The sequence below is a fragment of the Acinetobacter sp. YH12108 genome, from assembly GCF_013419055.1.
Taxonomy (GTDB): domain Bacteria; phylum Pseudomonadota; class Gammaproteobacteria; order Pseudomonadales; family Moraxellaceae; genus Acinetobacter.
The window spans coordinates 1-57,671 of record NZ_VPAW01000013.1 but is presented as its reverse complement, the minus strand read 5'-3'; the positions used below and the strand labels follow the sequence as shown (position 1 = coordinate 57,671).

Sequence of the window (57,671 nt, the reverse complement as noted above, 5' to 3'; positions counted from 1 at the left end):
TTTAGCCCTCGTAATTTTCACAAGGCAACCTTATGTTTTCTGCCCTATCGCGTCTGAGTTTAGTCTCCCGAATCATCATCGCCATTATTCTAGGCGTTGGTGTGGCTCTGTTATTTCCTGAAGCTGCACCTTCCTTAAGCCTGTTGGGTGATCTGTTTATTAAGGCACTAAAATCCGTCGCGCCAGTTCTGGTTTTCATTCTGGTTCTTGCATCAATTGCAAATTTCCAGGTTGGCCAGACCAATTCAACGATAAGACCTATTATGCTGATGTATGCTGTCGGCATGTTCCTGGCAGCATTAAGCGCTGTGATCGCCAGTATTTTATTTCCAAGCACATTGTTCCTGGATATTGCAGCGCAAGGTGATTTACAGCCGCCAGGCAGCCTAGGTGAAATTCTCAAAAATCTGGTGCTGAGCTTTGTAGCGAACCCGGTGGTTGCCATTGCTGAAGCGAATTTTATTGGAATTCTGGCATGGTCAATTGCGTTAGGAATTGCCTTCCGTCATGCATCACACACAACTAAAACCTGTTTAAATGACGCTGCCAATGCAATCAATTATGTAATTCGTCTGGTGATCAGCTTTGCGCCAGTGGGTATTTTTGGTCTGGTTGCCGTGACTTTTGCTGAAGCGGGCCTAGATACCTTGACCAGCTATGCGCATTTATTAGCTGTTCTGCTGGGTACCATGGTATTTGTAGCCTTGGTGATTAACCCGTTAATGGTGGGTTTCATTACCCGTCGTAATCCGTATCCACTGGTCTTTACCTGCTTACGTGAAAGTGGCATTACCGCGTTCTTTACCCGCAGTTCTGCTGCCAATATTCCGGTAAACCTGGACTTGGCAAAACGCTTAGGTGTGAAAGAGACTACTTCAAGCGTAGCAATTCCTTTAGGTGCAGCAATTAACATGGCCGGTGCATCAGTGACGATTACCGTGTTGTCTTTAGCTGCAGTAAATACTTTAGGTGTTAATGTTGACTTCACCACTATGCTAATTCTTTCTATCGTAGCGACTGTGTCTGCGTGTGGTGCTTCAGGTGTGGCTGGTGGTTCACTATTGCTAATTCCCGTGGCTTGTGGCCTGTTCGGGATTTCTTCAGATATCGCAATGCAAGTGGTGGCAATTGGTATGGTGATCAGTGTATTGCAGGACTCTACCGAGACTGCACTCAACTCATCTACCGATGTTTTATTTACAACAGCAGTAGACCGCGCTACAGATTGATTTTATATTGAAGAATCAAGATGTTTTTCTAATGATATTGCCATGCCATTACAGCGTTTACCATCGTGGGTTCAATTGGGTGCATTCTTCCTTGCGGTAAATGCCGGAATGATTAATGTATTAGGACTGGTGACCGTGTTGCATCAGTCCGTTTCACATATGACCGGTAACGTCAGTATGCTGGCGATGGCGCTGCTGGACTGGCAACCACGCCAGATTTTGTATCTGATTCTGGTTACGCTCTGTTATGTGATTGGCTCGATGTATAGCGGGCTGATTTTAGGAAATAGTCACTTTCGCTTGGGACGCCTGTATGGTTATCCTTTAAGCCTGGTGGCTTTTTTTATATTCATTTGCTGGCTGTTATTGCCCTATTTCCCGCGTTATGCCTTGTTATGGGCCTGTGTCGCGATGGGTGTACAAAATGCCATGGTCAGCCACTATAAAGGTGCGATTATCCGGACCACCCATTTGTCTGGTGTACTGACCGATTTAGGTCTGGCTATGGGCTATCGCCTGCGTGGTCTGGTAGTAGAATCTCGTAAAGTGATCCTGCATATGCTGATTCTGGCCGGCTTTTTGGTGGGTGGCATACTTGCCAGCTGGATTTATCCTTATTTAAAATTAAATGCATTCCTGGTCCCTACAGTGTTAAGCCTGCTGCTTAGCCTGACCTATTGGGTGATCTATTTACGTTATCGACATCAACACGACTAATTTCTGGAAATTCTCATGGTTAAAAATGCATTACAGGCACAATTGTTAAAGGCAGGCCTGGTCGATAATAAAAAAGCCAAAAAACTGTCTAAACAGGCTGTACATGAAAAACGCACAGGTGACAGTAAAGAAGCCGAAATCAAGGCCAAGATTGAGCAGGACAAACAGGAAAAGCTGGCTAAAGACCAAGCCATTGAACAGGCGAAAAAAGCCCAGTTGCAGGAAAAAGAACTCAAAGCTGCCATCATGCAGATGATTAATCAGCATAAAATCCGCGATACGGATGGCGAAATTAGTTATCAGTTTATTGATGACAGCAAGATCAAGAAAGTTTATATTAACCAGCAGATTTATAATGCACTGGTCGCTGGCAGTCTGGTGATTGCACGTGAAAATGAGAGTTATGCCTTCCTGCCTAAAGCTCTGGCAGATCGTATCAATTCAAAAATGGAAGGCTTTATCATCGTGAATAATTCAGAGAAAAATGAAGAAACTACTGATGAAGAAGATCCATATGCAGCTTATGTGATTCCTGATGATTTAATGTGGTAAGCACATTTTCCTTAAAAGGAAAGCATAAATAAAAAACCGGCATATTTGCCGGTTTTTTTAATCTGTTTCATTAAGTCTATGTCAGCTTGCCTTTTGCATATTCTTGTTTTAATAGATAGCAAATTTCACTCAATTCAAATCCTATTTGGAAACTTAAGATTTCATATAACAGGCTTTAAATGAAAGCGCTAATAACTAAAATTTAGTCTGTAAATATGCAATAAATCCCTCAATTTTCTTAATCACGTATAAGCAGATATGCAAAGGACTCACGTTATTTTGCTGAGCTTTTTCTACCCTATACTTTGCTCTTTCTAAGAGTGCTATTACATAATGTATAGAGCTTTTAAGAATTTTTTTCGGATCTTTCTTTGAATACAAGTAACAATCAATTTTTTCAAAAGATTCATCATTAACCACTATCTCTAATATAGTGTTATTAATTTCATGGCTTATTGATTGCTCAATATGTTCCAGTTCATAGGAATGTAAGCTTGTGCTATAACTATTTGAAGATTTTTCATTTTTAATGATTAAGATTATATGATTTTAATCCTAGCACTATCCCCTAAAAAAAGTAAGTATATAAAATGTAAAATAAACATTAAGTTATGTTGAACTAACATAATAAACGCTATACCAAATTCTTTAATTCACTCTGACCTTTTTTAATTTTTTAAAGTTTAAAAAGAAGCATAGGAATACCAAGTTAGGCTGTTCTATCGATTTTTCACATTTCCTAGCCATTAACCAATCAATTTTCATTGATCTATTTAATCTGAATTAACCTGAAGGAAAAAATAAATGCCTGAATAGTGATTAAGTTCGCCTCCTCTAAGAAAGATATGTTTTAAAAGGTTATCCAAGATTAAAAAATTGCGTTTAAACCTATAAACTCTAACAAATTTTTTGAGTTAAAGAGAAAGATCAGTTGGAACAGTTTAATTTTATTCAGAATATTCGAGATTGGGCCGATCAGTACCCATGGCTGGAAATGTTATCTTCACTGAGTATTGTGATTTTACTGGCCATCCTTGCCAATGTGTTTGCCAAACAGATTGTCGTACGCGGTATTCGTCAACTGATTTCCAAAATGCCCTTTGCCAATAATCAGATTTTTGCTGAACATAGTGTGATTCGCCGGATTTCCAATATTGTTCCGGCAATCGTGATCATGAACGGGATTACCACTGTCCCGCATTTATCCGATAAGGTGCAAACCTTTGTGCAAATGGGTGCTCAGGCGTTTATTTTCCTGACCATTGCTCTGGCACTCGGTGAGTTACTGAATATCTTTAACCTGATTTATCAGCGTAATCCCAAGTCACGCAACAAGCCGATTAAAGGTTATTTACAGCTGGTCAAGCTGATCATCTTCATTGTTTGTGGCTTGATGATTTTAGGCACTTTCTTGAAAAAAGATGTATTCACCTTGCTCGCTGGCTTTGGTGCGATGGCCGCTGTCCTGATGCTGGTCTTTCAAAATACGATTCTGTCACTGGTCGCTTCGGTTCAGATTTCATCTTATGACATGGTACGTATTGGTGACTGGATTGAAATGCCGACCCTAAATGCCGATGGTGATGTCATTGATATGTCATTACATACAGTGACTGTGCAGAACTTTGACAAGACTGTGACCACGATTCCGACCAATAAACTGGTGACTGATACCTTTAAAAACTGGCGCGGCATGCAGGAAGCGGGTGCCCGCCGGATCAAACGTTCAATTCATATTGATCAAACCAGCGTACATTTCATGACGGCTGAAGAACAGAACAAGCTGAAAAATTTTATCCTGCTGGATCAATATCTGAATACCAAATCAGAAGAACTAGAGAAGTTTAACCAGCAGCTCCAGCATCATTCACAATACAACCAGCGCCGTCTGACCAATTTAGGCACGTTCCGCGCTTATCTGGAATTTTATCTACAACAGCATCCCGGTATTGCCAAAAATTTCTCGTTAATGGTGCGTCAGTTACAACCGACCAGCGAAGGCTTACCACTGGAAATTTATGCTTTCACCAATACGACGGTTTGGGCAGAGTATGAAAATATCCAGTCAGATATCATGGACCATATTCTGGCGATTATTCCGGAATTTGGCTTGAAGGTGTATCAGGCGCCTTCTGGAAGTGATTTTAAGGAATCTTTTAACGCGAGTTCTTCATCTCCGATTATCACTTAAACTAACCTCTCAACTTAAGCCCGAAATAATCTCTTATTTCGGGCTTTTTATTCAGTATTTAAAATGAATTCAATCTCTTATTTTTGGTCTTCATATTATTTGGCATAAATCTGGCATGAGTTTTTGCTCTGCAACCTAAAGTTTGATTTAGTTAAACATTTGTGGCAATTTCACTCAAATTCAGACTTCAAAAAGCAGAATCCTTTATAATCCTCGCAAAGAAAATACATGATAAGAGTACGTTAATGTTTCGATGGCTTGAACGGCTGGTAGACCCCTATCCCACCAAAAACCTGAATCAACCTTTACCCACCAGGTTTTTCCCCTTTGTCTGGCAAGCAGCTTATGGGGTACGCCGTTATTTGCTGATTCTAGTATTGTGTACCGCAGGTGCAGCCAGTTTTGAGGCCTTACTGTATTCAAAAATTGGTGATCTGGTGAACTGGTTGAGTCAAAGTCAGCCAGAGACTTTTTTAGATCAACATGCCAGCAACCTGACCTTATTGAGTATTATCTTGCTGGCCAATATCCTGTTTGCCAGTGCCCAGTCCCTGATCAAGCATCAGATTTTATACAGTAATTTCCCGATGCGTCTGCGTTGGCGCTTCCATAATTTATTGCTCAAACAGAGTTTGGACTTCTTCCATAATGATTTTGCCGGACGTTTATCGGCCAAAGTCATGCAAACGGCGCTGGCGATCCGGGAATTCTGGGTCATTTTGGGCGATATGTTGGCTTATGTGCTGATTTATTTCGTCACAATTAATATTGTTTTGGGTGCCATTTCACCCTTACTTATCTTGCCGCTTATGGTCTGGCTATTCTTGTTTATTTGTGCCGCCTGCTATTTCATTCCAAGATTAAGCAAGATTTCATCCTTACAAGCGGATGCGCGTGCAGTCATGACCGGACGTGTGACTGATGCCTATACCAATATTCAGACCGTAAAATTGTTTGCGCATGCGGGTCGTGAAAGCCAGTATGCCAAATCCTCTATGCAGGAATTTATGGTTACGGTGTATAAGCAAATGCGTCTGGGCGCTCAATACGAAATCAGCATTCTGATGCTGAGTGTTGTGCTATATGCAGGTGTGCTGGGTACTGCAATCTGGCTCTGGATGCAAGGTCAAGCGCAGCTCGGGATTATTGCAGCCACTACAGCGATGGTATTAAAGCTGAATAGTATTGCTGAGTTTATGATGTGGCAGACCTCTGCCCTGTTTGAAAATGTCGGTACCATTCAGGACGGGATGAAAACTCTAGGTCGTCGGATCAATATTCAAGACAAAGAAGATGCGAAAGAACTGGAGCTAAAACACGGTGAGATTAAATTCGATAATGTCACTTTTGCCTATAATGAAAAACCGGTCATTGACCAGTTTAATCTGACCATTCGCCCAGGTGAAAAAATCGGGATCGTGGGGCGTTCTGGAGCTGGTAAATCGACCCTGATTCAATTGCTATTGCATTTCTATCATCTGAATCAGGGCCGTATTCTGATTGATGATCAGGATATTGCCGATGTCACTCAGGACAGTTTGCGTAAAAATATTGCGCTGGTCACTCAGGATACGTCTTTGCTGCATCGTACCGTAGCTGAAAATATCAAATACGGTCGTCCGGATGCAACTGATGAAGAGATGTTTGAAGCTGTACGCAAGGCCAAAGCAGAAGAATTTATTCCGAATCTGACTGATTTGCGTGGCCGTAGAGGCTATGACGCCTATGTAGGTGAACGTGGCGTGAAGCTTTCTGGTGGACAGCGCCAACGTATTGCCATTTCCCGGGTATTCTTGAAAGATGCGCCGATTCTGATTCTGGATGAAGCCACCAGTGCTCTGGATTCTGAGGTTGAAGCGGCTATTCAGAATAGTCTGGATGATTTGATGCAAGGTAAAACGGTTATTGCCATTGCGCATCGTCTTTCTACCATTGCGCAGATGGATCGTCTGATTGTGATGGATCAAGGTAAAATTGCCGAGCAAGGTACGCATGATGAACTGGTGGCCTTAAACGGAATCTATGCGCAGCTATGGCAGCGTCAAACCGGCGGGTTCTTGGTACAGCAACATACCAAAACTGATAACTTACACGAAGCATAATCGCTCTATTCAGTAGTAGCTAAGCTCTACAACAGAAACCGAAGCATTCTATTTGAGTCACTTGAATAGCCATGCTTCGGTTTGCTTTTATGGGAATATCAACTATTCCACAAGCATTTTTAAATTCCAGATTATTCAAAAAACAGCCCTATTCTGAATTAATAGAAATCTGTAGGCTTAAAATTAAATCCCTAAAATATCTCTGGTTTACATTGATTTCCAACTTTAAGTTGAGCTACTCTGCTTTAAGTTGATTAAAATCTTATTGTGGAAATTGCCACAGCTTTGTCCAACAATTTTTATCAAGAAAATGGCTTTTTCATGCCAATATGAAGTGAAAATAAAAAAATTTGAATGAGTGCAACGGATCGCGCATGAAAACAATAGCTCCACGCCAAGACCAAGGTATTCCAGGTGTATACGGTCTCTTGCTTCTCGATGTCATTTCCCGCTGGGGGTATAATAATGAGTCGCTTTTTAAGCCTTTTGGCCTGACCAGTGAACAGTTGGCAGATCCTGATTACCGTATTCCGACCCCTGTGGCCAATGAACTGGTCAAGCATGCCTTGAAGCTCACTGGTGAACCGACATTGGGTTATCACTTAGGTACCCAGATGCGGATTTCAATTCATGGCTTTATCGGTTATGCCATCATGACGGCGAATAATATTACCGAAGCCCTGGTGCTGGCGAACCGATTCATTCAGTTACGTTTACCCTTCTTGCAGTTATTTTTCTCGACCTTTGGCGCTAAGGCAACCGTACAGCTGCAAACTGATATCCAGCTTGAACCGCTTCGTACCGAAATTTCGATTGCCCTGATGATTGGCCTGATCAGTATGGCAAAAGCCATTACCGGGGTTAACGATGCAACCGGTGAAATCGACTTCGATTTCAAAAAGCCGGAAGGTTTTGAACGCTTCATGGCGAAATTTCCTACGCATCAATTCCGTTTTGAACAGCCGCATTTAATTTTAAGTTTTGATAAAAGCTACCTGATGAACAAGTTGGTACATGCTGATCCAATTGCCAGCCAGATTGCGATTAACCAGTGTGAAGCCGAATTATCTGCTTTAGGTGAACGGCACCGGATTGCCATGCGGGTACGGGATATCCTGACTCATTCCGAACAGCATTATCTGAGTATTGAAAGCGTAGCTGAACGCCTGCATATGTCAGATCGAACCTTAAAGCGTCAGTTGGCCGCTGAAGGTACTTCTTTCTCTACGCTGGTGGATGAAGTGCGCTACCGGCATGCTACTTCCTTATTATCCCGTACAGACTTTACTCTGGAGCAGATCGCTGATGAACTTGGCTATAGTGATGTGGCGAATTTTAGTCGGGCGTTTAAGCGCTGGAGTGGTCGTAGCCCGAGCAACTGGCGTAAAGATCCTTATTTATAAGCACGGATAAACCTTTTGTTTTGACCAAAAAGAATGTATAAAACATATCAAAAATGATCTTAAGATTTTTAGGGAGTTATCAATGAATCATCCTTCAGAATTAAAGTACGCAAGTACACATGAATGGGTACGCATTGAGGGTGATCTTGTTGTGACCGGTATTTCCGACCATGCACAGGATGCATTAGGTGATCTGGTTTATGTAGAAGCACCAGATCTTGACTCACATATTACTGCGGGTGAACAGGCTGGCGTGGTTGAATCAGTAAAAACCGCTTCTGATATTCATGCACCTGTCTCTGGTACAGTGGTTGAAATCAATGCTGCGCTTGAAGATGATCCTGACTTCATTAATGATGACCCGTATGGCAAAGGCTGGATCTATAAAATCAAACCGGACAATATGGCAGATGTAGAAAAGCTATTGTCTAATACAGAATATGAAGCTGGCCTATAAGCTACTTTGATTTAGTATGGAAAAATAAGAATCAGCCTGCGGGCTGATTTTTTTACGCATTGAAAACTTCGTATTTAAAGCTCTCCATCAAATACAATGTATTTATATCGGAATTTTATTGTATTTTTCACACATTTTTCTTAAAGTCTTTGCTGTGCCTGCTATTGCTCGCATCAGATAGCTCAGGCTGCTTTATAAAAATAATATTCATGTTCACCGCAGCATTTCCCTATAGATCAATTTAGGAAAATTATGAAATCCAATCTATTGCCTTTATGGACCAAGCCTTTTGTGCTGTGTCTGGCCAATAACCTGTTTTTATTTATTTTCTATTTTGCACAAACCACGATTTTACCGATTTATATCCTGAAAGAATTAGGTGAAAACTTAGCCCAAGCTGGTCTGGCCATGACCTTGTTCATGATTTCAGCGATTGCTGTACGACCATTTAGCGGCCTGATTATTGAGAAATTGGGTATCCGTAAAACCTTGATTGTTTCTGGAATCTTTTTCAGTCTATTTTCCCTAGCCTACTTGCTTGCCGATCAGCTGACGACCTTATTTATCATCCGTTTTTTGCATGGGATCTGGTTTAGTATTTTGACTACCGTCTGTGTTCCTGTGGTGAATCAGTTTATTCCAGAGCAGCGTAAAGGCGAAGGCATGGGCTATTACGTTATGTCAGTCAATCTGGGTATTGTTCTAGGACCATTGATTGGCTTAAGTCTGATTGAATACTGGTCTTATTTTCAGATCACAACATTGCTGATTGCATTAGTTTTTATCGGATTTGCTTTCTGCTTAATGATTCCGGTCAAGGAGACTGAGAACATCATTCAAACTATTCCTGATAAAAAAGGACTGGTGTTTTCTGATGTTGTAGAAAAGAAAGCGCTGCCTGTTGCTGTTCTGGCTGCTCTGATTTCCTTCTCTTACGCCAGCATCATGTCTTTTATTGCGCCTTTTGCTGCCAGTAAAAATCTGATGGCTTATGCCAGTTTATTCTTTGTTGTATTTGCCATTTCCATGATGAGTTTGCGTCCAATTACCGGAAAAATTTATGATCGTAAAGGCCCACAATATGTAATTTATCCTGCGCTCTTAGTATTTAGTTTAGGACTTTTTTTACTCAGTCAGATTCAGACTTTATGGGGATTCTTACTGGCTGCGGTATTGATTGGTGTCGGTTTTGGCAGCGCACAACCTTGCATTCAAACACTGGCCATTCAACGTGCACCGAAACACCGGATTGGTTATGCTACTTCGACCTTTTATACCTTCTATGATGTAGGAATTGCGGTCGGTTCGCTACTGATTGGGGCGCTTATTGCGACTTATAGTTATCAGTTCGCCTTTATTCTCTGTAGTTTACTCACCTTATGCAGTATTGTTTACTTTAAACTGGTCGTTCAAGTTAAGACTGCCTAATACAAGTTAATATCTAAATATAATAAAAAAACAGGCAGATGAACTGCCTGTTTTAATTCTGACACGAAGATGTATTTATTCAGATGCTGAAGTATTTTCCTGTTCTTTTTCTTCAGCTTTCGGTTCTTGCATCATCGTGAATTGTGTTGCTTCTCCAGCAGCAGGATTATCCTGGCGGTTGCTTTTCAGCTTGATCTGTAAACGTAATTCATTAGTCGAATCAGCATTACGCAATGCTTCCTCATAAGAAATCGCACCCTCGTTATACAGGTCAAATAAGGCCTGATCGAAAGTCTGCATGCCCAGTTCACGAGATTTGCCCATAATGGCTTTCAGCTCATGAAACTCACCTTTTAGAATCAGATCAGAAATCAAAGGTGTATTTAACATGATTTCAATTGCAGCCCGACGCCCTTTTCCATCCTGAGTACGAATCAAACGCTGGGAAATAATCGCCTTCATATTCGAAGATAAATCCATTAATAACTGATTACGGCGTTCTTCCGGGAAGAAGTTAATAATCCGGTCCAAAGTCTGGTTAGCATTATTGGAATGCAGTGTACCCAGACATAAATGTCCGGTTTCAGCAAAGGCAATTGCGTGTTCCATGGTTTCGGTATCCCGAATCTCACCGATCAGAATTACATCGGGGGCCTGACGCAAGGTATTTTTCAGCGCATTGTGCCAGGAATGGCAATCGACTCCAACTTCACGGTGAGTAATCATGGATTTCTTGTGTTTATGTACATATTCCACCGGATCTTCCACGGTAATGATATGCCCCGCCGAATTTTCATTGCGGTAGTCAATCATCGCTGCCAGAGAGGTCGATTTACCTGAACCCGTTCCTCCTACAACCAGTACCAGACCGCGTTTTTCCATAATCACGTGTTTCAATGATTCTGGTAATTTCAGTTTCTGGAAATTTGGAATTTCTGCCGTAATGGTCCGGATTACCATCCCGACCTGAAGCTGTTGTACAAAAACATTTACCCGGAAGCGCGATACACCCGGTACAGTAATCGCGAAGTTACATTCTAGTTCAGCTTCAAACTCTTGACGCTGTTTATCATTCATCAAGCTATAAGCAAACAGTTTGGTTTTTTCAGCAGTAAGAATTTGTTGTCCAAAGGGCTTCATTAAGCCCTGATGTTTAATACTCGGTGGAAAATCTGCGGTAATAAATAAGTCTGAGCCCCCATATTCCACTACTTTGGTCAGCATGTGATGCATGAATTTTTTTGCTTCGTCCAACAGTTCTGCCGTGAACATTCTCTTCCCCTGGAAATACACAATTACATGAATTTAAATGCTTGATTCATGCCAATATCATTTGATTTTTATTGTGCAGCGTTTTTTTTAAAGCCTCAAATAGATTTGATTTATAAAGAAAATATTTTTGGAATATTATGTGATGAAGTTCAACAAAATATCAATTAACTAGGCAAAATTTGCATTTTAAAAACTACTTCATTTTAAAAGAATATTACGATGAAAAAGATCATATTCAGGATAAACGCAAGATGGTGAAACTGAATTCGCTAGGCAAGTAAGAATAAAATTAAAAAATTAGATAGGTGGCTGAAAGCTGCCTTGCTTAAAAGCCACCATTAAAGAAGATTTATGACTCAGTTCTATTGAGCTGAATGGCAGTCTGTTTATTAAAAACAAAGATTAGTCAGGTGAAAGTGCACGCGATCTGGACTGTTCCAGAAGTGAAATCTGGGCATTTTCTGCCTGTAAAACAGGATTGATACGACTACTCTTTAATTTGATTTGTAAACGTAATTCATTACTGGAGTCTGCATTACGCAAGGCTTCTTCATAAGAAATAATGCCTTGGTTATATAAATCAAATAACGCCTGATCAAAGGTTTGCATGCCCAGTTCCCGCGAACGAGTCATAATCGTTTTAAGTTCATGGAATTCACCTTTACGAATCAGGTCAGAAACTAAAGGGGTATTTTGCAGAATTTCTACCGCAGCCCGACGACCTTTACCATCTTCAGTGCGAATTAGCCGCTGAGAAATCACGGCTTTGATATTAGCTGATAAATCTAGCAGTAACTGATTACGGCGTTCTTCTGGAAAGAAGTTAATAATCCGGTCCAGTGCCTGATCGGCATTATTAGAATGGAGTGTTGCAAGACATAAATGGCCAGATTCAGCAAAGGCAATTGCATGCTCCATACTGTCTGTATCCCTGATTTCGCCAATCACGATAACGTCAGGTGCCTGCCGCATGGTATTAATCAGTGCATTGTGCCAGGAAACGCAATCTACACCAATTTCACGCTGGGTGATCATCGAGTTTTTATGCTGATAGACATATTCCACCGGGTCTTCGATCGTAATAATATGCCCTTCAGTATGCGTATTACGATAATCAATCATGGCTGCCAATGTAGTCGATTTCCCGACACCCGTTGCACCAACTACCAGCACCAAACCACGTTTCTGCATGATGACCTGTTGCAATGAAGCTGGTAAGCCTAACTGCTCAAAGCTTGGAATATCTGTCGTAATGATTCGAATCACCATGCCTACATTGTGCTGTTGCTGGAAGACATTAACCCGGAAACGCGACACGCCCGGGATGCTAATACTAAAATTGCATTCCATCACCGATTCAAATTCCTGAATCTGTCGCTCATTCATCAAGGCATAAGCAAACAAACGGGTCTTATCGGCTGTGAGTTTCTGCTGGCCAAACGGTTTCATTAACCCTTGCTGTTTGATACTGGGCGGGAAATCAGCAGTGATAAAAAGGTCGGAACTACCATATTCCACGACTTTGGTCAGCATATGGTGCATAAATTTACGTGCTTCATCGAGTAATTCAGTTGTATACATAGCAAGCTTCCTAGGATCATTACTCATCCGCTGTTTAAAAACAGTATCAGGCTGACCTCTAATAAATTATTGTTATTGTTTATTTTTTTAAATTAATTATTTTTTATGAATTTTTTAAAATCGTTTTAATACTCATTGTTTTAATTTTCAAAATATCGAATTGTTGCTTTCAGCATTTAGAAAAATACTTCTGAACAACCATATCCGATCATAATATCTTTCCTCAACGAATTGAGGAAAGATAAGATCGTGAGTTTAAGCGCTACGCTTTAAACTTTCGCATCGCAGTGAATCAGCCATATTTAACAATAATTGCTCGGTTTTTGTCCAGCCCAGACATCCATCAGTCACTGACTGGCCGTAAACCATATCTTCAGAGATTTTCTGATTGCCATCGACCAGATGACTTTCGAGCATTACACCCCGCACATTGCTGTGCAAACGTTCAGCGACGATCTGCTCCAGCACTTCAGGTTGTAGCATTGGGTTTTTTGAACTATTGCCATGACTGCAATCAATAACCAGGGCCGGCAAATCGGTTGAGTGTTTCGCTTTAATTTTTTCAATTTCAGACAACTGGTAGTTCGGACCACTATTTGAACCACGCAGGATCAAATGTGCTTTTGGATTCCCTTTTGAGCTCAGGATACACGGCAGACCCGATTGGCTCATGCCCATGAACTGATGTGGATTGGAAGCTGACTGAATAGCATCAAGAGCAATTTGAATCGAACCATCTGTCCCATTTTTGAAACCGATGCTGTACGGCATATGGCTGGAAATTTCACGGTGAATTTGTGATTCACTGGTACGCGCGCCAATCGCACCCCATGCCAATAGATCATCGAAATACGCTGTCGCCATTGGACTTAATATCTCTGAGGCAATCGGCAGGCCCATGCCAATCAGTTTTAGGTACAGTGCACGAGATTTTTCCAGACCCAATTGAATATTGGATGAGCCATCGAGTTCTGGGTCATACAGGAAGCCTTTCCAGCCTACAGTAGTACGTGGTTTTTCAATATAGGCCCGCATAACCAGGAAAATTTGATCAGAAACCTGTTCCTGAAGCTGTTTTAATTTTTCTGCATATTCCAGTGCGGAAGCTTCATCATGAATGGAACATGGTCCGGTAATCACCATTAAACGGTGATCTTTACCCTCTAAAATATTTTGAATAATTTGACGCTGTTCAGCGACTTGTACAGCCAATTGCGGAGACAGTGGCAATTGCTGCTTAAGTTGCTGTGGCAAAGCTAAAATGGTTTCTGTTTGATGTTGTTGTGATGTATTTGCAATATTCATGACTTTAAATCCTGGGACTGGCAATCAGTCCAAACTTTTATTTGAGCGTTATGGGTCTAATCGAAGATGTCGAAAGCGTCATTAGCTGGCTAAAGTAAGACCAATAAAAGTTGCTAAAGTATGAATAGTTAAAGTTTGTCATGGCTGTCTCCAAAAAATTGTTAAATCACATGCATAAAAAAACCTGATCAGGGTTGCCGATCAGGTATTAACTGGTGGGCAACCTTTTCATTGCCCAAACGCATTCAGGCAATTATCTAAACTGCCAGAAATAAAAATAAGCGTTTGAAATGATAGGTTGCTTTAACATGTTTATGTCTTTCATAAAAATGTGAATCTGAAATTAAAATACGCGCTCTATCCAGTTTTGACAAGTAGTAAATATAAAAAAATATTTATCAGTATTTATACTTTTACTTATCGCCCTAGAATTCTAACCTTTCAGATATTAATAATGGACAAAGTCGTGACGGTCAGCAGACTTTGCCCATTTCCTTAAAACCAAGAGCATATTAGATCTTGGTTTTGGCATTTGCAATTAACGGGTTACGCGATTCCATGCATCACGTACTGCAAATTTTGCCTGTTCCCAGTTCAGACGTGACTGGCCTTTTGCCTGTTCCCATTTTACTTTCAGATCGCTTTCTACATCTTCAAAACGGGTATTGGCATCATATGCTCCACGGTTTTCATAACCGACACGATAGGCCGCATCATAGTCACGATCGTAATCTAAATCGCTATACGTGGTACGGGCATCTGAATAATAAGGGGTTTCAACAGCATTATCTCGCCAGAATGCTGCTTCTTCAGTCGGGTTCACAGCTTCGCCTACGCCTTTACCTGCGAGACCACCGACCACTGCCCCCACAACACCGCCTACTGCTGCACCAACAGGACCGCCTGCTGCACCGACCGCTGCACCTGCAGCTGCGCCACCGGCAGCACCTACGCCTGTGCCAATAGGATGTGCACCTGGCTCGCCGCTAATTGGATCGGCGTTTAAATCATCACGGACATCTTTAGGAGAATTTTTAATACGATCAAATCTATCATTCGACATAGAGCTTATCCTTATTCTTTAAAATGATTTTTAAACATGGTTTTAATCGCGTCTCTCAATACGCTTCTATTCACTATAAGCATCTGGCATGTAATGACCTTAGAAGCCTTGTGTTTTTTAGGTTAAGCTGTGTGGTGCTTTGATAGGCAAATGTATCTGATATATCTTAATTATTAAAACAAAAGGCCGGTGTTAACCGGCCTTTATGAAGTTTAAATCGCTAAATCATTTTAATCAAAATGAATCACGCTACGGATCGATTTGCCTTCATGCATCAGATCAAAGGCTTCATTGATCTGTTCTAATGGCATCGTATGTGTCACAAATGGTTCTAACTGAATTTCACCTTTCATGGCCTGTTCAACCATGCCCGGTAATTGAGAACGACCTTTAACACCACCAAATGCCGTACCCATCCATTTACGGCCTGTGACTAGCTGGAATGGACGAGTTGAGATTTCTTTACCTGCACCTGCTACGCCAATAATCACAGACTGACCCCAGCCGCGGTGTGCACATTCTAGTGCTGAACGCATTACGTCGACATTACCAATACATTCAAAAGAGTGGTCTACGCCCCAACCGGTCATTTCCACAATCACTTGCTGAATTGGCTTGTCATAGTCTTTTGGATTCACAAAATCAGTAGCGCCAAACTGTTTAGCCAGTTCGAATTTATCTGGATTGGTATCCACGGCAATAATACGGCCGGCTTTGGCCTGGCGAGCACCTTGTACAACTGCAAGACCAATACCGCCTAAGCCAAATACAGCGACGCTATCGCCTTCCTGTACTTTAGCAGTGTTATGTACTGCACCAATACCTGTAGTCACGCCACAGCCTAATAAACACACTTGCTCATGGTTAGCTTCAGGGTTAATTTTCGCTAGAGAAACTTCTGCAACGACTGTATATTCAGAGAACGTTGAACAGCCCATATAATGATAAATCGGTTGGCCATTATAAGAAAAACGGGTAGTTCCATCTGGCATTACACCTTTACCCTGAGTCGCACGAACCGCTACACACAGGTTGGTCTTACCCGATTTACAGAACAGACATTCACCACATTCTGCCGTGTAAAGTGGAATCACATGATCACCCGGTTTCAGACTCGTCACGCCTTCACCTACCTCAACGACCACACCCGCGCCTTCATGGCCTAAAATTGCTGGAAATACGCCTTCCGGATCATCACCAGACAAGGTAAATGCATCGGTATGACATACGCCAGTATGGCTAATTTTTACCAGTACTTCACCTGCTTTTGGTGGAGCAACATCTACTTCCACAATTTCTAATGGCTGACCTGGGCCAAATGCAACCGCTGCACGTGATTTCATGTAAAACGATCCTTTTATTACTGATTTACAGATGGTTAACAGTAACCTCTTTCTATTCGGAGATTCAACCATTAACATCACAAGTTGAGGAATAAAACCCCTATAACTAATGGAACATCAATGACTAAGCCCTCGTCAATTACATGTTTAAGTATTTTTGTTTTTAGCCTGACTATTTCTGGCTGTGAATTAGCTCCCAATACAGCAAAAGAAGAAGCTATTACTCCAGTACAATCGACCCACTGGATCAGAGAGGAACAACTGCCACAGATTCAGGAAGGGAAAACGGCTTATCTACCTTTATATGACGGTTTTATGAGTATGGCGGCAAGGTTATATCTGATTAATCAAGCCAAATACCATCTCGACCTGCAATATTACATCTGGAAAGATGACTATATTGGTAACATGATCCTCTCCCAATTATTAAAAGCCGCAGACCGTGGCGTGAAGGTTCGGGTTCAGATTGATGACCAGAACGGGACTCAACTGGATGATAAGTTGCTGGCCTTAGCCCAGCATCCTAATTTCGAAGTCCGACTATTTAATCCTTATAAATTCCGTCAATTGCGTGCCCTGGATTACGGATTCCGTATGAAATATATTAATCCGCGTATGCATAACAAACTGATTATTGCGGATGGTACGGCAGCGGTCACAGGTGGTCGGAATATCAGTAGTGAATATTTTGATGCCAGTAAGGATTTTCAGTTTAGCGATGTTGATATTTTCTTTGCCGGAAAGCCAGCACACGATGCGAATCAAACCTTTATCAAATTCTGGAACGATGATCTAAGCTATGATATCCGACAAGTTCTAAATGATTCGGGTAATCCACAACTTTTAAAACGACTAAGAACTGAATTTAAAGAAGATGAAGTCGATAAAAATGAATTGAAACGCCGAGTCGGTATTGCGGAGCAGCAGATTGATGAACAACTGAGAAAGCGCCCGATCAAATGGGGAAATGCCTATTTTGTTGCCGATGCCCCTTCCAAGGTTCGTCGTAGCGCCCAGAATGGCGATTATATTTATACCCATATGCTGGAACTCATGGGTGAACCCAAAGACCACCTGGAATTGGTTTCTTCTTATTTCATTCCTACTCAGGAAGGTGCGGATTATTTAAGTAAACGTTCCCAACAGGGTGTCAAGATCAGAATTTTAACCAATTCTTTCCAGGCAAATGATGTTGCTTTGGTTCATGCCTATTATCAGCAATACCGTAAACAGCTGCTCAAGAATGGAATCGAGCTCTGGGAATTCAAACCTTATATTGAACGGCCAAAACGGACCTGGTATGAAATTATGACCGGTAATATTATTCCGGCCAAAAATAAGAACAGTTCCAGTTTACATGCCAAATTCTTTGATCTGGATGGCATGGTATTTATTGGTTCCTTTAACTTTGATCCACGCTCTGCCTATTTAAACACTGAAGTCGGTCTGGTGATTGAATCCGATCAACTTCAAGATGAAATTACTAAGTCCTTAAACCAGTATTTACCCAGAATGGCTTATCAACTGAAGTTAGATAAAGAGGGTGAGATCATTTGGCTGGAACACCAAAAAAATGGTTCAGTCATTCAGCATAATCATGACCCTGAAACGACACAGTTCCAGCGTTATATGATGAATCTGGCAACAAAATTCCCGGGAGAATGGTTAATGTAATGACAGATACATTGCAATCAAATTACATTTAATGTGATTTTTCCTTAATTGATAGTTGGCTTTGGATATTTTAAATCTTTATTGGTGATAAGCTGAACAATATAAAATTGACTAAATCTCTAAATCGGGTTTTTATACTTATATTTTTCAGCTTATTTCTTATATATTAATCAGATCAATACCTACAAAGGTTTTACCTATTCCGTTGATTGCTCTAAAATTACACTTTTCCAGTATTTTGCGAATTTTCGCTTTCCACTCCCATGCAATTTTTTGATTTAAGTCGTCAGTTTAAACTCAGTGATATTCTCACCCCTGTTAAGACCTTGCAGGATCTGTCTCAACAAGAATGGTTTTTAGCCAAAATACGGGTTGAACATGACTGCCTGTCTGATTCGGACTTGGTCGAAGGTCAGGTCGTACTTAAATCTAATCAGAATATCCAGGTCGAACTGGAATGGCTGATTCAGGATACCGGTTATGAATTACAGGTGCTATTCAAAGGTGTTGAAACCGAAGCTTCTGAAGAAACACTGGTGATGGTTAAAGGCGCGCAACTGGTCGATGAACAACAGCAACTGATTTCTGCACAAGCTTTAAGTTTATGGATTGACGGGACATTACTCCCGATGTTGCCGAATATCCGCAAAGAAATTAAAGCGCGCTTAAACCTGTGGGATTATGTGGAATATGATGGTTAATTCATTTTTCCATTTCTAAAATTTGAAAGAGCCATATCGGCTCTTTTTCGTTTACAGGGAATTTACCTAATATATTTAATTGGTTAAATTGCCCTTGCCTGAATATTTTTATGGCAATGCCTATTTTAGACATACAGATTAAGCTTGATTAAAATAATAAAGAGAAAACATCATGATTTCCCCTTCTGAATGGCAAAATATCCGTCAAGTTGTTGCAGATGCGCAGCGTGCAGCAATGCATTGTTCGATCGCAACCGTCAATCCCCAAGGCTTTCCTAGTATTACTCCGATCGGAACTGTCTTTCTGGATCAGCAGTCTAGTACAGGTTTCTTTTTTGATACTTACTCCACCACCTTCTCTGAAAATTTACAGCATCAGCCACTTGCCTGCATTCAGGCTGTGAATAGCAGCAAACTGTTCTGGTTAAGTTCCATGTTCAAGGGAAAATTTAAGCATTATCCCGGTGTACGTTTATATGCAGAGATTGGCTCTTTACGTCCTGCAACAGCGGAAGAGATTGAGAAAGTTGAATCTCGTATCTCTACATTAAAATGGAGTAAAGGTAGCAAACTGATCTGGTCCAGCTTTCATCATGTTCGGGATATTAAAGTTAAGGATTATCGCTGGGTCGAATATCCCAATATGCAGGTAGAAAATACTTAAATACTTTCTAAAAATAAGCTTATTTCATAAATATACTTAATATTTATATTTATTCATAACTCAAATTAGACCGACATGCTCGAACATCATCCGGTAACTATCTGCTTTCTTATCCAGAGCCAAAGGATAAGCCCGGGATGAAGATGGCATCCGGTATAGATACAGGTCACGGCCAAGAAAATGTGCCTGTGTTGGCTCACCTATACCGGGTTTCAACGTACCTTCAGGCATAGAGAGCATCAAAGTATCTGTGGCCTTGTCGCCTGTAGTCATGATGTGGTTGCAGTCCGATATTTTCCCTAATAGATCCCGCAAATTGGTTGGCACTACAATTTCTAGAAATTTATCGGAAGCATTTCCCTTCAGGCGTCGGATCTGATAAGCACTGTCAAAAATCGCAATCCCCGTTTCAGTTAGAAACTCACGGATTAGATGTTCCTGAAATTTTTTATTAGGTAAGTCCAAAAAGTAATCTTTATTTTTAAAGAAAATTAACCCAAATATCCGCCACATATCATTTTGGTAATTCGGATAATAAAAATTCATTTTCCAGCGCGTTGCGGGTGGCGGAAAACTGCCCAACATCAATAATTTGGCATTGGGCGGTAAAAATGGCGGTAATGGATGGGTTTCAATATCCGACATAAACTGTTCCAGATTCAGGTATTTCAGTTATTTTAGAATGCCTGACGGATCTTGCTAGCGACTTCTTGTCCCCAAAGTGTATAAACTTCCTTACTTGGATGAAAACCATCTTTGGCCATTTGTAAATTCATGGCCCGATATTTTTCAATATCGTATTCAATCCATTGCATGTTGATCTGCTTGTTCACAAATTTTTCCAGTTGTTGGTTCATGTGTTTGGCATATTGACCAAATAACCAGGCCAAAGGATTCGGTAAAGCTGGGAACATGTTCATTGGAGGGACACCGGCTGCAATGACCAGTTTTGGATTAAACTTTTGCTGGATTTTGCCATAAAACTGTTCCTGCTTCTTGATCCAGACATCGGCAGGCATGAGCTTAGTCACATCATTCACGCCGACTGAAGTCACGACCACATCATAGGATTTAGCTTCAATCTGGTCTAAAGTACGAATGACCTTTGAGGTGGTATCGCCCGTTTTTGCCTGTAACTTCCATTCAATTTCAAAGTCATTTTTTAGCTCATTCAGAATCGCGCCAAGTAAGGCATCATTCTGATGATCTACCCCGACCCCTGCTGCTGCTGAATCACCCACAATCAGTAATGAAAGTTTTTTGCCTGTTCCTGTTTGGCCTTCACGTGCACCCTCTGGTTCTGGAAGTTTTATCGTATTTTTTTTGACACGGTTACCCTGAATTACGAGCGTGGGAATTAAGGCGATAGTGGCAGCTTTGAGCAACATAATGGACTAATTTATATAAAGATATGATTAATTTTACTGCAATTTATGGATTACGAGTAATACCTCAGCAGTCATTTTTAATGAATATTCACGTAACTTTAACTAGCAAAATAAAAAAATCCCGGCGTTTAACGGGATTTTTTAATGTGGCTGATATATCAAACTTTATGATCATTCCAGCGGTTCATGCGCTTGAACGTCCCAATATCATTAAAGCGTACACCCACTTCTTTCATGACTTTATGCGCCGTTTTAGAGGTCAACTGACGTATATAAAAGGGTTCTTTGACCACAAAATGATGGATCGCATGAGTTGAACCGAAATTACAGCAAAATAACTGGAATGGCACCATCCACCATGGATTCAGTACCTGAGTCTGCTTGATGACATCGCGTGGATCAATATCACCATAATAATGCATATTGGAGCTAACGAATTGCAGGCTAAAAGAACGGATAAAATTCGGAATGATCCAAATTACTGCCAAGAAATTCACGAGCGGCATAGCTTCGATGATACTTTCCGACCAAAGCATTTCATAACCAAAGATTGGTGCAACGGCATTGCCTACATGAAAGACTACAAATAAATAGCACAGACCATAATAAATCAAGCTTAATGGCAAGAAGCCTAATAGCTGAGAAATCATGGCAACTTTACGTTCTTTTTCAGGCTGTTTTTCCATAAAAAGATGAATCATTTTAAACATCTGAAAAGGACGCAAATACACTGACATCAACTGGTCACTGATCACTAGAATGCGGCGAATCCCCCATGGCATACCATTACTGATGCCACGTTCTTCAAGATCATATTCAGTGCCTGAATATTTATGATGATGCAAATGCATGCGTCGGCGAGCCCATGGACTAATCGTATTTGGACGAGCCAGCCACACTAAAGCCAACATTAAATGATGTGCCCAAGGTGTTTTTTTGAAATACATATAATGAATCAGGTCATGTTCCAATTCATGTGTCAGTGAAGCAAAAATTGCAATTAGGGGAATGGTGAACCACGCAGAAAGATAACCATATCCATATGCCAATGCGCATGCGATCATCCCCGTCCAGGCAAAACCTAAAATACTCGCACCAATGAAATTCTGATGTTTAAGTATAGGATAACGGGTACGTATTTCTTCCCCGGCCTGTGTAACGATATTTCTGACCTTAGAGATTCGCTGTTGGTCAGTCATATCCGAAGATGTAGACATATGGACAACCTTTGATTTCTGAACAGTTGTACATTAAAGGAATTTATAAAAAAGAGAAGTTATCTTTCCACTTTCGCAGTGAGTATGTTCAAGTTTTGGGCAGTTGTAGTAATTTTTTTAAGACCAAGAATAAAGCAGAAAAATAAGGAGGTATTTTCGATAAAATTTATCTTCTTAAAAATTTAATTATTTCTATTCTGATAGAATTTTAATTTTATATAGAAATAAAATTTATTCATCATCAAAGTTTTAGCTATTTAGAGAATTTCAACTAACCTTATTCATCATATCTTTTACCTTTAAAGCCATTAGTAAACTTATCTCATCTAATTTTTTTAATTCTAGAAAGTAAAAAAGCCCCGAATGGAGCTTTTTAAATTGAGGTTTTAACCTAATTTATTGACTAATTTTAGCGGTAATACTTTCATTGCCAAACCGAGGGGCAACCAAGGCCATTTCGGCACATAAGCTTTGACTGGTGCTTTCTCAATTTCTTCTGCCAATAAACGTGAACCCGTTTTCTCATCCACTTCAAACGGTAATTTTTTCGCGCCTTCATTGATTTCAGTACGAATATAGCCTGGGAAAATGGTCGTGACTTTAATTGGTGTATCAATTAGCTCAGCACGAATGCCTTCAGCCAGATGTGCAACCCCAGCCTTACTTGCGCCATAAGCAGTCAAGTGTTTTGGCATACCACGCATTGCGCTCATCGATGAAATCATCACCAGATGACCGGAGTTTTGTGCGCGGAAAATTTCCACTGCAGCTTCACATTGTGCCAATGCAGAAATAAAGTTGGTTTCAACAGTAGCTTTATTGATCGCAAAATTACCTTTACCAATCCGGCGGCCTTCACCTACACCGGCATTGACAATAATCCGGTCAATGGTGCCAAAGTCTTCTTTAAAGGCACGGAAAACTTCAAAAACCTGATCATAATTGGTCACATCCAGTGTTTTGGCAATGACTTTAATATCATATTGGCTCTCGAGTTCCTGCTTCAAAGTTTCCAGACGTTCCAGACGACGTGCACAAATCGCCAGGTTATACCCTTTTTTTGCAAATTCACGTGCCATACCGGCACCAATCCCTGAACTTGCACCAGTAATTAAAATCGTTTTAGCCATATTTTTACCCTATCCCTTTATTTTATAAGGTGTTTTATCTTCAATAATTTTTAAATCCAGGTTAGCAGGTCTGGACGCTGTGCTTTAATAAAATGATGTTCATTCAAACTGAGTAGCTGGGGTTCATTTCCGACCAGACGCAATGTAGTAATGCTGGTATTGGTAATTGCCCAGTTTAAAGCGAAAGTTTTCTCCGGACTCAGACCCAGGATTTTACCTACCGCCACAGAGATGACGCCACCTGAGGTATACACGATTGCATAGCGCGGTTTAGTTTGCGCAAGCTGATCACATAAGTTCTGCAAACCGGTTTCTACGCGGCTTTTAAAATTTGGCCAGGATTCATCATATTCATGGTGATAATCATCACAGGTCCAGCGAGCAATCGCTCCACTAAAGATCTTGCTCAGATAATCCCGTGGATTGGCATGTTCTGAGACATCCTGCTTAAGCAGTTCAGGCTGATTAAAACGCGGTTCATAACGGGCAAAGACCTGCTGATGATTAAACTCATTCCAGGCACTATCGGTCAAAATCTCGCTTTCAGGAAAACATTCATCTAAAGATAACTGTGCCGTCTGTTGATGACGTTGCATAGAACCAGCCACTACATACGGTGCTTCTTTCAGAATTTCATCAAAATAACGACCGAGCAATTTTGCCTGTAGTTCCCCATTTGGCGAAAGCTGATCATAACTGGCTGCCCCGAAAGATGCCTGTCCATGCCGGATCAAGTAAATGGTGGTCATTTTGGCATTAACTCTTTAAATTTCAGGATATATTTTTGTGCAATGTCATTGGCTTCAAGCTTTTGTAGACCAATCAGTTTTAAGGCACGAATATGCAAGGCATGAATGACTACCCAAAAATCCTTAAAGGCTGGATTGTTGGTTTGTTTGTGGTAATAACGATAATAGATCTGCTGAGCAATTACCGAGAGACGGAAAATCCCAAACACTTCATAGAATGTCCAGTTTTCCGGTTGCAGACCGGTTTTCTCCAAATAGTAATCGACCACTTCTTTACGGGTAAACATACCTTTTAAATTGGTGGGCTGACGACGTGTTGCTTTAAAAATGGCATTGTCCGTATCTTCTACCCAATAAGCCAAGGCAGAACCCAAGTCCATCAGCGGATCACCCAGGGTGGCCATTTCCCAGTCCAGCACCCCAATAACTTCAGTTGGATTTTCTGGATCCAAAATGACATTATCAAAACGCCAGTCATTGTGAATGACACAGGTTTTAGAATCAGATGGAATATTATCTTTCAGCCAGTTACGCACGTATTTAAAAGATGGAACATTTAATGTTTTGGCTTTTTCGTAACGTGCATCCCAGCCTTCTACCTGACGACGGCAATAGCCTTCACCTTTGCCTAACTTTTCCAGTTCTGTACCAGTGTAAGGAACTTGGTGTAGTTCGATCAGCTTATCAATCACATTAATACATAGAGTCTGGATATCTGGTTCAGTCAGTTGTAATTCAGGCGGCAGCTTGGCACGCGGAATAATACCTTCAATGCGTTTCATTACATAGAAGTCACAGCCAATGACTGATTCGTCCTGACAAAGTGCCACCATTTCAGGTACGACCGGATAATGGTCAGCCAAGGCTTTTTGTACATGATATTCACGTGCCATGTCATGCGCAGATTTGGCTTTAGTCCCTTGAGGCGGACGACGTAAAATTAAATCGGCATTGGCATATTGCAAACGATAAGTCCAGTTAGAAGCTCCACCTGAATATTGAGTAAGCTCTAAAGGACCTTCTACATTTGCTCCTTGTTGATTTAACCACTCTGTGATGGCCTGTACATCCAGTTCCTCACCTTCACGAACTGATCCACCTACATCAATGACCGCCATAATTTTTCCTTAAAATCTTCTAATACGTTTCAATGTTCTGTATATAAAGCCAGCTTATTTTTTACGACGTGTGCTATAACCGCGTTTTGCCAGTTCCAGTTTGGCAATCATGCCTTTATGCACTTCATCCGGGCCATCAGCCAGACGTAAGGCACGGGCTTGGGCAAAGAATCCGGTCAGCGGTGTGTCACGAGAAACACCCGCACCGCCGTGGATCTGAATTGCCATATCCACGACTTTTTCCAGCACACTTGGCGCGACCACTTTAATTGCAGAAATTTCAGTCAGTGCTGCCATATTCCCTAAAGTATCCATTTTATAGGCAGCATACAAGGTTAATAATCGAGCCTGATCAATGGCAACGCGAGCTTCTGCGACACGTTCCAGGTTACCACCCAGTTTTAAAATCTCTTTACCAAATGCGGTACGGCTCATACCTCGGTCAATCATCAACTCTAATGATTTTTCAGCAGCACCGATGCAACGCATACAATGGTGAATACGGCCTGGCCCTAAACGACCTTGGGCAATTTCAAAGCCTTGACCTGCACCGCCAATAAAATTCGAAACTGGAACACGAACATTATCAAAGCTGACTTCGCCGTGGCCATGTGGTGCATCATAGTCACCAAAGACTTGAAGCATCCGTTCGATTTTTACGCCTGCAGTATCGACTGGAACTAAAACCATGGAATGCTGATGATGACGGTCTTTGGATTCATCCGGTGTATGTGCCATAAAGATGATGATTTTGGCATTTGGATCACCCAAACCTGAAGACCACCATTTACGACCATTCAAAACAATTTCATCACCTTCAACTACCGCCGTCGCCTGCATATTGGTAGCATCACTAGAAGCCACTGCAGGTTCAGTCATACAGAACACTGAACGGATTTTCCCTTCCAGAAGTGGCATTAACCATTGCTGTTTTTGTTCTTCAGAACCATAGCGCCACAGTACTTCCATATTGCCGCTATCTGGTGCATTACAGTTAAAGACAGTAGGTGCAATTAGGCTTCGTCCAGAAAGTTCAGCGATATGCGCATATTCCTGAACGGATAATCCCTGACCTAATTCTGGACAAGGCAAAAACATATTCCAGAGACCTGCCGCTTTGGCTTTATCTTTCAATGTTTCAAGTTCTGCCGGCCATTGCCATTTGGTCCAGTCACCGCCTTGATTCAGTTCATGTACCTGATGCCAGAAATCAGCCTCGACAGGTTCAATTTCATCAATAATAAACTTTTTTGTTCTATTTAAATAATCCTGTACACGTGCTGACAGCTCAAACATTGCTTTATCCCTCTGAATATTCTAATTCATACGCTTTACAACACCTTAACCCAAAACTTATTATGAATAAAATGATTTAATTCCATATAGTAGTATGCATAGTATTCATTCAAAAACCGTGATGGATCTACGAAATTTTCATCGTATTGATATTAATCTTTATCCACTTTTTATTGCCATTTACGAACAAAACAGTATTTCTAAAGCTGCGCAAATTCTATCGATAAGCCAGTCAGCGGCCAGTCATGCTTTACAACGTTTAAGACAGCATTTACAAGATGATTTATTTGTGCGAACGGGTAGCAAGATGCAACCTACGCCGTTTGCGGATCAGATCTATCCTGAAATTAAAAATGCACTTTTTACGATTCAGAATATTTCGATGCAGCATCAGCAATTCAGACCGGAATCGATTCATAGCTTAAAAATTGCTGTACATGACGAAATTGAACCCATGATCTTTCCTAAACTGGTTCAACATTTCCAAAAAATTAACCTGGATCTTCAACTGAGTAGCATGAAACTCGACCGTAAAAATATTGCTGCAGATCTCGCCTCTCAACAGGTCGATTTTGTTATTGATCTGGAGCAAAGTATTAGTGAAAAAATTCAGTTTGAACGACTGGTACAGGATGAATTCGTGGTCTGTACACAACGAACAGAAATGAATGAACAGATTTATCTGGCATCACCTCATATTGGCGTTTCCTCACGCCGTACGGGAGTTTTAGTTGAAGATATATATTTAAGTCGAAAACATTATTCCCGACAGATTTTTTTACGTTGTCAGCACTATTCCACAGCCCTGCAAATTCTGGAACAGCAAAAGACTGCCATGCTGACAATTCCTAAAAATGTTTTGACTCATCTACAGTTAGCAAACTGTCTGAATATTTTTGACGTTCCTGTACAACTGCCGAAAATTAATATGGGGATGTATTGGCATAAAGATTTGCAGGAGAATAAAAGACATCAATTTTTGAGAAATGAAATTTATAGAATTTTTGCTTAGGCTATTTATGAGATGATTTAAAATTACTTAGGCTATTTTTACTATCAGGTTTTAGGATTAAGGTTGGCTTGGTTTTATACTGCTGAGGCTATTTTATCGGTACAAAACAAAACACCGATTGATGGCTTTTTAAGCCCTATGCGGAGTGGCTTTGATCTAAAATGGCTCAACTTTTAGCTGTGTTTATGCGGCTGTTTTTGCTGATTTGGATCTTACCCTTGTTACATCTCTCCACTACCTGGCAAATTGTGCTGGGCTTCGTACTTCTGTGTTTTTCCTATTATCTGCTGCATAAAATTACGGTGTATTTAAAGGACCTATTTCGCCCCTTTAAGAAAGGTAAGAAATATTGGTGCCGGGTAAGTGCGGTCAGTGATGGTGACACCCTCACCTGCTACCGTTTTAATATCCGTCGCTCTGAGACCAAATTACGTTTTGCCTATGTCGATGCACCTGAATCTTCACAGGCCTATGGTAAGGAATCACTACGCCTGGTTCAAAGTATGGTTAAAAATAAAATGATTCGGGTACAAATTACGGATATTGACCGATATGGTCGCTGTGTCGGTGTGGTCTATCGTTATCGCAAGAATATCAATGAAGAGATTGTGAAACGTGGTGCGGCATGGGTTTATGAGGAATATATCCGGGATAAAAACCATTTACGCTATATGATGGAACTACAGAATAAAGCCAAAAAGCAGAAAAAAGGGTTATGGAAAAACAGCCGCCCTGTCCGTCCAAGTGTTTATCGTAAACAGATCAAAGCCTCATCTTGATATTTTAAAAATCAAAAATTTAGCCTATAAAAAGGGATTTGTACTAACAAATCCCTTTTCTTTGTTCATTTAATATACCTAATAGGCCAAATGCACCAGAAAGCGGAATGCCCCTGCAATAAGTGCTAGTGTCAAAAAACCTGCAAGCCATAAGCCGACAAACCATACTATCTGTTTGCGTGTCATAACTGCTCCTTAATGATAACCATCATCTCCAACACGTACCTTGTGTCGGAATACCCAATAGGACATACAGGTATAAATCACGATAATCGGAATCAGAATCAAGGCACCAATCAAGGCAAATAACTGACTATTTTCATGTGCCGCTGCCTGCCAGATCGTGACTGATGGCGGAATAATATATGGCCACAGACTAATCAGAAAACCGGTATATGCCAGGAATACCAGCACCAGCATATAGGAAAATGGACCTAGTTCACTGCGTCTTTTACAGGCGCGTAAGGCCAGCCAGGTAAACAATATGACCAAGATCGGTACGGGCATAAAGTAGGTAAATTGTGGCTGGCTGAACCAACGCTCCGCAATTTGCGGATGGGTCAACGGCGTATAAACACTAACAGCGCCTAAAATAATCAGTAAGGCAATAATCAGTTTCGGCATCAGTTTAAACATGCGATCCTGTAAATCATCACCGGTTTTATAAATGAGCCATCCACAGCCTAATGCTGCATATAGCACCACGACACTGACTCCGGTAAAGATACTGAATGGGCTAAGCCAGTCCAGACCACCGCCTACATAGACACCATTTCGTGTTTCAATCCCCTGAATATATGCACCCAGGATCATCCCTTGCAAGAAACTGGTAACGATCGATCCCCCAATAAAGGCTTTATCCCACCAGTGTTTGCTTTTATTCGCCTTAAAACGGAACTCAAAAGCGACACCACGAAAAATCAAGGCGATCACCATCAGGATAATGGGCATATATAGCGCTGAGAGTACCGTCGAATAAGCCAATGGAAAGGCAGCAAATAATCCGGCGCCCCCTAGAACCATCCAGGTTTCATTACCATCCCAGACTGGAGCGACCGTATTCATCATGACATCTCGTTCATCCTGATGCGGGAAGAATGGAAATAGAATACCAATTCCCAGATCGAAACCATCCAGAATGGTATAGACCAGTACACCCAGGCCAATAATCGCAATCCAAATTAATGATAAATCAATCATTTTTTATCCTCCTGATCCGGATGTTCAGGAACTTCTTCAATACGTTCGCGAATACTGCTCAATGGTCGACGAGAAGCCTGAACCACATCGCTATCCGATTCATGGTGTGGTCTGGAATGAATAAATTCTGGACCTCTATGCATAAGGCGCAACATGTAGAAAATTCCCACACCAAAAACGACGCAGTAAACCACCACAAAGATAATCAGAGTTAGACCGACCTGTTCAGCAGACACTGGTGATAATGCATCTTTGGTCCGCATAATGCCGTAGACAACCCAAGGCTGACGACCGACTTCTGTAGTAAACCATCCTGCCAGCATAGCAAGAAATCCGGATGGCCCCATGATGAGTGCAAAACGATGCAGACCACGTGACTCATAAAACCGTCCTCGAGTACGTGACCATAATCCCCAGAGTGCAAGCAAGAGCATTAACATACCCAGCCCGACCATAATCCGGAAACTCCAGAACACCACCAGTGAATTGGGTCGATCTTCAGGTGCAAAATCTTTAAGCCCCGTGACTTTTCCATCCATAGAATGCGTCAGAATCAGGCTACCCAATTTAGGAATACCAATTGCATATTTGGTTTCTTCAGCTTGCATGTCTGGAATCCCAAACAGGTATAAAGGCATTCCTTCATCATGATTGGTTTCCCAATGGCCTTCCATCGCGGCCAGTTTGGCTGGCTGATGTTCAAGCGTATTCAGACCATGCATATCCCCCACAAAAATCTGTAAAGGTGCAAGTGCCAGAATCAGCCACATGGCCATGGAAAATGAAGTTTTGACTAAAGGATCTCGACGGCCCTTGATCAGATGCCATGCCGCTGTTGAGGCTACAAGTAAGGCGGAGACCAGAAAGGCGGCCATTGCCATATGAGCCAAACGATAAGGAAAAGACGGGTTAAATACGATCGCTACCCAGTCTTGCGGGACGATCAGGCCATTTTCAATCGCAAAACCTTGAGGGGTCTGCATCCAGCTATTGGAAGATAAAATCCAGAACATGGAAATACAGGTGCCGATTGCCACCATTAAAGTGGAGAAAAAGTGCGCTCGTGGGCCAACCCGATCCCAGCCAAAGAGCATGATGCCCAGGAATCCGGCTTCTAAAAAGAACGCAGTTAAAACTTCATAAGCCAGCAAGGGTCCGGTCACACTTCCAGCGACCCGGGAAAACTCACTCCAGTTGGTTCCGAACTGATAGCTCATTACCACACCGGATACGACGCCCATACCAAATGCGACGGCGAAAATTTTGACCCAAAACTTGAACAGATCCTGAAAAATCGGATTTTTAGTCTTTAACCAGCGCCATTCCAGAATAGCCAAAAAACTTGCTAATCCGATTGAAATTGCAGGAAAGATAATATGAAAAGATACAGTAAAGGCGAACTGTATTCGTGCTAACTCTAATGCAGTTAAACCCAGAGTCATAAACTTCACCTATGCAGTGTTATTTGGCATATCTGCCCTTCAGTTATTAAGTGATGGATTTTTCTAGTGCTTAGGTAGCTTAGGCTGAATCATTCTTAAAAGTATGTAGTCTTTTGTTGATTGTTTTTTAATCAGGTTAAAGACTTGTAATAACTTAGTCAAAAAGACGTTAACCATGTAAAAATTTTCAAAATTTCCCTCTTGTCTAATTGAATAAAGAGGCGTAAATTAGGCACAATTTAGTTAGCCAGGTTAACTATATGTTTCAACCCTCTTCCAGATTTCGTTCACTGTTGCTGCGTTGCGCACGACTCATGAGTGATGAAATCAATACTATTTTGTTATCCTCCCAACTTAATTATTCCTTATGGCAAGTGCTCTATACCATTCAATCCCAACAGCAATGCACACTGGTTGATATTTCAAGCTATTTAAATGTTTCAAAACCAAGCATAACCAAACGTATCCAGCATTTAAGTGAACTCGACTTAATCTGCCAGATCGAAACCGAAGATAAACGTCAGAAATTATTCAAACTCAGCGAGCAAGGGGTTAAAACCTTTAACCTGTGTTCCAAACAGATTGATGCTTTTGAAGATCAGTTACTGCAACAGATTGACGCACATGATCTGCAAAGCAGTAAAAACACTTTGGTACAGCTGATTCAGCAATTACATCCTTCATCTCAGGAAACACCACAATGAGCCAAGATCAAGCCCGCTTATGGACCTCTAATTTCGTCCTGGTCAGTCTGGTTAATTTCCAGCTCGTTCTGGTGTTTTACCTGCTGGTGATTGTGATTGTCGGTTTCTCGGTCGCTGAACTGGGAGCATCGACTGCACAAGCCGGTCTGGTATCCGGTCTGTTTATTGTCGGAACGCTAATTGGACGCTTATTTATTGGGAAATTGCTGAATCGTCTAGGACTGAAAAATACCCTGGTGATTGGCCTGACTGGCTTTTTGCTATTTTCCGGACTTTATATGATTCCGGCCAAACTAGAAGTGTTATTGGGTATTCGTCTGATCCACGGCTTTATGATGGGTATGGCATCTACCGTACTCGGCACAGTAATTGCGCAAACCATTCCAGCAACACGACGTGGTGAAGGTATTGGTTATTTCAGTATGAGCAGTACGCTTGGTACAGCGATTGGTCCTTTTGTCGGGATCTGGCTGATGACGAATTTTAATTATCAGGTGATTTTTATCTTTACTACTATTGTTGCGCTCAGCTGCCTGATTTGCGGTCTGTTTATCCAGCCGCCGCGCCTTAAAGCGAGTGGTACATCGACTTCCTCTGTTCCACAATCTGCCAGTAAGCTTGCTCAGTATGTAGAGCCGAATGCCTTGCCGATTGCTATCATTGTCCTGCTGGTGGCTACCTGTTATTCAGGCGTATTGTCCTTTATCCATTTCTATGCCAAGGACATCAATCTGGTCGAAGCAGCCTCTTTCTTCTTCCTGATGTATGCTTTTGCCATTCTGCTGTCGCGTCCATTTACTGGCCCATTAATGGATCGTAAAGGTGAAAACATCATTATCTATCCTGCAATCGTGATTATGGCAGTAGGTATTCTAATGCTGAGTCAGGCACAAAACTCTGTGATGTTACTGGCGAGTGCCGCGTTATTAGGTTTTGGTTTCGGTAATATTCAGTCAGTGTGTCAAACTATTGCCGTGAAAAGTACCACCTTGCAACGGATGGGTCTGGCGACCTCGACTTTCTTTATTGCACTAGATGCCGGTCTTGGTTTCGGACCTTATTTCCTCGGTATGCTGCTGGATCAGGTGGGTTATCGTCAGCTTTATTTGTTTTCCGCAGTGCTTACCTTTAGTTGTCTGATCTGGTATTACCTGCTGCATGGCCGCAAGGTTAAATCGACCTCAGTCAAAGCTTAAACCAGCTGATTCAAAAATTTTTAAACGGGCATTTAGCCCATTTTTTATATCTCAATCTTTTAAATAACACTTATTTTTATCATTATGAAATATATAGTTTACATAATGTTAAATATATATTACATTTTGAATGATGTTGGAGTAAAGACATGTTAAAGAATGACATCATCGTGTTTCGTGCTAAAAAACGTTGGACACAACAACAGCTTGCTGATGCAGTGGCAGTCAGCCGCCAAACGATTGCCGCATTAGAAAAAGAGAAGTACAACCCTTCCTTGATTCTGGCATTCAAGTTAGCAAATGCACTTGAAACCACGATTGAGGAACTGTTTAGTTATGCTGAGGAAGAAACATGACACTATATTGGTTATTGATGGCTAGTATTTTAAGTATTGTGGTGGCTGTGATTTGCTGTGAAATATATAAAATACGCTTTGAATGCTCACAAGAAGCCAAAGACGAAAGAGGAACAATGATTTTATTAAAGCAGAAGTCATTGTCCTATAAAATTTTATTTTTGGGGATTAGTTCAGCCTTTTTGATCATCATCGGATTTGAAGGCTTCGGACTAAAATGGTTAGAACGTGAAGTTTTTATTTACTGGATTATGTTCACCGGCTTCCTGCAAAGCATCGCTTCAACCATTTATACGCATTATTTACGTAAAGACGTCTTTAGCTAATATGTATGCCAAGAGAGCTTTTCGAATCTCTCTTTTTGTCAAAATCTAGAAACGTCGACTAAAACGACGGCGATATTCTAAAGGTGTTAACCCTGTTTTCTTATAAAATAAACGCCGAAATGAACTTGGATCCTGATAGCCGACATTTTGCATAATCAGATCTATGGCCTGATCGGTTTCCTCAAGCCGTTTGCGTGCCGCTTCAATACGAATGGCTTGCAGATACTGATTCGGTGCAATATTTAGCGCCTGCTTAAAATGCCGGATTAAAGTACGAGTGGTGACATTAAAACGTTCTGCCAGCGCATTTAAAGTAAACTCTTCATGAAAATGCTGCTCTAACCAGTCCTGAACCTTTTGCACCAGTTCATCATGATGTGGTTGACCAATCTTCATTAAGGAATAAGACAATTGGCTATCGCGTCGATAATCAATCACAAAGGATTTGGCAGATTGCATGGCAACTTCAAAACCATAGAAACGTTCGATCAGATGCAAGCCTAGGTCAAACCAGGCCAAGCCTCCACCTGCACAGTAAATATTCTGATCCCGGCTAATCATCAGATCGGCATTGAGTTTGACCTGAGAATAACGTGCACGAAACATGTCCTGAAAGCCCCAATGCGTTGTCGCCACACGACCATCTAAAATACCAGCTTCTGCCAGAAAGAAATTCCCGGTGCAGTTTCCAGCGATTAAGGTGGATTGTGCATGAGCAGAAGTTAAAAACTGAATCAGGTCTGGATTTTCATCCAGTACCTCTTGTATAGGTGCGGCGATGGTCGGCACTACCAGAATATTTGCTGTTTGAATTTCTTGATATGAACAATGAGCTGGTAATTCCAGGCCGTTAATACAACGAATTGGTTGTCCATCTGGACTGGCGATCCTGACTTTAAACAGGCGTTGCACATTTTGCTGCTGAATCCGATTCCAGCTGACGCCAGCCATGGCGAATAAGTCGACGACACCTGTAATTGCTGAAGCCAAAGCACCATCAAAGCCTAAAATCACTACCTGTTGCATATTGTTCTATTTGTCGTTTTTCACCCGTTTCATGTCATTATTGACAATCCTCCTTGATAAATGCAACTGCTAGTCTTGATGCTATCTCAAGGATTACATATTCAGGACCGTACCGTGACTCAGCTGATTAATGATAAAAACCTCAATTTTCTGCTTTATGATGTTTTCAAACTCGAAGCTTTAACTGAACTGGAACGCTATCAGGACCATGACAAAAATACTTTTGATAGCATCCTAGAAACGGCAAAAGGCATCGCGACCGATTATTTTGCGCCGCATAATGCCAAGGCTGATCACCAAGAACCGAGCTTTGATGGCAAACAGGTGAAGACCATTGATGAAGTGAAAATAGCATGGCAACAATTTGCTGATGCTGGTCTACTCTGCGCCCAGCATGATTACGCAGACGGCGGCATGCAATTGCCGACTTTGGTGAATATGGCCTGCAATGCCTATTTCATGTCGGCAAATCCTTCGACTGTTGCCTACTCTTTTCTGACAGCCGCTGCAGCAAATCTGATTCAAGCCTTTGCCTCTCCAGAACAAAAACAAATGTTCTTGCCGCATATGCTAAGTGGCCGCTTTGCTGGAACTATGGCGATGACCGAGCCGAATGTGGGTTCCTCTTTGGGAGATCTGACCACTAAAGCGATTCCTCAGTCAGATGGAAGCTACAAAATTAAAGGTCAGAAAATGTTTATTTCTGGTGGTGATCAGGATATTACTGAAAATATTGTGCATCTAGTTCTGGCTCGTATCCAAGATGCTCCGCAAGGGGTAAAAGGTATTTCCCTATTCATCGTGCCGAAATTCAAAACCAATACAGATGGAACTATAGGTGAATCCAATGATGTACAATTAGCTGGCCTTTTACATAAAATGGGTTATCGTGGCACCACATCAACAGTGCTAAGCTTTGGAGAAAATGACAATTGCTTAGGCTATTTAATTGGTGAAGCGGGACATGGTTTAAAATACATGTTCAAGATGATGAATGAAGCGCGCGTTGGTGTTGGCCTCGGTGCAGCCATGATCGGTTATCGTGGTTATCTGGAGTCTCTGGACTATGCTAAAAACCGTCCTCAAGGCCGTCCGGTTCATGAAAAAACACCTGACGCTAAACCTGTGAATATCATTGAGCATACGGATGTCAAACGTATGCTACTGGCACAAAAATCTTATGTTGAAGGTGCTTTGGCGCTGTGCTTATTTGCAGCTCGTTTAATTGATGAACATCAGGCTGCACAAGATGAAGAGAGTGCCATTTTACTCGATCTCATTATACCAGTGGTCAAGTCCTTCCCTTCTGCCTATGGTCCTAAAGCCAATGATCTAGCGATTCAGGTCTTGGGTGGTGCGGGCTATACGCGTGAATATCCGGTTGAGCAATGCTATCGGGATAACCGTCTTAATCCGATTCATGAAGGCACTTATGGGATTCAGTCTCTGGATCTATTAGGCCGTAAACTCTGGCAGTACAATGGCAAAGGCCTGACCCTGCTCATGCAACGCATCCAGAAAACCTTGTCTGAGATTCAGGATAGCAAGTTAACAGAACTGGCAGATGTCTATAAACAGCATCTTGTCACTGTGCAAAAAACCACACAGGTTTTAGGTCAGGCTCTGCATCAAGGCAAAGTTAGTGAAACTTTGGCCAATTCTGGCCTATATCTGGATATGATGGACAAAACTATTATTGCGTGGCTGTGGCTGGAAATGGCCAATCAGGCTCAACTTAAATTTGGCACATCTTCTCAACAGGAAGATCAAGCCTTTCTGGCGGGTAAAATTCAGGCAGCTCAATATTTTATTCATTGGGAACTGCCTGAAATTGAACATCAGGCTAAGTTACTGATGAACTTCGATGACACCTGTCTAAATATGCAAAGTGACTGGTTCTAAATAAAAATCAATAAAAAATGCGCCTCGAATGGCGCATTTTTTATTTGTTTACATCATCAAGCCGCAGTGTCTTTTAGACCAAATTTCTTAAGCAGCTTGGCACGTTTCGAAGGCAGAATATTCGCTTTAGCCAGATCGCCTTGATAATGTTGATACACACGTTGATCCATCATCTTGTACCACAATGGTGGAATCAGTGCCGGTATCAGCATGGTGGCATAACCACTTGGTAATTCTGGTGCTTCATCAAAATGTCGCAATGCCTGAAATGGTCGGCTTGGATAGGCATGATGATCCGAATGGCGTTGTAACTGGTACAGGAACAGGTTGGTCACGATGTTGTTATTGTTCCAGCTATGTTCGGGCAAGGTTCGCTCATAGGTACCATCTGCTTTTTGCCCGCGTTTTAATCCATAGTGTTCGATATAATTCACGATTTCAAACAGGCTGATGCCATAGAGGGCCTGGGTCAGCGTATAAGGAATAATTTTCTTGCCATACATTTTCAGCATCAAGGCATGATAGCCCGCACTCATCGCCCAGCCATGAAACAGCTCATTTTCCTGACTAAAGAATTTTAAGCCTTTACGTTCCAAGCGTCTTTTTTCAATCTGAATTGCTGATTTCAAGCCACCCAATACAGTACGTGGCCAGAAACGGTAGAAGGATTCCCCCATTTTCGAAGATGCCGGGTCTTCTGGCGTCGCCACTCGTTTATGATGTCCATAAGGATGCTCAATCCGGAAATGGTTATAAGCCAGTGGCATCAGACTGGCATGTGACCAGTAGTGATCTTTTTTCTGAGAACGATGGCTCAGCTCGTGCGCAGTATTCACGCCGATTCCATTGATCGCCCCCATAGATACGCCAAGTAGAACCTGATCGACCAGAGAAACATTTGGGCGGGATACGACATAGCCTGCAAAAGCATTGGCAGCCATTTGCAATGGGATAAACATCTTCACGATCCGATCATAATAAGGATCTTTGACCAATGCCTGAATCTGCTCATCATTTGGATTATTGGCATCATCACCAATTAAAGCATCTAATGTTGGGATAATCACATGTAATAATAAAGGCCCACCCATCGCAAAGACTTTTTTAGTGGCTTTGGGACCAAAATGATAGCCAGCCAGAATTCCCATACCGATCACAGGCAAACCGGGACTGAGCAGCCAGCCAAAACGTTTTTTATCCAGTTGTAAACCTTTCAGTGCTGACGCATCCTGCGTGAACTGAGCTTTGCTAATTTGTGCAGGGGCATTCATTGCGACCCTCCTTTTTATGTTACTCTGCACATATAGTTGAATATTTCAGCATTAGCGAACAGTATTAAACGTCCAGAAAAACTATGTCAGCGTCTTTGGCGCAATAGGCCAAGTCTTGGCCTTAAATCACAAGACTGGGCTATTTAAATTTAATTAAATGAATTAAAACAAAAGAATAGAGTCAAGCATGGATGCTTTAAGTAAAATTTTTGATGATATTCATCTGGAAAAATCCGAATATCTCTACCTCAATGTGTTTCATCCAGGCGGGTTTGATTATCAGTATGAACCTTCCATGCTGGCTTATGTATTATTACAGGGTCAAGCGCAATTAATATTCAAAGATGGCGATCTGCTTGAGCTGCAACAAGGCGATCTGGTGTTATTGCCTGCTGGTTCTGCCCATCAGATTTCTAGTCCCGGTAATGCGGATTTTTCTGAACATCATTCGATCAACTCTTATTTTCAGACTCATGCACAGCAATGTGTGGATCTCAATATCACCCATTCAGCAGAACGCAGTTTTATCCTGGCGATTCGTTCCAATCTGGATATCCAGATGGCGAAACCGCTACTGAGTGCTTTACCTAAATTTCTGCACATTCAGCATATTCTGGGAGATACAGCACCAGAGTGGTTACAGGTTGGTTTGCAATTTCTGGCGCTGGAAACCCAGCAACTTCGTCCGGGACGGGACAAGATTCTGGATCATCTGGTCAGTATTTTACTGATTGAATGCGTGCGAGATTATATTTTGAATCTGGAAAATGCTTCGAGCTGGCTGAATGCTCTTTCGCATCCTGAACTATCTAATGCCTTGGCAGCAATTCATGGCAAACCAGAACAGCCTTGGACCGTAGAAAGCCTGGCTGAACAATGCCATATGTCGCGTTCCAAATTTGCCCAGCTGTTTACCCAGATTGTTGGTGAGCCACCATTGGCTTATCTGCAACAGCATCGACTTCGCCTGGCAGCACAATATCTCAGAAATAGCGGATTTAGCATTCAGCAGATCGCCTATCTGGTGGGCTATTCTTCGGAAACGGCGTTTAGTCAAAGCTTTAAAAAACAGTTTGAACAAACCCCGACCCGATACCGTATTGCCTGTCAAAAAAGCAAGACGCCTTTATTGGACTAAGGCTAGTACCGCTTTGACAGGATCTTCACTGTTGCCGGAAAGCAGCTGCTTGTGCATGGTGAGATGCTGCATCACCTGAATTTGAGCTGCTTCAATATCCATCAATTTTTCAATTTCAGCAGCCAGGTTTTCAGGCGTTGCTTCTGACTGGATTAATTCTTGAATGACTTTTTTACCAGCAATGATATTTGGCAACGAGAAATAAGGAATTTTGACCAGCAATTTGGCAATCTGATAAGTCAGCCAGTGCAATTTATAAAAGGTCACCATCGGACGATGCAATAACATGGCTTCCAGTGTCGCAGTGCCTGAAGCTAACGCAATGATATTAGATGCATTCATCACCTGACGGCCAATTTTTGACTCACTACTGGTATTTTCCATCAGGCGGATATGTGCTTTTAAACTGCCCGGATATTGTGCCAGCAAGTTTTCAATCTGCTGTTTACGCATCTCATTAATGGCGGGAATCAGAAACGTATAATCCGGATATTTCTGATGCAGAATTTTGGCTGCATCCAGTACCAATGGTCCTAAGCGTTCAATTTCACCACGGCGGCTACCTGGCAGCAGTGCAATATATTTTTGTGCAGGATCTAAGCCCAGTTCTGCCTGCGCTTCAGCCAGATTATTGTCTAGGGGTAACTGACTTGCCAATGGATGACCGACAAAAGCTGCCGGAACATCCCATTTTTTGAAAAATGCTTTTTCAAATGGAAACAGGCACAGTACCAGATTAATGCTGGCCTTGATGCCATGCACACGTCCCTGACGCCATGCCCAGACCGAAGGGCTGACATATTGCACGGTCTTAATCGGTAACTGTTTTTGCTTCAGGGTCTTGGAAAGTCGCAAATTAAAATCAGGCGCATCAATTCCAATGAAAACATCGACGGGATCTTTCGTCCAGGTCTCGACCAGACCATCACGAACCGCGAACAGTTTTTTAATATCTTTCAGGACTTCAACAATGCCCATGACCGAGAGAATATCCATTGGATAGTAGCTCTTGAAGCCTTCAGCCAGCATTTGCGGCCCACCAATCCCTTCAAATTCTGCATCAATACCCTGCTCTCGAAAACTACGGATGAGCTTCGCACCAAGCGTATCTCCCGATACCTCTCCCACCACGATTCCGATTTTAAGTTTCCGATTCTGCAAGTGTATTCCCTCAAATGAGACAAATTAATTCCGTTCAGATTCTATCATAAAGCATGATTTGAGCATGCCTAAGTGTTGAACTCACAAATCTTGGCTACCTCAAATAATTAAACTACTGGAATCTGGACAATGCGCGCGCCTTAGCCCAGCTTAAAAATTAAAATAAATTTAAAGCGGCTGATCTTTAAACAAATAAATAAAAAGGCATTTTGCAGAAGCTTTATCAATTTTCATACTTAGCAATAGAAAGGTATGCTAGATGATTCAAATTAAAATATAAATCAGGATGAATTACTTTAAATTTTATAGTCTTTATCTCTTTTTAGAATAAGCAAATCAATAATCAAGACAACGACTTATATTTAAAAGTCATAAGATATGCTCGTTTTTTGATTTTGGCATATATGCATGTTTGGTCCGATTGAATTTATTTTAGCAGGTGTATTGGTTGGTTTCTGTGTTGGGATTACCGGTGTCGGTGGCGGTTCGTTGATGACCCCAATCCTGATTACACTGCTTCGGGTTGAACCGCATATCGCGATTGGTACAGACCTTCTTTATGCCGCAATTTCTAAATTCTGTGGTTCACTGGTTCATGCCAAGAAAATGAATATTGTCTGGCCTATTGTGATCTGGCTGGCGATCGGCAGTATCCCTGCCTCATTTGTGACCCACTGGGTACTAGAGAATTACCTCAGTCAATCGACACATTATAAAGCAACGCTGACCATGGTATTGGGCTTTATGCTGACCCTTACTGGTGCATCTATTGTATTCCGCAATTCTATTGAAAAGTTCTTTAATAAATACCGCAAACAAGAACTACCTGACATGACTCAGGATTTAGACAAAGTTGACTTTAAATCTGGCAATAAACGTGTCTTGATCGTGATCATGGGTATTGTACTGGGCGTGTTTGTGACCCTGTCATCTGTCGGTGCCGGTGCTTTCGGTATTATGGCCTTGATCCTGATGTTCCCGAATCTACCCATGATCCGTATTATCGGTTCGGATGTGGTACATGCCGTACTTCTAACTTTAGTCGCAGGTCTGGGCCATATGAGTGCAGGTAATGTAGACTTTACTTTATTAGGCTGGTTACTTTGCGGTTCTATTCCAGCGATTGTGATTGGTACGTTGATCAGTTCACGTATGCCAGAGAAAATTATCCGTAAAATTCTTGGGATTACCCTGTTCTGTCTTGGCGTGAATTTCATTGTGAATCCAGTCAAGTCAAAACCGGTGCAACCCGCCCAACCTGAATTGGTAACAGCAGTAGAAAAAACAGCTGCTGTTTAAACTAAATCATGGATTCATCACTTTTTTTTCAAAGAAGTATTCATCTTTTTTATAACAAAGTGACGCATCATTCATGTTATATTCAGGCTATTAAACAACCTTTTGTATGATCAAACCAGTGACGGCAATGAATACACTACAGTCAAAACCTATTTCAGCATCAGATATTGATGACGTGAATATCCAAAGCATGATTCCTTTGGTAACACCTGCTCAGTTGAAAGCAGAGTTACCTTTGACTGAAACTGCTTATCAAACCGTACTGCATGGTCGTGAAACGATTCGTAATATCCTAGATGGCAAGGATAAGCGTATTTTTGTAGTAATTGGTCCATGTTCAATTCATGATCCAGCGGCTGCGCATGAATATGCTGAACGTTTAAAAGCTTTAAGCGAAAAAGTAAAAGATAGCCTGTATATCGTAATGCGTGTTTATTTTGAAAAACCGCGTACAACTGTAGGCTGGAAAGGTCTGATCAATGACCCTGATATGAATGACTCTTTCAATATTGAGAAAGGTCTGCGTATCGGTCGTAAACTGTTACTGGAGCTGAATGAACTTGGCCTGCCATGTGCAACAGAAGCACTGGATCCAAACTCTCCACAGTACTATCAGGATTTAATTTCATGGTCAGCGATCGGTGCACGTACTACCGAGAGCCAAACTCACCGTGAAATGTCTTCTGGCCTGTCTTCACCAGTCGGCTTCAAAAATGGTACAGACGGCGGCTTAACTGTTGCGACCAATGCAATGCAATCTGTTAAACATGGTCACAGCTTCCTGGGTCTAAATGACCAAGGTCAGGTTGCGGTGATTCGTACTTCAGGGAATCCATATGCACACGTGGTTCTACGTGGCGGTAATGGCAAACCTAACTACGATGCAGGTTCAGTTGCAGATGCTGAGGCAGCGCTTGCGAAAGCCAAAGTCAGCGGCAAGATCATGATTGATGCCAGCCACGCAAACTCAAATAAAGACCCGTACTTACAACCGCTTGTCTTAAAAAATATTACTGAACAAATTCTTGATGGAAACAAGTCAATTGTTGGTATTATGGTAGAAAGTCACCTGAAAGGTGGCCGTCAGGATATTCCTGCCAATCTTTATGATCTGGAATATGGAAAATCAGTGACTGATGGCTGTATCGATTGGGAGACCACAGAAAAAGTGTTGCTTGACATGCATGAGGCATTGAAGGACGTTTTACCTAATCGTTAAACGAACTGACAAACGCCATCGACAAGATGGCGTTTTCATTTCTGAACAAGGAAAATTTTATCTGATGAATGAAATTGAAACTGCATTAAGTCAAATTGAAAATTTTCAGTTCATCCATGACCATCTGTTCAGCTCTGGTCAGCCGACAACTGAACAACTGAGGTTGATTAAAGAATACGGCGTATCCACCGTAATCAATGTGGCATTAACAGATAGCGATCATCATCTGTTACATGAAGATAAAATTTGTCTTGATCTTGGCCTGAACTATATCCAGTTGCCGATCTCCTGGGAAACCCCTTCGGATAGCCAATGCCTGCTGGTACTGGATCTGATTGATCATCTGGTCAAAGAACAAATGGTCTGGGTACATTGTACGCAGAATTATCATGTCAGCTGCCTGATGTATTTATATCGTCAATACTATATGGATATGGACATGCCGACTGCACAGGAATATCTGCATCAGCTCTGGGAACCGAATGAAACCTGGACCGGTTTAATTCATGCGGTTGCCCTACAGCTGCAAGGCCGTAAAGCAACACAGGAACTGGAATTATCCCTGATTCATCCTAATAACTTCGGTTGATGTTATTTGTAATGACTGATCAGAACAGTTGCCATAGACAGAATACCTTCCTGACGACCAGTAAATCCTAATTTTTCAGTGGTTGTGGCTTTAATACTGATTTGAGTCACATCCACATCCAGTACATCGGCAATGCTCTGACGCATTTCCAGGTTATGTTTAGCCAGCTTTGGACGTTCACAAGCTACAGTGATGTCAGCATTATTTAGGCGATAACCACGATCCAAAATTAGCTGATAGACATGCTTTAATAAAACCTTGCTGTCTGCACCTTTAAACTGCGGATCGGTATCTGGAAAATGCTGGCCAATATCGCCTAGCGCCAAGGCACCTAGCAAAGCATCACAAAGTGCATGTAAAACCACATCACCATCAGAGTGTGCTTTCAAGCCATGCGTATGTGGAATCTGAATACCTGCCAGAGTGACAAAATCACCTTCTTCAAATGCATGTACATCCAGTCCCTGACCAATACGAATTTGTGCAATCACTTTTATATCCTTTAGAAATAACTGATTGAAATCTTGTACACGACGTTTCTATTTCGCTATAGTTAGACCTAGCGTAACACAGTGAAAGTATAAGCGATCATGCTACTGAAAACTGATATAAATATGATGAAAATAATGGGACTTTTACTCGGGACAGGCCTTTTTGCTAGCAGCATTCATGCTGAATCGCTGGACTGTAACAGTCATCATAACAATAACGCAGCCATGAAAAAGATCTGCTCAGCCTCTCTTGATGAACCGCGTGAAAAACTGACAGATCAATATTTTACCGCTTTTCTGATTACAGATGCGCCTGTTCGCTTATTACAAGATACTCAGCAGCTATGGAGTACACGCTTACAGCAATGTAAGACGCTGGACTGCTTTAAACAGCAATTTGACCAGCGTCTGGATGACCTCAATATTTATATTTCCCTAAATCAGAGCCTGACTCAGCACTATCTGAAGTTTGAACAGGGACAAATGGCCAAGCAGCCGATTCATCTTAAGATTCATCAGCTGACGAAAGATCGCATCAAGATTGAAGGGATCGCCTACCGCAATCCGAATAATCGTGCAGAAACCCAGACCATTCCTTTTTTGGCCTATACCACGACGGAAACTAAAAGCCAGATTACGGATAATGAGCATGACTGCAAATATACCTTTAACTATAGCAAGGCAATCTTGACGGTCAGTACTGAACAAAAAGGCTGTGAACGTTTTAGTGGTATTTATCGTTTATATGATTAAACAGCCGACTTTTATTTTTATCTATCAATGTCCTAATTAATATTTAAAAATTTAAACTAGAAATTTCCTCTCCTTATAGGAGAGGTTTTTATAAAGATTCCCTTGACCCTAATTTTTTGCTCAGGTAGAAGGAGCTTAATGAATAAATAATTATTTTTTGATCTTTAAAAATAGCCCGTAAGCGGGCTATTTACTTAGGCCGGGTAATGCTGAGCTATTTCTTGGCTAATCATAGCTGCGGTTGCCGCTGATAATGTCCAGCCTAAATGTCCATGGCCGGTGTTATAAAAGACACGTTCCTGTCTACCACGACGCACCACTGGCATCATGTTCGGCATCATGGGACGCAGACCTGCCCATGGAACCACATGTTCAGTACATAGATCGAAATTGCGTTGTGTCCAGTCAATTAAAGGCTGAATTCGGTCAACACGAATATCCCGATTATAACCATTAAATTCCGCGGTTCCTGCAACACGTAAGCGGTCTTTACCTAAACGTGACAAGACGATCTTGGCGCTCTCATCTAGCAGACTGACCCAAGGAGCATTTTGCTGACTTTGCTCATCATTCAGCTGTACGGTAATTGAATAGCCTTTTACCGGATAGACATTCACTCGCTCACCCAACAGATCTGCCAACTGATAACTGCTGACGCCTGCACATACCACAATGGCATCCGCCTGAATCTCGAGCACATCTTCAGTATTGGCATGCACATTTTCAGGGCTTGGTCTGCATTTAACCGTAATATGCTGTGCTTGGTGATCGACCGCAAATACATCCTGACCAAATTCGAAGTTCACCCCTTTTTTCATACAGGCATTTGCCAGTCCAGTACTGAATTTATGAATATCTCCAGTCGCATCACTCTGGCAATAAAACCCGGCATAATAATCTCCAGTTAATGCAGGTTCAATCTGCTTGATTTCTTCATTGCTGATGGCATTACGTTCCAGACCACCACTACACAACAGATCATTGACCTTAATTGCGACATCATAATCAGCTTTATTATGGTAGAAATGTAGAATTCCGCGCTTTTCCAGATCAAAATCAATCTGCTCAATTTCGGCAATTTCAAACAGACGTTTTCTGGCCAGTAATGCGATTTTTACCGTTTCCCGGGTATTGGTTTCATAGTTTTTAATATGACCTAGAAATTCCATCAGCCAGCTATATTTATGCAGACTAAAAGAAGGATTAAGCAATAGCGGTGCGGTTTTTTGTGACATCCATTTTATGCCTTTCAACACAGTGGCTTTTTGATTCCAGACTTCTGCATTACAGGCAGAAAGTTGCCCGCCATTAGCAAAGGATGTTTCCATCGCGGGATAAAGATGACGGTCAACCACCGTGACCTGATAACCGAGTAAGGCGAGCTCATAAGCTGTTGTTACACCGGTAATGCCTGCCCCCACCACAATAACATGACGCATAGACACCTCTCCTCAATATGTGATGTCTTTCCCATCTGTCATGTGTACCTGAGAGCTTCGGTGACTGCATCATAGCTGTATGCAGCAACCTTCCCCCTTCGGTGAGTGATTCAACACTTCTCTCCAGAGTTTAATATATTATTGCAGTCCTTTTGCCTGAGAGTTTCCTGGGACCTTGCTCCTTCGGCGAATGCAGTAGCATTTCTCTCCTGCAATAATATTTTTATTATCCTGAGCAATTTATATACCATCTTATCGGAGACTACTGTTTTTTATTTATGTTAATTCACGTGATTTAAGTGGTAACGATACTTTCAATAAATTTAGAAGAAATAACACTATCTATTTCAAACGAATTTTAAGATTTTAATTTGGTTTTTTGCCTCATTTTCCTACGTCATGCTGCAATGCAAGGCATTTAAGAAAAGCAATAATGTTAATAATTGCTTAGGCTATTTATAGGATTGATTTAATATTAGACTTTAATATATGACCGACTTTCAGATCCTAAAATTAAATTAACCAGGAAAGAATCAACATGAGAGATCCTGCCGCGACTACCGTTTGCATACTGATAACACTGGCCATGAACTGGCTATCTCCCCCATAGACACGCGTCAGTACATAGGAAGCTGAAGCAGTAGGTAAAGCAAAAAACAACACCAGTACCTGGGTGGTTAAAGGATCAATATCAAATAATTGGCAGACAAAGAAAGCAGCAAGTGGCATTCCTAATAAACGTCCAAAAGTCGCCAGACCTAATGGGAAGATATCTCGCTGGAAGCCTTGGAACTGTAAGGCAGCCCCCACACACATCAAGCCAAGCGGCAAACTGCATAAGGCAATCTGTTTTAGGAATAATTCAAACCCAGCCCAGAGTGATAAGCCTGAAAGATTAAATAGGCCACCCACAAGAGAGCCTAAAATTAAAGGATTCTTTAACAGATCAATCAGGATTTTGAAGATCTGCATATCTGAACTACGAGTAAATGCAAGTACAGATAAAATATTGACCAGTGGAATACACAACACCATCACTACGGCGAAAATGGTCATGCCCTGCTGATGAAATAAGGCATTCACTGCTGCAAGTCCGATATAGGTGTTAAAGCGCAGAAGTGCCTGCACATAGACCCCAAAACGTGCATAGCCAATCTGATAAATCTTGCGCAGTACATATAGCGCAATACTGACCACCGCCATAAGGCTAAAGACCACCAGAACCACATCTTTAATGACTGCCATTTCAATCTTGGCTACGGCCAGATTTAAAAACAGCATAACTGGAAACAGGACAAAATAATTGAGTTTTTCTGCCCCACGCCAGAAACTATCTTCCAGCCATTTCCTTTGTTTTAATACATAGCCCAAAGTAATCAGGCCAATAAGCGGAAACAGTACAGTGAAGATAGTCTGAAACATTGAACAACTCATGATATGGGTTTTGCGGCAATCGCATCCAATTCAATTGCCTGTCAATGAGCAAGGATACAACAACCGACTCGTTTCAGGATAAAAATAGTGGAAAATTCAATGGATAATAAATAAAAAACACTCTCGCTGGCTTTAATTAAAATACGCTTTAAATCCAACTTTCATCTTTTGCAACATTTAGTGCATCATTTTTTAGTCTTTCAAGCTCCTCATAAACCTTTGCATCAAGCTTCGGACGGACTTTTTCAAACTTAACTTTTAACAAATCCAGGCTTCTTAAGAGCATCCTAAAAATGAGTCTCTCACGGCCTAAATCATCTGTTGCCTTAAAAGTTGTTGGATCAATCCTTAAACGGAAATCCATATTTCTACGTTTAAATGAATAAAAAATACGTTCATCAAAACTATCATTTCCCATTATAATTTCAATGCATTTCCATTTATCTATAGGAATATCATACGACTTATTTTGTAGTTGAGCATTTAAGGCATTTTCTACTGCGTTACGTGCTTTATTTTCGAGATCAAGATGATCTTCTGTTAACACTTCCCTACTTAATTCAGCACTTAACCATACTTCCATTCATATATCCTGTCATTATTCTTATTAAACACACTTAGAATCAAAAATAGATTCAAATAACTTAATAAATCTTTTCGAGACTCTTTTCTAAAATCACCAGATTTAAATCTACTAAAGGCTGTCCAACATCTGCATCCAGTGGGTAACTCTCTGTTTTGCCGGTTTGGTGATAACCACGACGCTCATAATACGCGATTAATTCAATGCGAACATTAAGAACAGACATTCTAAGTTTTTTGAAAGGTATTTTTTCTCTGGAGTATTATTCAGCGAAATCTAACAATATTCGACCATAACCTGAATTTTGCCGGACTGGGTCAATAGCAAAACTGCCGATTTCAAAACAATCTGGCAAGTGTGTCAGACCAATGCAACCCACCAGTTGATCATTATTTTCCAAGACATAAAGTTCAACATCAGGCCGTGCTAAAAGTTCACTTAACTGAGCCTCATTAATTCGATCACCTAAAAAAATGTCATGTTCATGCGTCCAGCCCAAATTAGATCGATAAGCTGTATTGATCAACTTAACAATGCTTTGAATGTCCGTAGCTTGGGCTAAACGAATATTGTTATTTTTCATTTTATAAATATAAAAAAGCCAGACCGAAGCCTGACTTTAATTTCATTTGCTTCTATAAAGCAAATTATTTAGGTTCAATTGGCTCAAACGGCGCAACGACATCGGCATTTTGTGCACGATGGCGCATGAAGTGATCCATCAAAACAATTGCTAGCATCGCTTCAGCAATTGGGGTTGCACGTACACCCACGCAAGGATCATGACGGCCTTTGGTCAGGACATCCGTATCTTCACGATTAATGGTAATGGTTTTACCCGGAGTTGTGATGGAAGCTGTTGGTTTCAACGCAATCGAAACACGAATATCCTGACCGCTAGAAATACCACCCAAGATACCGCCAGCATGGTTCGCCAGGAAGCCATCTGTTGTGAGTTCATCACGGGTTTCATGACCGAACTGCTCAGCGACACTAAACCCATCACCAATTTCCACGCCTTTCACGGCATTGATTGACATCATGGCATGGGCAATATCAGCATCTAAACGATCAAATACTGGTTCACCCCAACCCACTGGCACTTTAGAAGCAATGATCTCAAGGCGTGCGCCACAGCTTGTGCCTTGCTCACGTAATGAAGTTACCAATGCTTCAAAGCGCGGCACCGCATCAACATCACCACAGAAGAACGGGTTATTTGGCACTTCATTCCAGTCCAGTTTTTCTGCTTTTTCAGTACCGATTTGGGTCACATGACCACGGATTTCAATACCAAATTTCTCAAACAGGAATTTCTTGGCAATCGCACCTGCTGCTACACGCATCGCAGTTTCACGCGCACTCGAACGGCCACCACCGCGATAGTCACGAAAACCATACTTCTGGGTATAGGTATAGTCTGCATGACCCGGGCGGAAAGTTTGCGCGATATTGCCATAATCTTTCGATTTCTGGTCCGTATTGCGGATTAAAAGACCAATTGAAGTACCGGTAGTTTTACCCTCAAACACACCTGAAATAATTTCAACTTCATCTGGCTCTTTACGCTGTGTTGCAAATTTCGATGTGCCTGGCTTACGACGGTCCAGATCCTTTTGCAAATCCGCTTCAGACAGTTCAATCCCTGGTGGAACCCCATCAATAATGGCCATTAAGCCAACACCATGAGATTCACCACAAGTCGTTACACGGAAGAGTTGCCCTATACTATTACCTGCCATGTCAACGACTCCTTATGAATTAACAGATTGAATGAATAAATCACGATATTGACGGCATTGGGCTGCAGTCAATGCAAAGATACCTGAACCACCACGTTGGAAATGTAACCAGTGGAAATCAACGGTATTGAAGTTTTGCTTCATCGCCCATTCAGAGTTACCCACTTCAATCACGATCAGACCATCTTCAGTCAGGTAATCAGCCGCTTGAGCCAGCATCTTACGTACTAGATCCAGACCGTCTTGACCAGCAGCCAAGGCCAGCTCTGGCTCATGATGGAATTCATCAGGAAGATCAGCCATATCCTCTGCATCGACATATGGAGGATTAGATACGATTAGATCATATTGGTTTTCAGCTGGAATTTTAGCGAACAGATCAGATTCAAGTAACGCTACTTGGTACTGCTTACTGTGATGTTCACAGTTAATCTGCGCCACTTCCAAAGCTTCTTTAGAAATATCGGTTGCATCCACTTCTGAATCCGGGAAAGCATAGGCCAATGCAATCGCGATACAGCCAGAACCGGTACACATATCCAGAATGCGTTGTGGAGTTTTTGGATTCGGTTTTTTTGGTAGGTTATTTACTGCCGCGCCCATTTCACCATTTTCAGTCAGGCAATAAGGAGCAAAGCGGTTTTCAATCAGCTCAACGATTGGCGAACGTGGAATCAGAACACGCTCATCGACATAGAATGGCTTGCCGAAGAAATAGGCCAGATTCAATAAATAAGAGGTTGGAACACGTTCATTAATGCGGCGTTCCAGCAAGCTCAAGAACTCAGCCACTTCGCTTGGCAATAATTTAGAGTCTAGAATTTCAGGATCTGCATTCCAGTCCAGTGACAAGGTTTGTAGAACCAGCGCTGAACTTTCAGCAAAATAATCTTCTGTACCTTGACCTAAGTGCGCATCGTATTGACGTAATGCTGTAACCCCAAAACGAATAAAATCACGAATGGTAGTTAAATTTTCAGCGGCTTCCTGCAAATGTTCAGGGCTAATAGTCGGTCGATCCACTTAAGGCGTCTCCAAGGTCATTTTTTAAAACGCCTTATGATACCTTGTTTTGAGGTGTTTTATAATGCCAAAACCATGAAAAACCCGAATTCTCCATGGTTTATCAATGACAGATCTTCTGAATTTCAGGCAGATTAGAATCCTGCTTTTTAAGATTTATCGCTATTTCCGGAAGGATTTATTAACTTAAAATCAGTTTAAGTACCGGCACGATAAGAACGCAATTGATACAAATTCGCCTGATCTTTTACCATCTCCAGCGCACATTGACCCTGTTTAATCTGGGCATATTGGGTATTCATGGTCAGCTTGCATTGCTGTGACAGTTTGCGTTCCCACACTGTATGCTGATCACGAATATTATTACTATAACCCGCATTCAATTTCAGATAAGTCTTATAGTTTTTCTTTAGACGTTTATTCTGTGCTTTTAATTCTTTTTTCACACATTTCTGCAGTTTAGCTGTATTGCCATAACTAAAGTTCATGCACTGGGTATATTCCTGAGAATAACCTGTAGCCGCCTGAACCTGTAATGCCATCGTCCCCAAACAACCTGCCATTAATAAACATGCAAAACGCATAGTATCCCCTTCACCAAAACTGGCTTGTTTCCAATCAATATTGAATAATGAATCTTGTTTAAATTATTGCCTGATACTAACTGAGTCCTTGATAAAATCCTATATTTTTCTCGCTTAAAAAGATGTCACAGTTCTTTGGTTGAAACTTGATTTTATGGCCGCATATAATTCGGCAATGATGTCCAAACGAGCCCAGATCTTATGAGCTATAAGCACAACAATCTTATGGCCATGCGCCAGAACTACTGGAATGACCAGTTATCCAGTCAGGTGCAGCAGGAAAAAGTATTTTTACAGACCACGTTAATGCAGCAAGGTGTATTTAATAGTGCGACTTTGGAAGATGCCAAATACCTGTTTTTCAGTTTGCCAAGCATCATTATTGTGAAGGGTTATGCGCTGGGTTTTATGCATGAAACAGTCCAGAACCTAATTCATCAACATATTCAAACAAATAAACAACAGTTACAACAACGATCTGAATTAAAAATTCAATTTCAAATGTCGTAATATTCACCCTACACTGGTCAAAACGGCAAGCGATATGCTCTTGCCGAGATTTTCACCGTGAATTCAGCGGCTTAAACTTTTTTAATACGTGCAGACACGGTAATATCCACTACAATGATTTATTCCGCTTTATGCTGATAAAAGGATTGAGTTTACATGTCAGATCAGAACGATAAGCTTAAACAATTGAAAACTTCCTCAATGGATCGACGCTTATCGATCGCAAAGGCATCTTTGCTGGCAGGTACGCGCTGGGCAGCATCCAGTGCGGGTTCTATGTTCTCGAGTGAAGAAGAAAAAGAAAGAAGACGCAAAAAAGCCATGAAAGAACAGGCCGATTATCTGGTTGCAGAAATTGGCAAGCTTAAAGGTTCAATTGTCAAAATTGGCCAGATGATGGCCCTGTATGGCGAACATTTTCTGCCAGAAGAGGTCACTCAAGCCTTAAATACGTTAAATAATAAAACAGTTGCTTTGGCGTGGCCGGCGATCAAAGCCCAATTACAACAGCAATTAGGTTCCAAGCTAGATGATCTGACGGTTGATCATGAGCCCCTAGGTACCGCATCTTTGGCTCAGGTTCACCGTGCGGTGCGTAAGTCAGATGGCATGGAACTGGTGCTTAAAATCCAGTACCCGGGTGTAGCTGAGGCTATTGATTCTGATATGAGCCTGTTTAAGAACATGCTCAAATTGACTCGTATGGTGCCGCAAACCCGTGAATTTGATCAATGGTTCGATGAAGTTCGTGAGATGATGCATCGTGAGGTCAATTATAAAATTGAGGCGGATACGACCCGTCGTTTCTGTAAACGTCTGCAAAATGATCCACGATATATCGTACCGACCATCATCGATAACTATTGTACTGACCGTGTTCTGTGTATGACCTTTGAACGTGGTGTACCCATCAATAGTCCAGTAATGCTGTCTCTACCACAGGAACGTCGTAATAAACTGGGTGAGGCTTCCCTTGAAATCGCAGTACGTGAGATTTTTGAATGGGGTGAGATGCAGACTGACCCGAATTTCGGCAATTATTTGGTACGTCTAGGGGATGGCGAAAATATTCAGGACAAGATTGTGCTTCTCGACTTCGGTGCAATCCGTCAGTTTGACCAGCATCTACTCAATGTAGCGCGTAACCTGATCCAGGCCGGTTATCATCATGATTCAGACATGATGGTGAAAGCCATGACCGGTTATGAATTCTTTGATTCTATTCCGCCTAGCATCAAACCGGATATGGCGAAAGTCTTCCTGTTAGCCACAGAAGCCTTCAGCTCGCCAATGAACAATAAAGACCTGCCTCCAGGCGTGATGGATGAACATGACCGCTATAACTGGAAAAAAAGCCAGCTTCATAGCCGGGTAATGCAGCAAGCTTCTAAATCCATGGCTTCACGTTATTTCAGTGTACCGCCTAAAGAATTTATGTTTATCAGCCGTAAGTTCATTGGCGCTTATACCTTCATGACGGTGATTGATGCGAAAACTAATGTACGCGCAATGATTAAACGTCATCTCTAAACGACTAAGTTATTATTAGCCTTATATAAGACCCGGATGATTTTGTCATTCGGGTCAATTTTTGATAAAAACCAAATTTTTCTTATTTTATTTTTCTATTTAGTTTCAATATTTTAATTCTTCAAATCCCCTCTTTATTTTAATTATAAATTGACAATGATTCATGTCATTGATGACATGGTTTTTTCTAGAACTGCATGTCAACATCAGGCAAATAAGATAACACCCCGTAGGATAATTAGAATGAACAATATGGTGAACAAAGCACAAGGATTTGGCTTGTCCATCCTGACCAAAGTGGCTGGAAGTGATTTACTCGACCAATTAAAGCTGCGTAAATTTTTAGAAAAATCGCTTTATCAAAGCTCTAAAGCAGGTTTTAAAACACTCAGCCAGACTCAGAAAATCCTGAAATCTGGTCAGAAAATTCAAAGACAACGTTTACCACATCAGTCTAAATCCCTGTTCGATCTGAATCTGACTGAAGAACAGCAAATGACCTGTGAGGTGATGCAGCAGTTTGCCAGTGAAGTCCTTTATCCTTTGGCACATGATGCAGATCATCATGAAATCTTCCCAAAGGAACTCTGGCAATATTCAACTGATCTGGGTCTTAATTTTTATGCGCTGCCTGAAGCTTTAGGTGGTGTAGCTGCAGAACAGAATATCGTCAGCAATGTCCTGATGGCTCAACAGTTGGCTCAAGGTGATTTCAGTCTGACTGCTGGTCTGCTTTCTACCTTTAGTGTGATTAATGCGATTACCCGTTGGGGTTCAGAACAGGTTCAGACTGAGTATTTGACTGCATTTGCCGATGATCCGCATCTTAAAGCCACCTTCGCAGTACAGGAAGCAACAGCTGCCTTTAATCCTTATCAGTTAAAAACTAAAGCAACCTCGAATGGAGATCACTATTTAATTAATGGTGAAAAAACCTTGGTGATGCTCGGAGAAACTGCTGATATCTATCTGGTCAGTGCAGATCTGAATGGCAAAACCGAAGTATTTATTGTGCAACGCAATAATACCATTACTGCACAAAAATCTCCGGCTATGGGCTTGAAAGCCACTCAAACTGTGAATCTCAAATTTAATAACACACCGGCACAACGCTTGGGAGATGACGATTTTGATTACACCGCTTTTCTTGATCTAGGCAATTTAATGTGGTGTGCCATGGCGGTCGGTACCTGTGAAGCGGTTAAAAAATACTGTGTGCAATATGCCAATGAACGGACAGCCTTTGGTGAACCAATTTCCCATCGGCAAAGTGTAGCTTTTATGATTGCAGATATGGCGATTGAAATTGATGCCATGCAAATGCTGATCCTGAATTCCGCCAGTCTTGCAGAATCTGGTCAAGACTTTCATCGAGAAGCTTATCTGGCCCGTCTGCTCTGTGCAGAAAAATCCATGAAAATTGGCACAGATGGCGTACAGATTCTCGGCGGACATGGCTTCACCAAAGAACATCCGGTAGAACGCTGGTATCGGGACTTAAGAGCAACAGCAATCGTACATTCTGGCCTTCATGCCTGAGCAAAGAATAAGGAAAAAAATAAATGAACTTGCAAAATCCTAAAAAATTCAAATTGCTGATTGATCAGGCACATGAAGTTGCCCTGAATGTACTCCGCCCTATTTCACGCAAGTATGACAAAGCTGAACATGCTTATCCGAAAGAGTTGGATATGCTTGCCTCTGTCGTCGATGGTATGAACCAAGGCAGCGAAGGCATGAATGCAGGAGCTGCGGTCAATAAACGCGGTGATAGCGATGAAAGCAATAAAAATGGCGTCAATATGTCGACAGCACTTAGTATTGTCGAAATGTGTTATGGTGATACCGGACTGCTTTTATCCATGCCGCGTCAAGGGTTAGGAAATTCAGCCATTGCTGCCGTTGCTAATGACGAACAGTTGCAACGCTTTCATGGTATATGGGCAGCGATGGCGATTACTGAACCAGGCTGTGGTTCGGATTCAGCTGCCATTCGTACCACTGCCATTAAAGAGGGTGATGACTATATCCTCAATGGTGAAAAAATTTTTGTCACCTCTGGCGAACGTGCAGATGCGATTGTGGTCTGGGCGACTTTAGATAAAAAACTTGGTCGTGCTGCAATCAAATCCTTTGTCGTACCTAAAGGCACACCCGGCATGAAAATCGAGCGTCTGGAACATAAGCTAGGCATTAAAGCCTCGGATACGGCTGCAATTAGTTTTATTGATTGTCGTATACCTGCTGCTAATTTGCTTGGACATGCTGAAATTGATGTGGCCAAGGGTTTTGCTGGGGTCATGGAAACTTTTGATAATACCCGTCCACTTGTAGCAGCGATGGCCATTGGTTGCTCTAAAGCTTCTTTAGAGAGAACCAAGGAAATTTTTAAGGATCAGCTAGATTCTGAGTACCATACACCTTACTTACAAACATCGAATATTGCAGCGCAGATTTATCGTATGGAAGCCGAATGGGAATCTGCCCGTTTATTAATGTTAAAAGCTGCGTGGATGGCGGATAATCGTAAGCCTAATTCCCGTGAAGCTTCTATTGCTAAAGCCAAGGCGGGTCGTATCGCGAATGAAATCACTTTGAAGTGCGTCGAATTAGCAGCATCTATAGGCTATAACGAGACTGAACTTTTAGAAAAATGGGCACGTGATTCCAAGATTCTGGATATTTTTGAAGGAACTCAACAGATTCAGCAACTCATTATTGCTCGACGTGAACTGGGTAAATCTTCAAGTGAATTAAAATAATCAAAAACTGGAAATACTGCTTTATTAAAGAACGAATCATCAAAAAGGATGGATTTTTTATGGTTTTCGGACTATAAAATTTCCATCCTTTTTCATGTCATGACCTATGTATTCTATTCGTCCTATACAACCTCAAGATAATGCTCAAATTGCCAAGATTATTCGTGAAGTTTCCGTAGAATTCGGACTTGCAGCAGAATCCGGTTTTGCTGTCGGTGATTCAATCCTGGATAACCTGTATGAAGTATATCAGCAGCCAAATGCAGCTTATTGGGTCATTATCGATGAGCAGGATCAAGTCTTTGGTGGCGGAGGTATTGCGCCATTACAGGGTGATCAGAGTATTCTAGAAATACAGAAAATGTATTTCTTACCCATTATTCGTCGTTATGGATTTGCAAAAAAGATTTTAAATCTGACCTTTGACTTTGCTCATGAGCAGAACTTTAAACGAATCTATCTTGAGACTACTGCAAGTCTTTGGCAGGCAGTGAAGCTTTACGAAAAATTAGGTTTTGAACATCTCGATCATCCCGAAGGCAATACAGGTCATAGTGCAGCTTGTGAAATCTGGATGCTAAAAACTTTAGACTAAGCTTTCTTGTGCATCTAAACACATACACTTTAAAGAAAAGCCTGAGATACAAATTCGGCTACTAACTGGCTTTTCTTTAAACAATTCTTCATAAAAAATTCATTATTCAACAAAATCTAAGTTGTCTTTGTAAACAAATCATCTAATTTCTTGACGATTTTAATACATCTTCCTAAGATCAATCTAATTTTAAAAATACAGGGAAGCTGAAAGTTGTTGGGCAAATTTTCTGGCAAAAACTATTCATTATTAAAGGTCTTAAATCCTACTACTTTAAAAATTGGGATGCTTGGCTTAAGTACAATATTAATAAGTGCTTGCTCCTCACTAGGAGGTAACTCCTTAGAAAAACGCTCTGCTAAGCTGTCTCAAGGAATTCAGACTGCATATGCTGTGCCTGCGACAACTGCTACTCGCGTTTCACCTTTAATTATTCAGAATGCCGAAAGACATAGTCTAGATCCCTTGCTAGTAGCAGCCGTGATTCGACAGGAATCCACCTATCGCAGTCAGGTCGCTTCACCTGCAGGTGCTGTGGGCCTTATGCAAATTGTTCCGCGTTATTGGCAATCTACATGTGGACCTGATTTATTTAATGAAGCAGTTAATATTGGATGTGGGAGTTATATTCTGTCACGTTATCAGGAATCTAGTGGCAGCCTAGAAAAAGCGCTGGGCTATTATAATGTAGGCCCTACTGCCTATGAGAAAGATCGGAAAATGCGTAAACAAGGCAAAAAATATGCAAAAGAAGTTTTAACGCACCAGAAGCAACTTAAAAAATCGATGTAATTAGAACGTACTAATGATTAATTAAATGCATTCCAGAAATATTAATCCATAAATAAAAAGGCTTAAATTTATTTAAGCCTTTTTCTATTTCATCTTTATTTTTTCTATAAAAAAAGCCCCCTGCGTGAGCAGAGGGCTTTTGGAATAATGAGCTGGCGATGACTTACTCTCACATGGGAGACCCCACACTACCATCAGCGCTAAGAGGTTTCACTTCTGAGTTCGGGAAGGGA

54 protein-coding genes, 2 pseudogenes and 1 riboswitch are annotated in these 57,671 nt (G+C 41.4%); of the genes and pseudogenes, 29 read left to right on the top strand and 27 right to left on the bottom strand.

What is annotated here, in order from left to right; translation table 11 throughout:
* Window positions 1-32 precede the first annotated feature (32 nt).
* The 3 genes from sstT to FTU46_RS09975 are packed head-to-tail and all read left to right on the top strand — an operon-like array spanning window position 33 to window position 2,498.
* The gene (sstT, locus tag FTU46_RS09985) at window positions 33-1,229 is read left to right on the top strand and encodes a serine/threonine transporter SstT (protein WP_004785593.1); all 1,197 of its coding nucleotides are present in this window, start codon (window positions 33-35) and stop codon (window positions 1,227-1,229) included.
* 42 nt (window positions 1,230-1,271) lie between these two features.
* The gene (locus FTU46_RS09980; protein WP_104426089.1) at window positions 1,272-1,946 is read left to right on the top strand and encodes a YoaK family protein; all 675 of its coding nucleotides are present in this window, start codon (window positions 1,272-1,274) and stop codon (window positions 1,944-1,946) included.
* A gap of 15 nt (window positions 1,947-1,961) precedes the next feature.
* Window positions 1,962-2,498, top strand: coding sequence for a DUF2058 domain-containing protein (locus tag FTU46_RS09975; protein ID WP_104426088.1), 537 nt, complete (start codon window positions 1,962-1,964; stop codon window positions 2,496-2,498).
* A 195-nt stretch (window positions 2,499-2,693) separates the two neighbouring features.
* Here the strand turns inward: FTU46_RS09975 and FTU46_RS16845 are convergent.
* Window positions 2,694-3,022 (bottom strand): annotated as a pseudogene (locus FTU46_RS16845) (hypothetical protein).
* Between the two features lie 407 nt (window positions 3,023-3,429).
* Between FTU46_RS16845 and FTU46_RS09970 the strand changes: the two are divergent.
* The 5 genes from FTU46_RS09970 to FTU46_RS09950 all read left to right on the top strand — a co-directional run bounded on the left by FTU46_RS09970 (window position 3,430) and on the right by FTU46_RS09950 (window position 10,079).
* Window positions 3,430-4,689 (top strand): mechanosensitive ion channel family protein, encoded by a 1,260-nt coding sequence (locus FTU46_RS09970; RefSeq protein WP_180017393.1) that lies wholly within the window; start codon window positions 3,430-3,432, stop codon window positions 4,687-4,689.
* Window positions 4,690-4,934: 245 nt separating this feature from the next.
* A complete protein-coding gene (locus tag FTU46_RS09965; protein ID WP_180017395.1) occupies window positions 4,935-6,791 on the top strand; it encodes an ABC transporter ATP-binding protein in 1,857 nt (618 codons plus the stop codon).
* A gap of 374 nt (window positions 6,792-7,165) precedes the next feature.
* Window positions 7,166-8,194, top strand: a complete 1,029-nt coding sequence (locus FTU46_RS09960) for an AraC family transcriptional regulator (protein WP_104426084.1) — start codon at window positions 7,166-7,168, stop codon at window positions 8,192-8,194.
* Between the two features lie 82 nt (window positions 8,195-8,276).
* A complete protein-coding gene (gene gcvH / locus FTU46_RS09955) occupies window positions 8,277-8,651 on the top strand; it encodes a glycine cleavage system protein GcvH (protein WP_104426083.1) in 375 nt (124 codons plus the stop codon).
* A gap of 252 nt (window positions 8,652-8,903) precedes the next feature.
* Window positions 8,904-10,079, top strand: a complete 1,176-nt coding sequence (locus tag FTU46_RS09950; RefSeq protein WP_180104914.1) for an MFS transporter — start codon at window positions 8,904-8,906, stop codon at window positions 10,077-10,079.
* Window positions 10,080-10,154: 75 nt separating this feature from the next.
* Here the strand turns inward: FTU46_RS09950 and FTU46_RS09945 are convergent, their stop codons facing one another.
* The 5 genes from FTU46_RS09945 to FTU46_RS09925 all read right to left on the bottom strand — a co-directional run bounded on the left by FTU46_RS09945 (window position 10,155) and on the right by FTU46_RS09925 (window position 16,643).
* A complete protein-coding gene (locus FTU46_RS09945) occupies window positions 10,155-11,351 on the bottom strand; it encodes a PilT/PilU family type 4a pilus ATPase (protein ID WP_125278619.1) in 1,197 nt (398 codons plus the stop codon).
* A gap of 402 nt (window positions 11,352-11,753) precedes the next feature.
* A complete protein-coding gene (locus tag FTU46_RS09940; RefSeq protein ID WP_180104913.1) occupies window positions 11,754-12,932 on the bottom strand; it encodes a PilT/PilU family type 4a pilus ATPase in 1,179 nt (392 codons plus the stop codon).
* 255 nt (window positions 12,933-13,187) lie between these two features.
* The gene (locus tag FTU46_RS09935; RefSeq protein WP_180017403.1) at window positions 13,188-14,237 is read right to left on the bottom strand and encodes a 3-deoxy-7-phosphoheptulonate synthase; all 1,050 of its coding nucleotides are present in this window, start codon (window positions 14,235-14,237) and stop codon (window positions 13,188-13,190) included.
* Between the two features lie 538 nt (window positions 14,238-14,775).
* A complete protein-coding gene (locus tag FTU46_RS09930; RefSeq protein ID WP_159122907.1) occupies window positions 14,776-15,300 on the bottom strand; it encodes a hypothetical protein in 525 nt (174 codons plus the stop codon).
* 230 nt (window positions 15,301-15,530) lie between these two features.
* Window positions 15,531-16,643 carry an S-(hydroxymethyl)glutathione dehydrogenase/class III alcohol dehydrogenase gene (locus tag FTU46_RS09925; protein WP_166138145.1) on the bottom strand — a complete coding sequence of 371 codons (1,113 nt, stop codon included), beginning with the start codon at window positions 16,641-16,643 and terminating at the stop codon, window positions 15,531-15,533.
* A gap of 120 nt (window positions 16,644-16,763) precedes the next feature.
* On the opposite strand from FTU46_RS09925, the gene FTU46_RS09920 reads away from it, so the two are divergent.
* From FTU46_RS09920 to FTU46_RS09910, 3 genes are all read left to right on the top strand, one after another.
* The gene (locus FTU46_RS09920; RefSeq protein ID WP_166138148.1) at window positions 16,764-18,317 is read left to right on the top strand and encodes a phospholipase D family protein; all 1,554 of its coding nucleotides are present in this window, start codon (window positions 16,764-16,766) and stop codon (window positions 18,315-18,317) included.
* 263 nt (window positions 18,318-18,580) lie between these two features.
* Window positions 18,581-19,018: a hypothetical protein gene (locus FTU46_RS09915; protein WP_125278624.1), complete on the top strand. Its 438-nt coding sequence runs from the start codon at window positions 18,581-18,583 to the stop codon at window positions 19,016-19,018.
* A 172-nt stretch (window positions 19,019-19,190) separates the two neighbouring features.
* Complete coding sequence (locus tag FTU46_RS09910) at window positions 19,191-19,682, top strand: pyridoxamine 5'-phosphate oxidase family protein (protein ID WP_180104912.1); 492 nt, start codon at window positions 19,191-19,193, stop codon at window positions 19,680-19,682.
* A 60-nt stretch (window positions 19,683-19,742) separates the two neighbouring features.
* Here the strand turns inward: FTU46_RS09910 and FTU46_RS09905 are convergent, their stop codons facing one another.
* The 7 genes from FTU46_RS09905 to FTU46_RS09875 all read right to left on the bottom strand — a co-directional run bounded on the left by FTU46_RS09905 (window position 19,743) and on the right by FTU46_RS09875 (window position 26,580).
* Complete coding sequence (locus tag FTU46_RS09905; protein WP_180104911.1) at window positions 19,743-20,327, bottom strand: uracil-DNA glycosylase family protein; 585 nt, start codon at window positions 20,325-20,327, stop codon at window positions 19,743-19,745.
* A gap of 32 nt (window positions 20,328-20,359) precedes the next feature.
* A complete protein-coding gene (locus tag FTU46_RS09900; RefSeq protein WP_179993226.1) occupies window positions 20,360-21,070 on the bottom strand; it encodes an SGNH/GDSL hydrolase family protein in 711 nt (236 codons plus the stop codon).
* A 158-nt stretch (window positions 21,071-21,228) separates the two neighbouring features.
* Window positions 21,229-22,287 carry a fatty acid desaturase gene (locus FTU46_RS09895; protein WP_125278627.1) on the bottom strand — a complete coding sequence of 353 codons (1,059 nt, stop codon included), beginning with the start codon at window positions 22,285-22,287 and terminating at the stop codon, window positions 21,229-21,231.
* Between the two features lie 386 nt (window positions 22,288-22,673).
* Window positions 22,674-23,417 carry an SDR family oxidoreductase gene (locus FTU46_RS09890; RefSeq protein WP_004785546.1) on the bottom strand — a complete coding sequence of 248 codons (744 nt, stop codon included), beginning with the start codon at window positions 23,415-23,417 and terminating at the stop codon, window positions 22,674-22,676.
* Between the two features lie 50 nt (window positions 23,418-23,467).
* Complete coding sequence (locus FTU46_RS09885; RefSeq protein ID WP_034702771.1) at window positions 23,468-24,166, bottom strand: histidine phosphatase family protein; 699 nt, start codon at window positions 24,164-24,166, stop codon at window positions 23,468-23,470.
* On the bottom strand, window positions 24,163-25,284 hold the full coding sequence (locus tag FTU46_RS09880) for a phosphotransferase family protein (protein ID WP_180017418.1): 1,122 nt from the start codon (window positions 25,282-25,284) through the stop codon (window positions 24,163-24,165). Before FTU46_RS09880 ends, FTU46_RS09885 begins: the two co-directional genes overlap by 4 nt.
* A gap of 54 nt (window positions 25,285-25,338) precedes the next feature.
* Window positions 25,339-26,580 (bottom strand): acyl-CoA dehydrogenase family protein, encoded by a 1,242-nt coding sequence (locus FTU46_RS09875; RefSeq protein ID WP_180104910.1) that lies wholly within the window; start codon window positions 26,578-26,580, stop codon window positions 25,339-25,341.
* Between the two features lie 94 nt (window positions 26,581-26,674).
* On the opposite strand from FTU46_RS09875, the gene FTU46_RS09870 reads away from it, so the two are divergent.
* On the top strand, window positions 26,675-27,592 hold the full coding sequence (locus FTU46_RS09870; protein ID WP_180104909.1) for a LysR family transcriptional regulator: 918 nt from the start codon (window positions 26,675-26,677) through the stop codon (window positions 27,590-27,592).
* 161 nt (window positions 27,593-27,753) lie between these two features.
* A complete protein-coding gene (locus tag FTU46_RS09865) occupies window positions 27,754-28,371 on the top strand; it encodes a thermonuclease family protein (protein WP_004785537.1) in 618 nt (205 codons plus the stop codon).
* 78 nt (window positions 28,372-28,449) lie between these two features.
* On the opposite strand, the gene FTU46_RS09860 is transcribed toward FTU46_RS09865, so the two are convergent.
* The 3 genes from FTU46_RS09860 to FTU46_RS09850 are packed head-to-tail and all read right to left on the bottom strand — an operon-like array spanning window position 28,450 to window position 31,013.
* Window positions 28,450-28,557, bottom strand: a complete 108-nt coding sequence (locus tag FTU46_RS09860; RefSeq protein WP_104426067.1) for a DUF2474 domain-containing protein — start codon at window positions 28,555-28,557, stop codon at window positions 28,450-28,452.
* Between the two features lie 9 nt (window positions 28,558-28,566).
* Window positions 28,567-29,571, bottom strand: a complete 1,005-nt coding sequence (gene cydB, locus FTU46_RS09855) for a cytochrome d ubiquinol oxidase subunit II (RefSeq protein WP_034702762.1) — start codon at window positions 29,569-29,571, stop codon at window positions 28,567-28,569.
* Window positions 29,568-31,013: a cytochrome ubiquinol oxidase subunit I gene (locus FTU46_RS09850; RefSeq protein WP_159122896.1), complete on the bottom strand. Its 1,446-nt coding sequence runs from the start codon at window positions 31,011-31,013 to the stop codon at window positions 29,568-29,570. The genes cydB and FTU46_RS09850 overlap by 4 nt, the downstream gene beginning before the upstream one ends.
* A gap of 260 nt (window positions 31,014-31,273) precedes the next feature.
* Between FTU46_RS09850 and FTU46_RS09845 the strand changes: the two genes are divergently transcribed.
* The 4 genes from FTU46_RS09845 (at window position 31,274) to FTU46_RS09830 (ending at window position 33,595) form a co-directional block, all read left to right on the top strand.
* On the top strand, window positions 31,274-31,717 hold the full coding sequence (locus FTU46_RS09845) for a MarR family winged helix-turn-helix transcriptional regulator (RefSeq protein WP_180011026.1): 444 nt from the start codon (window positions 31,274-31,276) through the stop codon (window positions 31,715-31,717).
* Window positions 31,714-32,913 (top strand): MFS transporter, encoded by a 1,200-nt coding sequence (locus FTU46_RS09840; RefSeq protein WP_159122894.1) that lies wholly within the window; start codon window positions 31,714-31,716, stop codon window positions 32,911-32,913. The genes FTU46_RS09845 and FTU46_RS09840 overlap by 4 nt, the downstream gene beginning before the upstream one ends.
* A gap of 149 nt (window positions 32,914-33,062) precedes the next feature.
* Window positions 33,063-33,269 (top strand): helix-turn-helix transcriptional regulator, encoded by a 207-nt coding sequence (locus tag FTU46_RS09835; RefSeq protein WP_180014751.1) that lies wholly within the window; start codon window positions 33,063-33,065, stop codon window positions 33,267-33,269.
* A complete protein-coding gene (locus FTU46_RS09830) occupies window positions 33,266-33,595 on the top strand; it encodes a hypothetical protein (protein ID WP_180104908.1) in 330 nt (109 codons plus the stop codon). The genes FTU46_RS09835 and FTU46_RS09830 overlap by 4 nt, the downstream gene beginning before the upstream one ends.
* Window positions 33,596-33,640: 45 nt before the next feature.
* Here the strand turns inward: FTU46_RS09830 and FTU46_RS09825 are convergent, their stop codons facing one another.
* The gene (locus tag FTU46_RS09825) at window positions 33,641-34,621 is read right to left on the bottom strand and encodes a GlxA family transcriptional regulator (protein WP_180002063.1); all 981 of its coding nucleotides are present in this window, start codon (window positions 34,619-34,621) and stop codon (window positions 33,641-33,643) included.
* Between the two features lie 78 nt (window positions 34,622-34,699).
* Between FTU46_RS09825 and FTU46_RS09820 the strand changes: the two genes are divergently transcribed.
* Entirely contained in the window at window positions 34,700-36,523 is a 1,824-nt protein-coding gene (locus FTU46_RS09820; protein ID WP_180104907.1) for an acyl-CoA dehydrogenase, read from the top strand.
* A 56-nt stretch (window positions 36,524-36,579) separates the two neighbouring features.
* On the opposite strand, the gene FTU46_RS09815 is transcribed toward FTU46_RS09820, so the two are convergent.
* Entirely contained in the window at window positions 36,580-37,794 is a 1,215-nt protein-coding gene (locus tag FTU46_RS09815) for an alkane 1-monooxygenase (RefSeq protein WP_180104906.1), read from the bottom strand.
* A gap of 187 nt (window positions 37,795-37,981) precedes the next feature.
* On the opposite strand from FTU46_RS09815, the gene FTU46_RS09810 reads away from it, so the two are divergent.
* Complete coding sequence (locus FTU46_RS09810) at window positions 37,982-38,932, top strand: AraC family transcriptional regulator (RefSeq protein ID WP_180104905.1); 951 nt, start codon at window positions 37,982-37,984, stop codon at window positions 38,930-38,932.
* On the opposite strand, the gene lpxB is transcribed toward FTU46_RS09810, so the two are convergent.
* Window positions 38,921-40,093, bottom strand: coding sequence for a lipid-A-disaccharide synthase (gene lpxB / locus FTU46_RS09805; RefSeq protein WP_180104904.1), 1,173 nt, complete (start codon window positions 40,091-40,093; stop codon window positions 38,921-38,923). The two genes, FTU46_RS09810 and lpxB, sit on opposite strands and share 12 nt — an antisense overlap.
* A 408-nt stretch (window positions 40,094-40,501) precedes the next feature.
* On the opposite strand from lpxB, the gene FTU46_RS09800 reads away from it, so the two are divergent.
* The 3 genes from FTU46_RS09800 (at window position 40,502) to FTU46_RS09790 (ending at window position 43,200) form a co-directional block, all read left to right on the top strand.
* A complete protein-coding gene (locus FTU46_RS09800; protein WP_125278642.1) occupies window positions 40,502-41,392 on the top strand; it encodes a sulfite exporter TauE/SafE family protein in 891 nt (296 codons plus the stop codon).
* 127 nt (window positions 41,393-41,519) lie between these two features.
* A complete protein-coding gene (locus FTU46_RS09795) occupies window positions 41,520-42,611 on the top strand; it encodes a 3-deoxy-7-phosphoheptulonate synthase (RefSeq protein WP_180104903.1) in 1,092 nt (363 codons plus the stop codon).
* Window positions 42,612-42,675: 64 nt separating this feature from the next.
* Complete coding sequence (locus tag FTU46_RS09790; RefSeq protein WP_125278644.1) at window positions 42,676-43,200, top strand: protein tyrosine phosphatase family protein; 525 nt, start codon at window positions 42,676-42,678, stop codon at window positions 43,198-43,200.
* Window positions 43,201-43,202: 2 nt separating this feature from the next.
* Here the strand turns inward: FTU46_RS09790 and ispF are convergent, their stop codons facing one another.
* The gene (ispF, locus tag FTU46_RS09785; protein WP_034171374.1) at window positions 43,203-43,691 is read right to left on the bottom strand and encodes a 2-C-methyl-D-erythritol 2,4-cyclodiphosphate synthase; all 489 of its coding nucleotides are present in this window, start codon (window positions 43,689-43,691) and stop codon (window positions 43,203-43,205) included.
* A 99-nt stretch (window positions 43,692-43,790) separates the two neighbouring features.
* Here ispF and FTU46_RS09780 point away from each other — a divergent pair, with 99 nt between their 5' ends.
* The gene (locus FTU46_RS09780; RefSeq protein ID WP_159122884.1) at window positions 43,791-44,444 is read left to right on the top strand and encodes a hypothetical protein; all 654 of its coding nucleotides are present in this window, start codon (window positions 43,791-43,793) and stop codon (window positions 44,442-44,444) included.
* Between the two features lie 194 nt (window positions 44,445-44,638).
* On the opposite strand, the gene FTU46_RS09775 is transcribed toward FTU46_RS09780, so the two are convergent.
* The 7 genes and pseudogenes from FTU46_RS09775 to FTU46_RS09745 form a co-directional block, all read right to left on the bottom strand.
* Window positions 44,639-45,883, bottom strand: coding sequence for a D-amino acid dehydrogenase (locus tag FTU46_RS09775; RefSeq protein WP_180104902.1), 1,245 nt, complete (start codon window positions 45,881-45,883; stop codon window positions 44,639-44,641).
* Window positions 45,884-46,017: 134 nt separating this feature from the next.
* Window positions 46,018-46,105, bottom strand: a riboswitch (glycine riboswitch).
* Window positions 46,106-46,396: 291 nt separating this feature from the next.
* Window positions 46,397-47,305 carry an AEC family transporter gene (locus FTU46_RS09770; protein ID WP_180104901.1) on the bottom strand — a complete coding sequence of 303 codons (909 nt, stop codon included), beginning with the start codon at window positions 47,303-47,305 and terminating at the stop codon, window positions 46,397-46,399.
* A 160-nt stretch (window positions 47,306-47,465) separates the two neighbouring features.
* Entirely contained in the window at window positions 47,466-47,900 is a 435-nt protein-coding gene (locus tag FTU46_RS09765) for an Imm44 family immunity protein (protein ID WP_159122881.1), read from the bottom strand.
* Between the two features lie 61 nt (window positions 47,901-47,961).
* Window positions 47,962-48,483: pseudogene (locus tag FTU46_RS09760) on the bottom strand (GNAT family N-acetyltransferase).
* 64 nt (window positions 48,484-48,547) lie between these two features.
* Window positions 48,548-49,642, bottom strand: a complete 1,095-nt coding sequence (aroC, locus tag FTU46_RS09755; protein WP_180002073.1) for a chorismate synthase — start codon at window positions 49,640-49,642, stop codon at window positions 48,548-48,550.
* A 12-nt stretch (window positions 49,643-49,654) separates the two neighbouring features.
* Window positions 49,655-50,665, bottom strand: coding sequence for a 50S ribosomal protein L3 N(5)-glutamine methyltransferase (gene prmB / locus FTU46_RS09750; RefSeq protein WP_180104900.1), 1,011 nt, complete (start codon window positions 50,663-50,665; stop codon window positions 49,655-49,657).
* A 197-nt stretch (window positions 50,666-50,862) separates the two neighbouring features.
* Window positions 50,863-51,249 carry a DUF1311 domain-containing protein gene (locus FTU46_RS09745; RefSeq protein ID WP_180104899.1) on the bottom strand — a complete coding sequence of 129 codons (387 nt, stop codon included), beginning with the start codon at window positions 51,247-51,249 and terminating at the stop codon, window positions 50,863-50,865.
* Window positions 51,250-51,450: 201 nt separating this feature from the next.
* Between FTU46_RS09745 and FTU46_RS09740 the strand changes: the two genes are divergently transcribed.
* The 6 genes from FTU46_RS09740 to FTU46_RS09715 all read left to right on the top strand — a co-directional run bounded on the left by FTU46_RS09740 (window position 51,451) and on the right by FTU46_RS09715 (window position 57,438).
* A complete protein-coding gene (locus tag FTU46_RS09740) occupies window positions 51,451-51,759 on the top strand; it encodes a hypothetical protein (RefSeq protein WP_166138211.1) in 309 nt (102 codons plus the stop codon).
* 156 nt (window positions 51,760-51,915) lie between these two features.
* Window positions 51,916-53,289 (top strand): AarF/ABC1/UbiB kinase family protein, encoded by a 1,374-nt coding sequence (locus tag FTU46_RS09735; RefSeq protein ID WP_005235905.1) that lies wholly within the window; start codon window positions 51,916-51,918, stop codon window positions 53,287-53,289.
* A 252-nt stretch (window positions 53,290-53,541) separates the two neighbouring features.
* Window positions 53,542-54,828 carry an acyl-CoA dehydrogenase family protein gene (locus FTU46_RS09730; RefSeq protein ID WP_180104940.1) on the top strand — a complete coding sequence of 429 codons (1,287 nt, stop codon included), beginning with the start codon at window positions 53,542-53,544 and terminating at the stop codon, window positions 54,826-54,828.
* 23 nt (window positions 54,829-54,851) lie between these two features.
* Window positions 54,852-56,051, top strand: a complete 1,200-nt coding sequence (locus tag FTU46_RS09725) for an acyl-CoA dehydrogenase family protein (protein ID WP_180017449.1) — start codon at window positions 54,852-54,854, stop codon at window positions 56,049-56,051.
* Window positions 56,052-56,157: 106 nt separating this feature from the next.
* The gene (locus tag FTU46_RS09720; protein WP_180014721.1) at window positions 56,158-56,646 is read left to right on the top strand and encodes a GNAT family N-acetyltransferase; all 489 of its coding nucleotides are present in this window, start codon (window positions 56,158-56,160) and stop codon (window positions 56,644-56,646) included.
* A gap of 285 nt (window positions 56,647-56,931) precedes the next feature.
* On the top strand, window positions 56,932-57,438 hold the full coding sequence (locus FTU46_RS09715; protein ID WP_257224643.1) for a lytic transglycosylase domain-containing protein: 507 nt from the start codon (window positions 56,932-56,934) through the stop codon (window positions 57,436-57,438).
* Window positions 57,439-57,671: the final 233 nt, after the last annotated feature.

What these genes read in the sequence shown, in the direction of transcription:
- FTU46_RS09910 (WP_180104912.1), top strand. Translation starts at nt 19,191, where the DNA reads ATGATTTCCCCTTCTGAATGGCAAAATATCCGTCAAGTTGTTGCAGAT.
- sstT (WP_004785593.1), top strand. Translation starts at nt 33, where the DNA reads ATGTTTTCTGCCCTATCGCGTCTGAGTTTAGTCTCCCGAATCATCATC.
- aroC (WP_180002073.1), bottom strand. Translation starts at nt 49,642, where the DNA reads ATGGCAGGTAATAGTATAGGGCAACTCTTCCGTGTAACGACTTGTGGT.
- FTU46_RS09720 (WP_180014721.1), top strand. Translation starts at nt 56,158, where the DNA reads ATGTATTCTATTCGTCCTATACAACCTCAAGATAATGCTCAAATTGCC.
- FTU46_RS09740 (WP_166138211.1), top strand. Translation starts at nt 51,451, where the DNA reads ATGAGCTATAAGCACAACAATCTTATGGCCATGCGCCAGAACTACTGG.
- FTU46_RS09715 (WP_257224643.1), top strand. Translation starts at nt 56,932, where the DNA reads ATGCTTGGCTTAAGTACAATATTAATAAGTGCTTGCTCCTCACTAGGA.
- FTU46_RS09935 (WP_180017403.1), bottom strand. Translation starts at nt 14,237, where the DNA reads ATGAATATTGCAAATACATCACAACAACATCAAACAGAAACCATTTTA.
- FTU46_RS09975 (WP_104426088.1), top strand. Translation starts at nt 1,962, where the DNA reads ATGGTTAAAAATGCATTACAGGCACAATTGTTAAAGGCAGGCCTGGTC.
- FTU46_RS09980 (WP_104426089.1), top strand. Translation starts at nt 1,272, where the DNA reads ATGCCATTACAGCGTTTACCATCGTGGGTTCAATTGGGTGCATTCTTC.
- FTU46_RS09865 (WP_004785537.1), top strand. Translation starts at nt 27,754, where the DNA reads ATGGCTCAACTTTTAGCTGTGTTTATGCGGCTGTTTTTGCTGATTTGG.
- FTU46_RS09775 (WP_180104902.1), bottom strand. Translation starts at nt 45,883, where the DNA reads ATGCGTCATGTTATTGTGGTGGGGGCAGGCATTACCGGTGTAACAACA.
- FTU46_RS09795 (WP_180104903.1), top strand. Translation starts at nt 41,520, where the DNA reads ATGAATACACTACAGTCAAAACCTATTTCAGCATCAGATATTGATGAC.
- FTU46_RS09800 (WP_125278642.1), top strand. Translation starts at nt 40,502, where the DNA reads ATGTTTGGTCCGATTGAATTTATTTTAGCAGGTGTATTGGTTGGTTTC.
- FTU46_RS09730 (WP_180104940.1), top strand. Translation starts at nt 53,542, where the DNA reads ATGGTGAACAAAGCACAAGGATTTGGCTTGTCCATCCTGACCAAAGTG.
- FTU46_RS09905 (WP_180104911.1), bottom strand. Translation starts at nt 20,327, where the DNA reads ATGTCGGATATTGAAACCCATCCATTACCGCCATTTTTACCGCCCAAT.
- FTU46_RS09915 (WP_125278624.1), top strand. Translation starts at nt 18,581, where the DNA reads ATGCAATTTTTTGATTTAAGTCGTCAGTTTAAACTCAGTGATATTCTC.
- FTU46_RS09790 (WP_125278644.1), top strand. Translation starts at nt 42,676, where the DNA reads ATGAATGAAATTGAAACTGCATTAAGTCAAATTGAAAATTTTCAGTTC.
- FTU46_RS09960 (WP_104426084.1), top strand. Translation starts at nt 7,166, where the DNA reads ATGAAAACAATAGCTCCACGCCAAGACCAAGGTATTCCAGGTGTATAC.
- FTU46_RS09885 (WP_034702771.1), bottom strand. Translation starts at nt 24,166, where the DNA reads ATGACCACCATTTACTTGATCCGGCATGGACAGGCATCTTTCGGGGCA.
- FTU46_RS09815 (WP_180104906.1), bottom strand. Translation starts at nt 37,794, where the DNA reads ATGAATGCCCCTGCACAAATTAGCAAAGCTCAGTTCACGCAGGATGCG.
- FTU46_RS09895 (WP_125278627.1), bottom strand. Translation starts at nt 22,287, where the DNA reads ATGTCTACATCTTCGGATATGACTGACCAACAGCGAATCTCTAAGGTC.
- cydB (WP_034702762.1), bottom strand. Translation starts at nt 29,571, where the DNA reads ATGATTGATTTATCATTAATTTGGATTGCGATTATTGGCCTGGGTGTA.
- FTU46_RS09820 (WP_180104907.1), top strand. Translation starts at nt 34,700, where the DNA reads ATGCTATCTCAAGGATTACATATTCAGGACCGTACCGTGACTCAGCTG.
- FTU46_RS09765 (WP_159122881.1), bottom strand. Translation starts at nt 47,900, where the DNA reads ATGGAAGTATGGTTAAGTGCTGAATTAAGTAGGGAAGTGTTAACAGAA.
- FTU46_RS09830 (WP_180104908.1), top strand. Translation starts at nt 33,266, where the DNA reads ATGACACTATATTGGTTATTGATGGCTAGTATTTTAAGTATTGTGGTG.
- FTU46_RS09735 (WP_005235905.1), top strand. Translation starts at nt 51,916, where the DNA reads ATGTCAGATCAGAACGATAAGCTTAAACAATTGAAAACTTCCTCAATG.
- FTU46_RS09965 (WP_180017395.1), top strand. Translation starts at nt 4,935, where the DNA reads ATGTTTCGATGGCTTGAACGGCTGGTAGACCCCTATCCCACCAAAAAC.
- FTU46_RS09900 (WP_179993226.1), bottom strand. Translation starts at nt 21,070, where the DNA reads ATGTTGCTCAAAGCTGCCACTATCGCCTTAATTCCCACGCTCGTAATT.
- FTU46_RS09810 (WP_180104905.1), top strand. Translation starts at nt 37,982, where the DNA reads ATGGATGCTTTAAGTAAAATTTTTGATGATATTCATCTGGAAAAATCC.
- FTU46_RS09825 (WP_180002063.1), bottom strand. Translation starts at nt 34,621, where the DNA reads ATGCAACAGGTAGTGATTTTAGGCTTTGATGGTGCTTTGGCTTCAGCA.
- FTU46_RS09850 (WP_159122896.1), bottom strand. Translation starts at nt 31,013, where the DNA reads ATGACTCTGGGTTTAACTGCATTAGAGTTAGCACGAATACAGTTCGCC.
- FTU46_RS09725 (WP_180017449.1), top strand. Translation starts at nt 54,852, where the DNA reads ATGAACTTGCAAAATCCTAAAAAATTCAAATTGCTGATTGATCAGGCA.
- FTU46_RS09745 (WP_180104899.1), bottom strand. Translation starts at nt 51,249, where the DNA reads ATGCGTTTTGCATGTTTATTAATGGCAGGTTGTTTGGGGACGATGGCA.
- FTU46_RS09930 (WP_159122907.1), bottom strand. Translation starts at nt 15,300, where the DNA reads ATGTCGAATGATAGATTTGATCGTATTAAAAATTCTCCTAAAGATGTC.
- FTU46_RS09870 (WP_180104909.1), top strand. Translation starts at nt 26,675, where the DNA reads ATGCATAGTATTCATTCAAAAACCGTGATGGATCTACGAAATTTTCAT.
- FTU46_RS09835 (WP_180014751.1), top strand. Translation starts at nt 33,063, where the DNA reads ATGTTAAAGAATGACATCATCGTGTTTCGTGCTAAAAAACGTTGGACA.
- FTU46_RS09875 (WP_180104910.1), bottom strand. Translation starts at nt 26,580, where the DNA reads ATGTTTGAGCTGTCAGCACGTGTACAGGATTATTTAAATAGAACAAAA.
- FTU46_RS09860 (WP_104426067.1), bottom strand. Translation starts at nt 28,557, where the DNA reads ATGACACGCAAACAGATAGTATGGTTTGTCGGCTTATGGCTTGCAGGT.
- FTU46_RS09950 (WP_180104914.1), top strand. Translation starts at nt 8,904, where the DNA reads ATGAAATCCAATCTATTGCCTTTATGGACCAAGCCTTTTGTGCTGTGT.
- FTU46_RS09945 (WP_125278619.1), bottom strand. Translation starts at nt 11,351, where the DNA reads ATGTTCACGGCAGAACTGTTGGACGAAGCAAAAAAATTCATGCATCAC.
- FTU46_RS09940 (WP_180104913.1), bottom strand. Translation starts at nt 12,932, where the DNA reads ATGTATACAACTGAATTACTCGATGAAGCACGTAAATTTATGCACCAT.
- gcvH (WP_104426083.1), top strand. Translation starts at nt 8,277, where the DNA reads ATGAATCATCCTTCAGAATTAAAGTACGCAAGTACACATGAATGGGTA.
- FTU46_RS09920 (WP_166138148.1), top strand. Translation starts at nt 16,764, where the DNA reads ATGACTAAGCCCTCGTCAATTACATGTTTAAGTATTTTTGTTTTTAGC.
- FTU46_RS09880 (WP_180017418.1), bottom strand. Translation starts at nt 25,284, where the DNA reads ATGGCGGTCATTGATGTAGGTGGATCAGTTCGTGAAGGTGAGGAACTG.
- FTU46_RS09840 (WP_159122894.1), top strand. Translation starts at nt 31,714, where the DNA reads ATGAGCCAAGATCAAGCCCGCTTATGGACCTCTAATTTCGTCCTGGTC.
- FTU46_RS09925 (WP_166138145.1), bottom strand. Translation starts at nt 16,643, where the DNA reads ATGAAATCACGTGCAGCGGTTGCATTTGGCCCAGGTCAGCCATTAGAA.
- FTU46_RS09770 (WP_180104901.1), bottom strand. Translation starts at nt 47,305, where the DNA reads ATGTTTCAGACTATCTTCACTGTACTGTTTCCGCTTATTGGCCTGATT.
- FTU46_RS09890 (WP_004785546.1), bottom strand. Translation starts at nt 23,417, where the DNA reads ATGGCTAAAACGATTTTAATTACTGGTGCAAGTTCAGGGATTGGTGCC.
- FTU46_RS09780 (WP_159122884.1), top strand. Translation starts at nt 43,791, where the DNA reads ATGCTACTGAAAACTGATATAAATATGATGAAAATAATGGGACTTTTA.
- FTU46_RS09845 (WP_180011026.1), top strand. Translation starts at nt 31,274, where the DNA reads ATGTTTCAACCCTCTTCCAGATTTCGTTCACTGTTGCTGCGTTGCGCA.